This window comes from Massilia glaciei (assembly GCF_003011895.2).
In the GTDB taxonomy this organism is placed as follows: domain Bacteria; phylum Pseudomonadota; class Gammaproteobacteria; order Burkholderiales; family Burkholderiaceae_D; genus Telluria_A; species Telluria_A glaciei.
Genome location: NZ_PXWF02000237.1, coordinates 1 through 57,671 on the forward strand (window position 1 = coordinate 1; position 57,671 = coordinate 57,671).

The 57,671-nt window shown below is 65.3% G+C and carries 47 protein-coding genes and 1 pseudogene; 18 read left to right on the forward strand and 30 right to left on the reverse strand.

Features of this window, described 5'->3' with window-relative positions; translation table 11 throughout:
* Positions 1-584 precede the first annotated feature (584 nt).
* The 3 genes from C7C56_RS14595 to C7C56_RS14605 form a co-directional block, all read right to left on the reverse strand.
* Positions 585-1,190, reverse strand: a complete 606-nt coding sequence (locus C7C56_RS14595) for a response regulator transcription factor (RefSeq protein WP_106758107.1) — start codon at positions 1,188-1,190, stop codon at positions 585-587.
* On the reverse strand, positions 1,187-2,206 hold the full coding sequence (locus C7C56_RS14600; protein ID WP_229458785.1) for a sensor histidine kinase: 1,020 nt from the start codon (positions 2,204-2,206) through the stop codon (positions 1,187-1,189). Before C7C56_RS14600 ends, C7C56_RS14595 begins: the two co-directional genes overlap by 4 nt.
* A 157-nt stretch (positions 2,207-2,363) precedes the next feature.
* Positions 2,364-4,190 (reverse strand): CIA30 family protein, encoded by a 1,827-nt coding sequence (locus tag C7C56_RS14605; protein ID WP_106758109.1) that lies wholly within the window; start codon positions 4,188-4,190, stop codon positions 2,364-2,366.
* A gap of 383 nt (positions 4,191-4,573) precedes the next feature.
* Between C7C56_RS14605 and C7C56_RS14610 the strand changes: the two genes are divergently transcribed.
* The 6 genes from C7C56_RS14610 (at position 4,574) to C7C56_RS14635 (ending at position 12,104) form a co-directional block, all read left to right on the forward strand.
* Positions 4,574-5,842 carry an efflux RND transporter periplasmic adaptor subunit gene (locus C7C56_RS14610; RefSeq protein ID WP_106758110.1) on the forward strand — a complete coding sequence of 423 codons (1,269 nt, stop codon included), beginning with the start codon at positions 4,574-4,576 and terminating at the stop codon, positions 5,840-5,842.
* A 63-nt stretch (positions 5,843-5,905) separates the two neighbouring features.
* The gene (locus C7C56_RS14615) at positions 5,906-6,628 is read left to right on the forward strand and encodes an ABC transporter ATP-binding protein (protein ID WP_106758111.1); all 723 of its coding nucleotides are present in this window, start codon (positions 5,906-5,908) and stop codon (positions 6,626-6,628) included.
* Positions 6,629-6,638: 10 nt separating this feature from the next.
* Positions 6,639-7,952, forward strand: a complete 1,314-nt coding sequence (locus tag C7C56_RS14620; RefSeq protein ID WP_106758112.1) for an ABC transporter permease — start codon at positions 6,639-6,641, stop codon at positions 7,950-7,952.
* A gap of 19 nt (positions 7,953-7,971) precedes the next feature.
* Entirely contained in the window at positions 7,972-9,207 is a 1,236-nt protein-coding gene (locus C7C56_RS14625) for an ABC transporter permease (RefSeq protein ID WP_106758113.1), read from the forward strand.
* 189 nt (positions 9,208-9,396) lie between these two features.
* Positions 9,397-10,728: a sigma-54-dependent transcriptional regulator gene (locus C7C56_RS14630; protein ID WP_106758161.1), complete on the forward strand. Its 1,332-nt coding sequence runs from the start codon at positions 9,397-9,399 to the stop codon at positions 10,726-10,728.
* On the forward strand, positions 10,725-12,104 hold the full coding sequence (locus C7C56_RS14635) for a sensor histidine kinase (protein WP_229458786.1): 1,380 nt from the start codon (positions 10,725-10,727) through the stop codon (positions 12,102-12,104). Before C7C56_RS14630 ends, C7C56_RS14635 begins: the two co-directional genes overlap by 4 nt.
* 159 nt (positions 12,105-12,263) lie before the next feature.
* Here the strand turns inward: C7C56_RS14635 and C7C56_RS14640 are convergent, their stop codons facing one another.
* The gene (locus C7C56_RS14640; RefSeq protein WP_181373184.1) at positions 12,264-14,228 is read right to left on the reverse strand and encodes an acyltransferase family protein; all 1,965 of its coding nucleotides are present in this window, start codon (positions 14,226-14,228) and stop codon (positions 12,264-12,266) included.
* A gap of 273 nt (positions 14,229-14,501) precedes the next feature.
* On the opposite strand from C7C56_RS14640, the gene C7C56_RS14645 reads away from it, so the two are divergent.
* Positions 14,502-15,374: a DUF2306 domain-containing protein gene (locus C7C56_RS14645; RefSeq protein WP_106758115.1), complete on the forward strand. Its 873-nt coding sequence runs from the start codon at positions 14,502-14,504 to the stop codon at positions 15,372-15,374.
* A 31-nt stretch (positions 15,375-15,405) separates the two neighbouring features.
* Here C7C56_RS14645 and C7C56_RS14650 read toward each other — a convergent pair whose 3' ends face one another.
* Positions 15,406-15,735, reverse strand: a complete 330-nt coding sequence (locus tag C7C56_RS14650; RefSeq protein ID WP_106758116.1) for a helix-turn-helix domain-containing protein — start codon at positions 15,733-15,735, stop codon at positions 15,406-15,408.
* Between the two features lie 181 nt (positions 15,736-15,916).
* Between C7C56_RS14650 and C7C56_RS14655 the strand changes: the two genes are divergently transcribed.
* The 3 genes from C7C56_RS14655 to C7C56_RS14665 all read left to right on the forward strand — a co-directional run bounded on the left by C7C56_RS14655 (position 15,917) and on the right by C7C56_RS14665 (position 22,437).
* Complete coding sequence (locus C7C56_RS14655; RefSeq protein ID WP_106758117.1) at positions 15,917-16,702, forward strand: spermine/spermidine synthase domain-containing protein; 786 nt, start codon at positions 15,917-15,919, stop codon at positions 16,700-16,702.
* Positions 16,703-16,948: 246 nt separating this feature from the next.
* The gene (locus tag C7C56_RS14660; RefSeq protein ID WP_106758118.1) at positions 16,949-19,396 is read left to right on the forward strand and encodes a TonB-dependent receptor plug domain-containing protein; all 2,448 of its coding nucleotides are present in this window, start codon (positions 16,949-16,951) and stop codon (positions 19,394-19,396) included.
* Positions 19,397-19,635: 239 nt separating this feature from the next.
* The gene (locus C7C56_RS14665) at positions 19,636-22,437 is read left to right on the forward strand and encodes a M16 family metallopeptidase (RefSeq protein WP_106758119.1); all 2,802 of its coding nucleotides are present in this window, start codon (positions 19,636-19,638) and stop codon (positions 22,435-22,437) included.
* Positions 22,438-22,709: 272 nt separating this feature from the next.
* Here C7C56_RS14665 and C7C56_RS14670 read toward each other — a convergent pair whose 3' ends face one another.
* Positions 22,710-22,889 carry a hypothetical protein gene (locus C7C56_RS14670; RefSeq protein WP_146204490.1) on the reverse strand — a complete coding sequence of 60 codons (180 nt, stop codon included), beginning with the start codon at positions 22,887-22,889 and terminating at the stop codon, positions 22,710-22,712.
* A 134-nt stretch (positions 22,890-23,023) separates the two neighbouring features.
* Here C7C56_RS14670 and C7C56_RS29935 point away from each other — a divergent pair.
* Both C7C56_RS29935 and C7C56_RS29940 read left to right on the forward strand, forming a co-directional pair.
* Positions 23,024-24,168: pseudogene (locus C7C56_RS29935) on the forward strand (M61 family metallopeptidase); the annotation flags it as partial.
* Positions 24,169-24,477: 309 nt separating this feature from the next.
* Positions 24,478-24,813 (forward strand): PDZ domain-containing protein, encoded by a 336-nt coding sequence (locus C7C56_RS29940; protein WP_229458789.1) that lies wholly within the window; start codon positions 24,478-24,480, stop codon positions 24,811-24,813.
* A 143-nt stretch (positions 24,814-24,956) separates the two neighbouring features.
* Here C7C56_RS29940 and pdxR read toward each other — a convergent pair whose 3' ends face one another.
* Complete coding sequence (gene pdxR, locus C7C56_RS14680) at positions 24,957-26,408, reverse strand: MocR-like pyridoxine biosynthesis transcription factor PdxR (protein WP_106758122.1); 1,452 nt, start codon at positions 26,406-26,408, stop codon at positions 24,957-24,959.
* A gap of 94 nt (positions 26,409-26,502) precedes the next feature.
* Here pdxR and C7C56_RS14685 point away from each other — a divergent pair, with 94 nt between their 5' ends.
* Complete coding sequence (locus C7C56_RS14685) at positions 26,503-27,153, forward strand: pyridoxamine 5'-phosphate oxidase family protein (RefSeq protein WP_106758123.1); 651 nt, start codon at positions 26,503-26,505, stop codon at positions 27,151-27,153.
* A 4-nt stretch (positions 27,154-27,157) separates the two neighbouring features.
* Here C7C56_RS14685 and C7C56_RS28905 read toward each other — a convergent pair whose 3' ends face one another.
* From C7C56_RS28905 to C7C56_RS14735, 10 genes are read right to left on the reverse strand one after another with little or no spacing between them, the layout of a single operon-like run.
* Positions 27,158-28,651, reverse strand: a complete 1,494-nt coding sequence (locus C7C56_RS28905) for a hypothetical protein (protein WP_181373186.1) — start codon at positions 28,649-28,651, stop codon at positions 27,158-27,160.
* Positions 28,648-30,627 (reverse strand): hypothetical protein, encoded by a 1,980-nt coding sequence (locus C7C56_RS14695; protein WP_106758124.1) that lies wholly within the window; start codon positions 30,625-30,627, stop codon positions 28,648-28,650. Before C7C56_RS14695 ends, C7C56_RS28905 begins: the two co-directional genes overlap by 4 nt.
* Positions 30,611-31,588 (reverse strand): BatA domain-containing protein, encoded by a 978-nt coding sequence (locus C7C56_RS14700; protein ID WP_106758125.1) that lies wholly within the window; start codon positions 31,586-31,588, stop codon positions 30,611-30,613. The genes C7C56_RS14695 and C7C56_RS14700 overlap by 17 nt, the downstream gene beginning before the upstream one ends.
* Positions 31,585-32,469 (reverse strand): DUF58 domain-containing protein, encoded by an 885-nt coding sequence (locus C7C56_RS14705; RefSeq protein ID WP_106758126.1) that lies wholly within the window; start codon positions 32,467-32,469, stop codon positions 31,585-31,587. The genes C7C56_RS14700 and C7C56_RS14705 overlap by 4 nt, the downstream gene beginning before the upstream one ends.
* A gap of 15 nt (positions 32,470-32,484) precedes the next feature.
* Positions 32,485-33,531, reverse strand: a complete 1,047-nt coding sequence (locus tag C7C56_RS14710; RefSeq protein ID WP_229458787.1) for an AAA family ATPase — start codon at positions 33,529-33,531, stop codon at positions 32,485-32,487.
* Between the two features lie 2 nt (positions 33,532-33,533).
* A complete protein-coding gene (locus C7C56_RS14715) occupies positions 33,534-34,154 on the reverse strand; it encodes a DUF4159 domain-containing protein (protein ID WP_106758127.1) in 621 nt (206 codons plus the stop codon).
* A complete protein-coding gene (locus C7C56_RS14720; protein WP_106758128.1) occupies positions 34,155-35,486 on the reverse strand; it encodes a TldD/PmbA family protein in 1,332 nt (443 codons plus the stop codon).
* 14 nt (positions 35,487-35,500) lie between these two features.
* Positions 35,501-37,138, reverse strand: a complete 1,638-nt coding sequence (locus tag C7C56_RS14725; RefSeq protein ID WP_106758129.1) for a TldD/PmbA family protein — start codon at positions 37,136-37,138, stop codon at positions 35,501-35,503.
* A gap of 44 nt (positions 37,139-37,182) precedes the next feature.
* On the reverse strand, positions 37,183-38,520 hold the full coding sequence (locus C7C56_RS14730) for a TldD/PmbA family protein (protein WP_106758130.1): 1,338 nt from the start codon (positions 38,518-38,520) through the stop codon (positions 37,183-37,185).
* Between the two features lie 12 nt (positions 38,521-38,532).
* Positions 38,533-40,170: a TldD/PmbA family protein gene (locus C7C56_RS14735; RefSeq protein ID WP_106758164.1), complete on the reverse strand. Its 1,638-nt coding sequence runs from the start codon at positions 40,168-40,170 to the stop codon at positions 38,533-38,535.
* Between the two features lie 502 nt (positions 40,171-40,672).
* Here C7C56_RS14735 and C7C56_RS14740 point away from each other — a divergent pair.
* Positions 40,673-41,470 (forward strand): class I SAM-dependent methyltransferase, encoded by a 798-nt coding sequence (locus tag C7C56_RS14740; RefSeq protein ID WP_106758131.1) that lies wholly within the window; start codon positions 40,673-40,675, stop codon positions 41,468-41,470.
* Between the two features lie 189 nt (positions 41,471-41,659).
* Positions 41,660-43,300, forward strand: a complete 1,641-nt coding sequence (locus C7C56_RS14745) for a S1C family serine protease (protein ID WP_106758132.1) — start codon at positions 41,660-41,662, stop codon at positions 43,298-43,300.
* A gap of 170 nt (positions 43,301-43,470) precedes the next feature.
* Here C7C56_RS14745 and C7C56_RS14750 read toward each other — a convergent pair whose 3' ends face one another.
* The 10 genes from C7C56_RS14750 to C7C56_RS14785 all read right to left on the reverse strand — a co-directional run bounded on the left by C7C56_RS14750 (position 43,471) and on the right by C7C56_RS14785 (position 48,902).
* Positions 43,471-43,935 (reverse strand): hypothetical protein, encoded by a 465-nt coding sequence (locus C7C56_RS14750; protein WP_106758133.1) that lies wholly within the window; start codon positions 43,933-43,935, stop codon positions 43,471-43,473.
* A gap of 482 nt (positions 43,936-44,417) precedes the next feature.
* Positions 44,418-44,855 (reverse strand): ribonuclease E inhibitor RraB, encoded by a 438-nt coding sequence (locus C7C56_RS14755; protein ID WP_106758134.1) that lies wholly within the window; start codon positions 44,853-44,855, stop codon positions 44,418-44,420.
* Complete coding sequence (locus tag C7C56_RS28205; protein WP_146204491.1) at positions 44,852-45,145, reverse strand: hypothetical protein; 294 nt, start codon at positions 45,143-45,145, stop codon at positions 44,852-44,854. The genes C7C56_RS14755 and C7C56_RS28205 overlap by 4 nt, the downstream gene beginning before the upstream one ends.
* On the reverse strand, positions 45,138-45,476 hold the full coding sequence (locus C7C56_RS14760) for a type II toxin-antitoxin system RelE/ParE family toxin (RefSeq protein WP_106758135.1): 339 nt from the start codon (positions 45,474-45,476) through the stop codon (positions 45,138-45,140). The genes C7C56_RS28205 and C7C56_RS14760 overlap by 8 nt, the downstream gene beginning before the upstream one ends.
* Positions 45,473-45,742, reverse strand: a complete 270-nt coding sequence (locus tag C7C56_RS14765) for a ribbon-helix-helix domain-containing protein (protein WP_106758136.1) — start codon at positions 45,740-45,742, stop codon at positions 45,473-45,475. The genes C7C56_RS14760 and C7C56_RS14765 overlap by 4 nt, the downstream gene beginning before the upstream one ends.
* Before the next feature lie 759 nt (positions 45,743-46,501).
* Positions 46,502-46,846 (reverse strand): ribonuclease E inhibitor RraB, encoded by a 345-nt coding sequence (locus C7C56_RS14770; protein ID WP_106758137.1) that lies wholly within the window; start codon positions 46,844-46,846, stop codon positions 46,502-46,504.
* 195 nt (positions 46,847-47,041) lie between these two features.
* On the reverse strand, positions 47,042-47,347 hold the full coding sequence (locus C7C56_RS28910; protein WP_106758138.1) for a hypothetical protein: 306 nt from the start codon (positions 47,345-47,347) through the stop codon (positions 47,042-47,044).
* A gap of 67 nt (positions 47,348-47,414) precedes the next feature.
* Positions 47,415-47,834, reverse strand: a complete 420-nt coding sequence (locus C7C56_RS14775) for a hypothetical protein (RefSeq protein WP_106758139.1) — start codon at positions 47,832-47,834, stop codon at positions 47,415-47,417.
* A 70-nt stretch (positions 47,835-47,904) separates the two neighbouring features.
* Positions 47,905-48,465, reverse strand: a complete 561-nt coding sequence (locus C7C56_RS14780; protein ID WP_146204492.1) for an imm11 family protein — start codon at positions 48,463-48,465, stop codon at positions 47,905-47,907.
* A 113-nt stretch (positions 48,466-48,578) separates the two neighbouring features.
* A complete protein-coding gene (locus C7C56_RS14785; RefSeq protein WP_106758141.1) occupies positions 48,579-48,902 on the reverse strand; it encodes a hypothetical protein in 324 nt (107 codons plus the stop codon).
* Positions 48,903-49,403: 501 nt separating this feature from the next.
* On the opposite strand from C7C56_RS14785, the gene C7C56_RS14790 reads away from it, so the two are divergent.
* Both C7C56_RS14790 and C7C56_RS14795 read left to right on the forward strand, forming a co-directional pair.
* Complete coding sequence (locus C7C56_RS14790) at positions 49,404-50,024, forward strand: hypothetical protein (RefSeq protein ID WP_106758142.1); 621 nt, start codon at positions 49,404-49,406, stop codon at positions 50,022-50,024.
* Between the two features lie 4 nt (positions 50,025-50,028).
* Positions 50,029-50,712, forward strand: coding sequence for an RES domain-containing protein (locus tag C7C56_RS14795; RefSeq protein ID WP_109246574.1), 684 nt, complete (start codon positions 50,029-50,031; stop codon positions 50,710-50,712).
* A gap of 16 nt (positions 50,713-50,728) precedes the next feature.
* On the opposite strand, the gene C7C56_RS14800 is transcribed toward C7C56_RS14795, so the two are convergent.
* Positions 50,729-52,381: a serine hydrolase gene (locus C7C56_RS14800; protein WP_106758144.1), complete on the reverse strand. Its 1,653-nt coding sequence runs from the start codon at positions 52,379-52,381 to the stop codon at positions 50,729-50,731.
* A 22-nt stretch (positions 52,382-52,403) separates the two neighbouring features.
* On the reverse strand, positions 52,404-54,296 hold the full coding sequence (locus C7C56_RS14805; protein WP_307719049.1) for a M1 family metallopeptidase: 1,893 nt from the start codon (positions 54,294-54,296) through the stop codon (positions 52,404-52,406).
* A gap of 174 nt (positions 54,297-54,470) precedes the next feature.
* Between C7C56_RS14805 and C7C56_RS14810 the strand changes: the two genes are divergently transcribed.
* A complete protein-coding gene (locus tag C7C56_RS14810; protein WP_106758166.1) occupies positions 54,471-55,046 on the forward strand; it encodes a TMEM165/GDT1 family protein in 576 nt (191 codons plus the stop codon).
* A gap of 44 nt (positions 55,047-55,090) precedes the next feature.
* Here C7C56_RS14810 and C7C56_RS14815 read toward each other — a convergent pair whose 3' ends face one another.
* The gene (locus C7C56_RS14815; protein ID WP_106758145.1) at positions 55,091-57,499 is read right to left on the reverse strand and encodes a sensor domain-containing protein; all 2,409 of its coding nucleotides are present in this window, start codon (positions 57,497-57,499) and stop codon (positions 55,091-55,093) included.
* Positions 57,500-57,671 lie beyond the last annotated feature (172 nt).

Genomic DNA, 57,671 nt, shown 5'->3' on the forward strand with positions numbered 1-57,671 from the left:
ACGGTACGCTTAGCAATACTGAAAGGTTTTGCTGATGTCATGTCACTCATCCCCGCGTAGCGGGTTGGCAACTTTCGTCAACGGGATAACGCCGCCCCTTCGCTCCACCCTCATTACAAGGGCTTCATCGCTACTACGGGCAGCTCCGCCCCTCGTTCCGGCATCGGTATTCTTCCTCATGGTGTCTGCCATTTGTCATTTCCCTTCGCATCCAGAACAAGGTTCTCACGTTCCATACCGAAGCCTGTGTTGAGCTCATGCTGCCTTTACACCGACTGCCACCGGGCCCGTAAACAGGTATCGTCCCGATTAATCCTGGAGCATCGGACCGGCCCCAGTTTTGACAGTATTTATCAGCCTAACGATGCGTCATCGGCCGGTTTGCTTTCGCTCATCTTCTCAACACGTACCTGACATCTTTGCGATGCCTTTTCCCCAGTCGCTCACCACCACGACTTTTGATCGCAGCGGCACTGGGCGGTTTGAAGCCAGCTCCTGCAAGCCGACTTCGGGAGGCCTGCTCCCATCTTCAATACAGCATCACAAGCTCTCACTTGTGTTCGTGACACACGCCCGAAAGGCTGCTAGAGCCAGCCGGCGTCGCGCGCGAGCCGGAACGCCTCGACCCGGTTGCCCGCGTTGAGTTTGCTGATCGCCTCCGACAGGTAGTTGCGCACCGTGCCCTCCGACAGGTGGATCAGCCGGGCGATGTCGGCGCTGCTCTTGCCCTCGCCGGCCAGGCGCAGGACCTGGCGCTCGCGCTCCGACAACGGGTCGGCGCCGCCGCTCCAGCTCTCGAGCGCGAGCTCGGGCGCGACCACGCGCCCGCCGCCGTGCACGGTGCGGATCGCCGCGGCCAGATTTTCGGCCGGCGCGTCCTTGAGCAGATAGCCGCGCACCCCGGCCGCGAGCGCGCGCCGCAGGTAGCCGCTGCGCGCGAAGGTGGTCACGATCACGACCTTGCACGGCAACCCGAGCTCGGCCAGCGCGGCGGCCAGTTCGAGCCCCGTCATGAGCGGCATTTCGATATCGGTGAGCACGACGTCGGGCCGGTGCTCCTTGCACATGGCCAGCGCCTGCTGGCCGTTGGGCGCCATGCCGACCACCTCGATGTCGCCCTCGAGCCTGAGCAGGGCCGCCAGCGCCCCCAGCAGCAGCGCCTGGTCTTCGGCGATCAGGATCCGGATCATGCCGCCGCTCCCATCGGCAAGCGCAATTCAAGCGCCAGCCCGCGTTCGAGGCGCAGGGCCAGCGTGCCCCCGAGCGCCTCGACGCGCTCGTGCATGCCGCTTAGCCCATTGCCGTGCAATAGCGCGCCGACGCTGGTCAGCGAGGTGCCGTCGTCGGCGACCCGCAACACGATCTTGCCGTGCTCGAGCGCGAGACTGAGTTCGCAGTGGCGCGCGCCGGCGTGGCGCACGATGTTGGTCACCGCCTCGCGCAGCGCCAGCGACAGCACGTTCTCGGCCGCCGCCGGCAGCGCGATCGGCGCCACCGTCGCGCCGAGCGTGACCCGGGCAGCGGCCAGGCTGACCCGCGCGCTTCCCAGTTCGTGCGCGAAGCCGGTCTGGCGGTAGCCGGTGACGGCGGCGCGCACCTCCGACAGCGCGGTGCGCGCGCTCGTTTCGATGTCCTTGATCTCGGCGCGGCAGGCGGCCGGGTCGCGCTCGACCAGTTTGCCCGCCAGTTCGGCCTTGAGCGTGATGAGCGAGAGCGTGTGGCCGAGCAGGTCGTGCAGGTCGCGCGAGATGCGTTCGCGCTCGGCGATGGTGGCCATGTACTCGACCTCCTCCTGCTTGCGCAGCAGTTGGTCGCGCGAGCGGCGCACGCTGCTCTCCATGATGCTCGAGACGCCGATCGGAATCCCGCCGGCCAGCGCCGGCAGCACGAAATACAGTTGGCTGCGGCCAAGCGGCAGCGCCACCAGCAGAGCCAGCGCCAGCACCACGGCCATCAGCAGATAGGCCCTGCGCTGCGACTCGATGCCGGCGCACATGGCGCAGGCGAAGATGAAAAAGGTCGAGGCGCCCGGATTGTGCCGCGCCCACAACGCGCCGAGCAGGCAAAAGCCAAGCACCAGCAGCACGTTGAGCGCGCGCTCCCGGTGCTGCCAGAAGCTGGCGAAATACATCGGGACAAACACCAGCATGGTCAGGGCCAGGGCCGCGCCCTCACCCGGGCCCGGCAAGCCGCGTGTGTATTTCAAGAACAGGAACCCGATGCTGGTAACCCACAGGTATGGCGCCTTGCCAAACTTGGGGGGAGTCCACGGTCCCGCGATCACTCGCCTGATTCTGTCGATGCCGACCATTTGCCTTCGCGCCTTTTGTTGTTCCGATTGTTCAGACCCGCTTACTTACTCCTTACTCATTCAACAGGCGCACGTCCGCAAGCTCAAACTTGTACTCGCCCGGCTTGGGACCGGCATTGAACGCTATCATGGTGATTGCACTTGTGTCTATGCCTTTGAAGTCGGCGAACGGCATCGCCACCTCGGTCCACTCGGGTCCCGCCGTGAAGCCCTTGCTGACCGGGATCGCCCCCCCTTGCGACATCATCGACACGGCGTACGTCTGGCCGTCGCCGCGCACCTTGAAGCGCACCAGCCTAGCCGCGCTCAGATTGGCCGGCTGCATCGGCTGCGCGCCCGGCATGAAGGCGACGCCGGCCCATGGATACGGAAACCCCGCGGCGACGCTGGCGCTGACGGCCAGCGGCGCTTGCGCGTTGGCGTCGGGCGCGCCGGCCTGCACCTTGACCTTCGATTTTCCGCCCATGAAACCGTCGTCCGACGGCATCCAGACGCCGAACGGGCCGGCCAGCTTGTCCTTCGAGAACAAGCTGATGCGCCCGTCGGCCGGCAGCGCCAGCATCCCGGGCGGCTTGGCCGCGCGCTCCCGCGCCACCAGCGCGCGCTGCTTCTCGCGCAGGGGGGCGGCGTCGGCGCCGTCCTTCCAGACGGCGACGATGCGGCGGGTTGCGGCGATGTCGCTGCCCGGATCGCCCTCGACCAGCAGCAGGTCGGCCTTGTAGCCGTTGGCGATGCGGCCGCGTTGGCCGAGCCTGAAGGCGGCCGCCGGCGCGGCGCTGGCCGCCGCCAGCGCCTGCACCGGCGTCAATCCGGCCTTCACCAGGGAGGCCATTTCGTGGTGCATGCTGATCCCGTGCTGGGTGCCCGGATTGCCGGCGTCGGTGCCGGCCAGCACCGGCACCCCGGCCTTGGCTAGCGCCGCCACCAGCGCGTTGGGCGCGGCCAGCAGGCCGGGGCGGCTGGCGCCGCCCGCGTAGTTCGATTTGAGCGTCGCGGTCTGCTCCTTGTCCATCAGCGCGCCCAGCCCGGCGTCGCCCAGGATGTCGGCCGCGCCGACCCCGGCCACGCTCTCGAGGACGCTGAAGGTGGGGATCACGAAGGCCCTCCATTCTTTGGCCAGCGCGACGAGGCTGGCCAGTTCGGCGGCCGGCATGGCCTCGCCGACGAACAGGTGGACCAGGCCGTCGGCGCCCATCGCGAGCGCCTTGCGGGCGTCGGCCGCGGTGCTGATATGGACCACCGCCAGTTTGCCGCGCGCGTGCGCGGCCGCGACCAGCGCCTTGACGGTCGCCTCGTCGAGGCTCGGCGTGGCATGGCCGGGCCGCCCCGATTCCATCACGATCTTGATGAAGTGCGAGCCCTCGGCGATGCGCGCGTCCACGAACGCCTGCGCCTGGCCGGGCGCGCTCAGGGTCGGGATCGGCATGCCGAACTGGGTGCCGTGCCCGCCCGGCGCGGTGGCCAGGGTGCCGGCCGAGAACAGGTCGGCCTGCTCGCGGTTCCCGCCCGCCTTCATCTTGCGCGTCGCGTCCTGCATCACCTGCACGGCGGTGAACATGTCGACCTGGGTGGTCACGCCGAACAGCAACGGCAGTTCGGGATGGCGGTAGGCGTGCACGTGCGCGTCGATCAGGCCCGGCAGCAGGGTGCGGCCGGCGCCACTGACCACGGTCGCGCCGCGCGGCGCCGCGCCGCGGTGGTCGGCGTTGACGATCACCGCGCCGTCGAACAGCACCGAGCGTTTGGCGTGCATGCGCTCGCCGTCGAACACGCGCACGTCCTGCACCAGCGTGGGGGCGGCGGACGCCGCCATCGAAACGCCGAACACGCCGGCGAGGAAGAGTGTCTTGACCAGCGGCTTGACGAATGCTTGTTTCATGTTTGCTCCTTGGTTTGGATGCATCCATCATGCCGCCGGCGGGCGATGGCCGCCAGACGCAAACGACATGACTTTGGCATGACATTTGTCACCCGGAGCGCGCCGCATCTATGAGTGAGACGCTCCAGAAATCGTGTCGATATAATTTGAACGACAAAAACCCACATCGTCCTCGCGAAGGCGGGGACGATGTGGTGGTATTTCTTAAGTCGGGCCCCGCTCCACCTTGAACCTTTCCCGCCCGCTGTCCGCGCACCGTCCAGCGACCCTGTCCGCACGCGCACGGACAGCGCGGCCGCCCGGCGCCTTCCTTTTAAAATCAATCACTTAGCCTTTGGCACGGTTCGTGCTCCACCACTTGTAATTACATCCGGGCAGCCACCATGATCAAAGACACCTCATCCCAGGACGCCGTGCTGACCACCCCGCCGGCGCAGCGCCTCAAACGCGGCCTGCTCTGGAGCGCCGCCGGCGCCGCCGCGCTCGCCGCCGGCGCCTACGTGCTGCTGGGCTGGAGCGGCAGCGAACACTCGGTCAACGCGGCGCGCCTGCGCGTGGCCGAGGTCACCCGCGGCACCCTGGTGCGCGACGTCGCCGTGACCGGCCGCCTGGTCGCCGCCGTCAGCCCCACCCTGTACTCGACCGCGCCGGCCACGGTCACGCTCAAGGTCGAGGCGGGCGACACGGTCAAGAAGGGCCAGGTGCTGGCGGTGCTCGAATCGCCCGATCTGTCCGACGCGCTCAAACGCGAACAATCGAGCCACGAACAACTCGTCGCCGAGGTCGCGCGCCAGCACATCTTGGCGCGCAAGCAGAAGCTGCTGGCCCAGCGCGAGGCCGACACCGCCCAGATCGACAGCGTCTCGGCCCAGCGCACGCTCGAGCGCTACGAGAGCGTCGGCCAGGTCGGCATCATCGCCAAGATCGATCTGCAAAAGGCCAAGGACGCGGTCAACTCGGCCGCCATCCGCGCCAAGCACGCCGCTCAGGCCGCCGTGCTCGAAGGCGACGACGTCACGCTCGAACTCAAAACCCGGCAAAGCGCGCTCGAACGCCAGCGCCTGTCGATGGCCAACGCCCAGCGCCGCGTCGACGAGCTGACCGTGCGCGCCCCGGTCGACGGTTTCATCGGCACCCTGTCGGTGCAGAACCGCGGCGTGGTCGCCGCCAACACCGCCCTCATGACGCTGGTCGACCTGTCGCGCCTCGAGGTCGAACTGGCGATCCCCGAAACCTACGCGGCCGACCTTGGCCTCGGCATGACGGCCGAGGTCAACCTGCCGGCCGGCACCGTCAACGGCAAGCTGTCGGCGCTCTCGCCCGAGGTGGTCAACAGCCAGGTGCTGGCGCGGGTGCGCTTCGACGGCGCCCAGCCGGCCGGCCTGCGCCAGAGCCAGCGCGTGAGCGCGCGCCTGCTCATCGAGGAGCGCGCCAACGTCGTCATGCTGCCGCGCGGCCCCTTCCTCGAGCTCGAGGGCGGGCGCTTCGCGTATGTGGTGCACAACGGCGTGGCCGTGCGCACCCCGGTCAAGGTCGGCGCGACCAGCGTCTCGTCGGTCGAGATCCTCGGCGGCCTCAAGATCGGCGACCAGGTCGTCATCGCCGGCACCGACACCTTCAACAACGCCCAACGCGTCTCGATCAACAACTGACACCGGACTAGCACCGACTTCAGTCCGCACCCACATCAACCCAGTCACCCGAAGAGGACACCCATGCTGCGCATGAACAACCTGAGCAAAGTCTACCGCACCCACATGATCGAAACGCACGCGCTGCGCGGCTTCGAAATCCAGGTCAACCAGGGCGAGTTCGTCACCGTCACCGGACCCTCTGGATCGGGCAAGACCAGCTTCCTGAACATCGCCGGCCTGCTCGAGGAGTTCACCAGCGGCGAGTACATCCTCGACGGCGTCAACGTCGCCGGCATGGACGACAACGCCCGCTCGCGCCTGCGCAACGAAAAACTCGGCTTCATCTTCCAGGGCTTCAACCTGATCCCCGACCTGTCATTGTTCGACAACGTCGACGTGCCGCTGCGCTACCGCGGCTACAACGCGGCCGAGCGGCGCAAGCGCATCGAGGACGCGCTGGCCAAGGTCGGCCTGGCCTCGCGCATGAAGCACTACCCGGCCGAACTGTCGGGCGGACAGCAGCAGCGCGTGGCGATCGCGCGCGCGCTGGCCGGCTCGCCCAAACTGCTGCTCGCCGACGAGCCGACCGGCAACCTCGACACCCAGATGGCGCGCGGCGTGATGGAGCTGCTCGAGGAGATCAACGCCCAGGGCACCACCATCCTGATGGTCACCCACGACCCCGAACTGGCCGTGCGCGCCCAGCGCAACGTGCACATCATCGACGGCCAGGTCTCGGACCTGGTGCGCAAGGCGCCGACGCTGTTCGACGCCAAGGCCGGCGCCGCCAACCACGTCGCTTAAGGAGCGGGGCATGTTCAAATATTACTTCCTGCTCGGCGTGCGCAGCCTGCGCCGCAACCCGGCGCTGACCGCCCTGATGGTGCTGACCCTGGCCATCGGCGTGGCCGCCAGCGTCTCGACCCTGACCATCCTGCACGTGATGTCGGGCGACCCGATCCCGGGCAAGAGCGACAAGATCTTCATACCGACCATGGACATCGGACCGCTCGAGGGCTATGTGCCGTCCGAGCGCGATGCCGACGACCAGCTCACCTACATCGACGCCATGAACCTGCTCAGGAGCGACCAGGGCGTGCGCAAGACGGGCCTGTTCGGCACCACCTACGCGCTCGAAGCCGGGCGCGCCGACCTCGGCATGCTCTCGGTCGAGGGCCTGGCCCCGAGCCGCGACTTCTTCGCCATGTTCGGCGTGCCGTTCAAGTACGGCCAGCCATGGAGCGAGGACGACGACAAGAAGGGCGCCGACGTGGTCGTGCTCAGCCGCGCCCTGTCCGAAAAATTGTTCGGCGAGGCCGACCCGGTCGGCAAGCGCATCAACCTCGAGGGCCTGCCGCACCAGATCGTCGGGGTCATGGACAAGTGGCGCATGGTGCCCAAGTTCTACCGCCTGATCGGCGGGCCCGGCGCCTTCGGCGTCCAGGAGGAATTCATGGTGCCGCTGTCGACCGCGATCCGCAACAAGTCGGGCCACTCGGGCAGCATGAGCTGCAGCGCGCGCCGCGCGCCCGGCTACCAGGGCCTGCTCGACTCCGAATGCACCTGGATCCAGTTCTACTTCGAGATGAACGCGGCCGGCGAGCGCGCCGCGCTGCAGAACTACATCGACAACTACAGCGCCGAGCAGCGCAAGCTGGGCCGCATGAAGCGCAACGCGCCCAACAAGCTATACAACGTGATGGAGTGGCTCGAGCGCCAGAAGGTGGTCGGCAACGACAACCGGCTCTCGGTCTGGCTCGCGTTCGGCTTCCTGCTGCTTTGCCTGGTCAACACGATCGGCCTGCTGCTGGCCAAATTCTCGGTGCGGGCGGCCGAGGTGGGCATCCGGCGCGCGCTGGGCGCCTCGCGCAGGGAGATCTTCCAGCAGTTCCTGATCGAGACCGGCGTGGTCGGCCTGGCCGGCGGCGTGCTCGGCCTGCTGCTCGCCTTCGGCGCGCTGGCCCTGATCCGCACCCAGTCCGACGACCTGGCCACGGTGGCGCACATGGACTGGACCATGCTGGGCGCGACCTTCGGCCTGTCGCTGCTGGCCGCCGTGCTGGCCGGGCTGCTGCCGACCTGGCGCGCGTGCCAGGTCACGCCGGCCATCCAACTTAAATCGCAGTAACCGAACCGAGAGAACCTCCATGGAAATCCGTCCCATCCTCTCTGCGCTGTTGCGCAGCAAAACCGGCGCCATCCTGGTCGCGCTCCAGGTCGCGATCAGCCTGGGCATCCTGGCCAACGCCCTGCACATCGTCAACGTGCGCCAAGGCGTGGCCAGCCGCCCCAGCGGCCTGGCCGACGAGGGCAGCCTGTTCACGATCTCGGTGCAGCACCTCAAGCGGGGCAGCCACGAAGAACAGGTCGCAAGCCAGCGCGGCGCGACCGCGGCCCTGCGCGCGGTCGGCGGCGTGACCTCGGCCGCCTTCGTCAACCAGGTCCCGATGTCGCAGTCGGGCAGCACCAGCAGCGTGGCCGCCGACTCGAAGCAGGACGCGCCGACCTGGCCGGCCTCGGTCTACTACTCGGCCGATTCGATGATCCAGACCTGGGGCCTGAAGCTGGTCGAGGGGCGCGACTTCAGCCCCGCCGACGTGGTAGTCAAGGACGCCACCGCCGACCGGGTGCCGCCGCGGCAGGTCATCGTCACCCAGGCGCTGGCCAAAAAAACATGGCCCGACGCCACCTCCGTGATCGGCAAGACCCTGTACTTCGGGACCGGCACCGAGGCCGAGGGCGCGCAGGTGGTCGGCGTGGTCGAGCGCCTGCAGACGCAGGGCGCGCAGGTCAGCGAAAGGGGCCTGTATTCGGTCATCCTGCCGGCGCTGGTGACCAACGACTACAGCATCAACTACGCGGTGCGCGCCGAGAAGGGCCAACGCGAGCGCGTCATGAAGGAGGCCGAGGCGGCCCTGCGCAAGCAGTCGGCCACCCCGGTGCTGCTGCGGATGCAGTCCATCGACGAGGTGCGCAAGCAGCGCTACCGCTCCGACATGGCGCTGTCGTGGATGCTCGTCACGGTCAGCGCGCTGCTGCTCCTGATCACCGCCAGCGGCATCGTCGGCATGGCCAGCCTGTGGGTGCAGCAGCGGCGCAAGCAGATCGGCGTGCGGCGCGCGCTGGGCGCGCGCCGGGTCGACATCCTGCGCTACTTCCTGACCGAGAACTTCATGATCACCAGCGCCGGCATCGGCGCCGGCGTGCTGTTCGCGGTGGGACTGAACTCGCTGCTCGTGTCCAAGCTCGAGATGGCGCGCCTGCCGCTGGGCTACCTGGGCGCGGGCGCCGCCCTGTTCTGGCTGCTCGGCTTGCTCGCGGTGTACGGCCCGGCATGGCGCGCGGCGAGCATATCGCCGGCCACGGCCACGCGCAGCGCCTGACGTTGTGGAAGTCGCGCAGGCGATACTGGGCGGCAACGCCCAAAGTCAGGGATGCCGTCTCGAAATCTTCCGCTATCGGGGGTGCCACAGGCGCTTGTCGTGGCGCGCGGCGCGGCTCGCCCTTTCGCGACACCCGCCTCCGCGAGGGCGAGGTGGTTTTAGATTTGTGACGATGCTATGCTTGCGGCCATGCCTACTGTACTGATCATTGACGACAACGCCGCGGTCGCGATCGCGCTCGAAGTCCTGTTCTCCCTGCACGACATCGACGCGCTGCGCGCGGCCTCGCCCGAAGAGGGGCTGGCGCTGCTCGCGCGCACCGAGGTCGACCTGGTGATCCAGGACATGAACTTCAGCGCCGACACCACCTCGGGGGCCGAGGGGGTCGCGCTGTTCCGCGAGATCCGCCGGCGCCATCCCGACCTGCCCGTCATCTTGCTGACCGCGTGGACCCACCTCGACGCCGCCGTCGAGCTGATCCGCTCGGGCGCGGCCGACTACCTGTCCAAACCGTGGAACGACGACCGCCTGCTCGCGAGCGTGGCCAACCTGGTCGAACTGGGCCAGGCCAACCGCGCGCTGGCCCGGCGCGCCGCGCGCGAGCGGCGCGAACGGCGCGAGCTCGAAACCGGCTTCGACCTGCGCGGCCTGGTGTGGCGCGACCCGGCCACCGAACGCGTCCTGCAGCTGGCCTGCCAGGTCGCGCGCGCCGACGTGCCGGTCCTGATCAGCGGTCCCAACGGCACCGGCAAGGAGCGCATCGCAGAGATCATCCAGGCCAATTCGGCGGTGCGCGACGGCCCCTTCGTGGTGCTCAACTGCGGCGCGCTGCCGTCCGAGCTGATCGAGGCCGAACTGTTCGGGGCGGAGGCCGGCGCCTACACCGGCGCCTCGCGCGCGCGCGAGGGCAAGTTCGAGGCGGCCGACGGCGGCACCCTGTTCCTCGACGAGATCGGCAACCTGCCGCTGGCCGGCCAGATGAAACTGCTGCGGGTGCTCGAGACGGGGCGCTTCGAGCGGCTCGGCTCGAACCGCGAACGGCAGGTGCGGGTGCGCGTGATCAGCGCCACCAACGCCGACCTGGGCGCGATGATGCGCGCCGGGACCTTCCGCGAGGACCTGTTCTACCGCCTCAACGTGATCGAACTGCGGCTCCCCTCCCTGGCGGCGCGCCCGGCCGACATCCTGCCGCTCGCCGCCAGCTTCCTGGGCAAGGGCAAGAGCCTGGGCGGCTCGGCCGAGGGCGCGCTGCTGGCACACGGCTGGCCGGGCAATGTGCGCGAGCTCAAGAACGTGATGGCGCGCGCCAACCTGCTCGCCGCGGGCGACCTGATCACGGCGGCCGACCTCGGGCTGCCGCCGGGCCCCGCGCCCGCCGCCGAGGCCGAACCGGACCGCGACGCCATCGGCCAGGCGCTCTCGCGCGCCAACGGCGTGATCGCGCAGGCCGCCGCCGACCTGGGCCTGTCGCGCCAGGCGCTGTACCGGCGCATGGAGCGGCTCAGGATCGAACGCGCGTGAGCGGCGCCGAGCCCGGGATGCCGGCGCCGGCGCCGGCACCCGCGGCCGCGCTGGCCCGGGGCATGCGCCTGTCGCTGGTGACGCGCTGCATGGCGCTGGTGGGCACCCTGCTCGCGCTCGGCGTGCTCGCCGCGCTCGCGCTGCACATGCTGCTGCCGGACCGGCCGCTGCTGGTGTTCGGCTTGTGCATGGCGGCCATGCTGCCGCTGGCGTACCTCGCGGTCGCGGCCCGGGTGCGGCCGGTGCTGTCGATGTTCCGCGCGCTCGAGGGCACGGTCGCGAGCTACCGCGACGCCGATTTCTCGTTCGGCCTGCACTGGCCCCACAACGACGAACTGTCCGACCTCGTGGCCGGCCACAACGCGCTGGGCAATGTGCTGCGCGAGCAGCGCATTGGGCTGGTGCAGCGCGAACTGCTGCTCGACACCATGGTACAGAACACGCCGGTGGCGATGCTCCTGGTGGCCGGCGGCGGCGCCATCGTGTACGCCAACGTGGCCGCGCGCCAGTTGCTGGGCGCGGGACGCAAGCTCGAGGGCCACCCCCTGGACGCGATCATCGACAGCACCGCGCCGGCGCTGGGCGAGGCGCTCGCCCGCGGCGGCGACGGCTTGTTCACCACCGGCGACGGCGACGACGAGGAGGTCTACCACCTGGCGCGGCGCAGCTTCACGCTCAACGGGCGCAAGCACGAGCTGCTGCTGCTGCGCCAGCTCACCTTGGAGATGCGGCGCCAGGAGGTGCAGACCTGGAAAAAGGTGATCCGCGTGATCAGCCACGAACTGAACAACTCGCTCGCCCCGCTCACCTCGCTGGCGCACTCGGGCGCCGAGTTGGTGCGGCGCGGCCAGACCGAGCGCCTGCCGCAGATCCTCGCGACGATCGAGGAGCGCACCCGCCATTTGGAGACCTTCATCCTCGGCTACGCGCGCTTCGCCAAGCTGCCCTCGCCGCGGCTCGAGGCCTGCGCTTGGGACGAGTTCGCCGCGCGGCTGGCCGACCAGGTGCCGTTCTCGGTCGACGGCGCGCTGCCGGCCGACCCGGCCCACGTCGATCCCGCCCAGCTCGAGCATGCCATGCTGAACCTGCTCAAAAACGCGCACGAGTCGGGCTCGCCGCCGGGGCAGGTGCAACTGCGCGTCAAGAGCGCGCTGGGCATGCTGCGCATCGACGTGCTCGACCGCGGCCAGGGCATGAACGAGGCGGTGCTGACCAACGCGCTGGTGCCGTTCTACTCGACCAAGCGCAGCGGCACCGGCCTGGGCCTGGCGCTCGCGCGCGAGATCGCCGAGGCCCACGGCGGGCGCATCACGCTGGCCAACCGCGACGGCGGCGGGCTGGTGGTGAGCCTGATCCTGCCGGCACCCGGACGCTAGGAGCGTGTCGGACTTAGGGAGTCGAAGCGAAAAAAGTGCTGGACGAGGACAGATTTTGATGATTTCGCATAGCCAATAGCGAGCTATTGGCCGAGAAAGCGGCGAAATATGGACCGTCCAGCACTTTTTGCAGCCGACGATCCTAAGTCCGACAGCCTCCTAGGGCAGCTCTTCAGGGACCGTGTCGATTCGCCCCGAGCCGCCCGGCAGCGCGCCGCCGCCGATCACGGCGGCCCAAAAATCGTCGGCGATCGCGGCGGCCATGAAATCCTCGCCGCAGCGGCTGAGATGGTTCAGGTCTTTGAATATCAGGCAATCCTTGTTCCACAAGGAATATTCACTGGACGCAAACGCGTCGACCAGGGAAAAATACTCGACGCCGGATGTCCGGCTGCCCCGGGCTATCGCGCGGTCCAACTCCTTGAAGGCGGCCAGGCTGATACCGTTCATTTTTGCCTGACGAAACAGTATCTCACGTGACGACACCTGCGCCTCGGCCCACGGGCCGACCCAGACGAATCTGAGCGGGACCCCGTCCCGGCCCAGGTAGCCGAAGACCTTGTCGATCTGGCCGACGTTTATGCGTAGCGGGGTGCGCCCGTTGAATTTTTCGGGTGGAAAGGCATCACCCTTTTCGTTGTGCAACATCGAGTTTCCCGTTTGATGGTAGACGGCCACCTTGACCTCCATCGCATGCCGGCGCAGGAAGCCGCGCAATTCGCCGAATTTGCAAAAACTTTTATCGGTGTCGATCCGGCAGTACCCTTGGGACACGCCGACGACAAACGGGGACACGCGCGCCTTCGCCATGACGTTGTAGAGATTCATCGCGTGCGAATCGCCGAAAACGAGGACGGCCTTGCCGTAGCGTTTGGCGCAGGCGCCGAACCTGCGCTCCAACTCGGGCGTCATGGTGCGCCCCCAGAACCGGCAATCGCCGTCGTCGAACATGAAGTCGTACATGTCATAGGCAGTGTGCGCCGCGATCAGCTGCGCCCTGCCTTTTTGCTGTTCCGACAGGGTGTCGTAATAGTGGCCTTTGTATCCGTCCTGGAAATTCCAATAGGATCCGACCAGGATGAAGAATGCACTGCCCGCAAGGCTGTACCCGACTATCCGCCTGCGCCCGAAGCGCCGCCTGTCGCGGAACGGCGCCTCGACGAAGCGCCAGGTCAGATAGCCGAGCGCCACCGACGCGGCGATCAGGACGCCCGAAACGGTGGTGTCCAGCTCGCTTAGATAACGGTGTTTGGCGAACGCGAGCAATGGCTGGTGCCACAAGTAGGTGCTGTAGCTGATCAACCCTACGCCGACGAGCAACTGGCTGCCCAACAACCGGCCGACCAATGTTTGTGGCCCGGCAAATAGTAAGATGAGCACGCTGCCCACGGTCGGAACCAGCGCGTACAGGCCGGGGAATGGCGTTTGCTTGTCGAACGCGAGGACGGCGAAGACGATGAGCAGCAACCCGAGCAGCCCCCCAAGCTGGCCCAGCCAGGCATGCGGCTCACGGCCGCCGGCTTTCAGATGGAAGGCGGCGAACGCGCCAAGCAGCAATTCCCAGCCGCGCATAGGCAACAGGAAAAAGGCGGCCCCCGGCCGATTCATCGCGGCCCACTGCGCCAGTGCCAGGCTGGCCACGGCCACGAGCGCAAGCATGAGCAGGGTGCGCCGGCGTCCCGAACCCCACGCCAGCATCAGAAAGACGGGGAAGATTAGATAAAACTGCTCTTCCACCGCCAGGCTCCAGGTGTGCAACAAGGGCGCCAGTTCGGCGGCAGTGGCGAAATACCCCCCTGCCTGCCAGAACAGGAAATTCGACCCGAAGCCCGACACCGCGATCAGGCTTTGCGCGAAACTTTTCAGATCGGCCGGCATCAAGCTCACCCACGCGAGCCCAAGGCAGGAGAACATGACGATGTACAAGGCGGGAAGTATGCGCCGCGCCCGGCGCTCATAAAAATCGGCGAGCGAAAACGCGCCCTTCTCCATGTCCGAGATGATGATCGTCGTGATCAGGTAGCCGCTGATGACAAAGAAGATATCGACGCCCACGAAGCCGCCGGAAAACGTTTGGAATCCCGCATGAAAAAAAACCACGGGCAAAACGGCGAGGGCACGCAAGCCGTCTATTTCTCTTCTATAGTCCATCCGCTTCAGACTTTTCTTGCTGGAAATGGTTCATTCTATCAGCCCGGATCCGGTGCTTGCCCTTTGATGGAACGGCGGCCCCGGCGCAAATATTGATGAGCGCGTTATGTCGGACAATACCGCTCTGATGATCGTCATTCAACCCCTTAAAACCGCCGTCCGCCGCACCGGCCAGGGAATAGGCTTGCCGGTTCCGGGACGTCGCTCTATTGTCGAGCCTACAACTCAACGCACGGAAAGATAGATATGACATTCGGATCGACGACGCAGGCCGGCCTTGCCCAGCAACAGCATGGCGCCACCACGACATCGGCGCGGCGCCGTTCGCTGCAGGATTTCGCGGGGACCGCCCTCAAGGCCGCGGCCGCTTTCTGGCTCGCCGTGACCGCCATCGGCCAACTGATTTTTGTCGTGTATATCGTGGCGCTGTATGGCCGCTCCACGGTGCAGGGCAACTTCGCGGCCTGGAACAAGGTCATGCCGCACGGTTATGTTCCTGGCGATTCAATCGGCAACGCCGCCCTCGCGGGCCACATGCTGTTGGCCGCCATCATCATGCTCGGCGGGCTGCTCCAACTGGTTCCCCAACTGCGCACCCGGGCGCCGGCCTTCCACCGCTGGAACGGACGGGTCTATCTGCTGAGCGCCGTCGCCGCCAGTCTCACGGGGCTGTACATGGTGTGGTTCCGGGGGGCTGCCGGCGACCTGATGCAGCACCTCGGGATCAGCTTCAACGCGCTGCTCGTGGTCGTCTGCGGCGCCATGGCGCTGCGCCATGCGCTCGCCCGCAAATTCGCACTGCACCGCCGCTGGGCGCTGCGCCTGTTCCTCGTCGTCAGCGGCGTCTGGTTCTTCCGGGTCGGCCTGATGTTCTGGATTGTCGTCAACGGCGGCCCGGCCGGTTTCGACCCTGAGACATTCCGCGGCCCCTTCCTGTCCTTCCTGTCGTTTGCGCAAACCCTGTTGCCGCTTGCCGTGCTCGAGCTCTATCTGCGCGCGCAGGACCGCGCCGGCGCCGGCGGCAAAATCGCGATGGCGGCGGGCCTGTTGGCGCTGACCCTGGCCATGGGCGTGGGCATCGGCGTGGCGACCATGGGCTTGTGGTTGCCGCACATTTAGACCCGGATGTACTTGGCGACGGCCTACGGCCTCACTTGCCTGCGACGGCCAACAATGCCTTGGGGTTTGCCGCGGCGATCGCGAGCAAGGTGCGCGCGGCGCCGCTCGGGCGCTTGCGCCCCTGCTCCCAGCCCTGCAAGGTGCGCACGGAGACGCCTAAAAGGGCCGCAAACTGGGACTGCGACAGCCCGGTCTTGAGCCGCGCCTCAACGACCAGTGACGCAACGACCGGTGATGCTGCGACTGCCACCTGGCCGGCTTTCATTTCGCGCACCGACTGCAGCAACTCGGCTGCAAGGTCGCGTGTCGCCTCGTAGGCGTCCAGCTCGGACTTGCCAAGAGGTTTATTTTTCAAGGGCACGCCGATTTTCCTTCAATTTTTGACCGCTGGGGTTGAAAGTCCTTAATTTCGCAGTTTTCGACGGCGGTGGGCATGCGGCGAATGTCCCCCCCGGAAGTAGGCTTGTCCATCGTCCTGCGAACCCTTCGCGCAGCGGCGGACTGGTAAGATGGGCGCCTGCACAGTCCATCCCCTTTCTCCCATGCCCCGCAAACCCTCCCCCCCGTCGACCGGGGCCGGCCGCTTCGAGCAGCCCGGACATCCGCCCGCCACGATCACCGAGTTCCGCGGCGTGCGCTTCATGCACCTGGGCACCTCGTGGGTCCAGGGCGCGATGCGCATCGACAAGCCCGACGCCATCGAACTCGACTACATCCGCATGATGATGATGTGGCTGCTGTTCATCGAGCGCCCCGGGCACGTCGTCCAGCTCGGCCTCGGCAGCGCGGCGCTGACCAAGTTCTGCTACCACCGCCTGCCCGGCGCGCGCGTGACCGCGGTCGAACTGAACCCGAACGTGATCGCGATCTGCCGCGCCCTGTTCGCGCTGCCGCCCGACGACGAGCGGCTCGCGGTGCGCGAGATGGACGCGCTCGACTTCGTGCTCGACCAGGCCAACCACAACAGCGTCGACGTGCTGCAGGTCGACCTGTACGACGAACAGGCGCGCGGGCCCGTGCTCGACACGCCCGAGTTCTACCAGGGCTGCCTCGACTGCCTGACCGCGGACGGCGTGATGACGACCAATGTGTTCGGCGATTTTTCCAACTACGACAAGAACCTGCGGGCCATGGAGGCCGTGTTCGACGCCGTCGTCTGGCTGCCCGAGGTGCACGACGCCAATATCGTCGTGATCGCCTTTAAAAGAGCGCCGCAGATCGATTTCAGCGTGCTCCACAGACGCGCCGCCGAGATCAAGGGCGCCCTCAACCTGCCCGCCAAAGGCTGGGTCACCGGCCTCAAATCGTGGATGCACGACCACCAATAACGCTGAAAAGAAATTTTAACCAACCGGCAATGTTACCAGCCTTTCCCATGTGCCAATTTGATAAATATTCAATATTTCTTTTTGGAATGTAAAACGCAACACATCCGCAAACCGCGTTAGGCGCTCCCGTTTCCCTCCTGCAATATTTTTGCCACTTCGCGCGCTCCCCACAATGGCACGCCCCGAAAGTTCAGGCCGCCCCACCGGGCGCGCCACGACAAACCGCAAAAAAAACAGAGGGATGACATGAACCACACCAAGGGCAAACGCACTCTGAACCGCACCCTGCTGGCCTCGGCCATGATGCTCGCGCTGCAACAGGCCTACGCGCAGGCGCAGGCCGCCGCCGCGCCCGCCGCCGAGCCGACCCAGACGGTGGTCGTGCTCGGATCGCGCTCGAGCGCCAAGACCGCGCTCGACACCGCCGTCCCGGTCGGCCTGATCAGCGCCAATGACCTGGCCGGCGCCGGCCCGCTGGAACTGGGCAAGCTGCTGCAGACGCTCGACCCCTCGTTCAACTTCTCGTCCACCTTCATCAGCGACGGCACCGACATCATCCGCCCCGGCACCCTGCGCGGACTCGGCCCCGACCAGCTGCTGGTGCTGGTCAATGGCAAGCGCCGCCACCAGCAGGCGTTGGTGAACGTGCAGCAAACCATCGGGCGCGGCTCGGCCGGCACCGACATCAACGCCATTGCGCTGTCGGCGATCCAGCACATCGAGGTGCTGCGCGACGGCGCCGCCGCCCAGTACGGCTCCGACGCGATCGCCGGCGTGATCAACATCGTGCTCAAGTCCCAGGTCAAGGAGACCCAGATCAGCAGCACCGTCGGCACCACCGCCGAGGGCGACGGCGACCTGGTCTCGGGCAGCGCCAACACCGGCGTGCGGCTCGGCGAGCGCGGCTTTTTGAACCTGTCGGTCGAGGCGCGCCGCCGCGGCGAGACCAACCGCGCCGGGCCCGACACACTGCGCGTCGATCCGCCGCGCGTGACCCAGCGCATCGGCGACAGCCTCGCCAAGGACGCCTTCGTGTGGTTCAACGCCGCCATCCCGGCCGGTCCGGACGGCGAGCTGTACGCCTTCGGCGGCGCCTCCAGGCGCACCGGCGACTCGGCCGGCTTCTTCCGCTCGGCCGGCGACGGCCGCACCGTTCCGGCGGTCTACCCGAACGGCTTTTTGCCGAACATCATGACCACCGTCAAGGACGCCTCGTTCGCCGTCGGCTTCAAGCGCGAGCTGTCCAACGACTGGCGGATGGATTTGAGCGTCAACCACGGCCGCAGCGAACTCGGATTCCGCGAGCGCAATTCGATCAACGTGAGCTACTGGTACGAGCCGAAGCCGGGCGGTGGCATCCACGCCGAATCGCCGCTCGAGGCCGACACCGGCAAGCTCAAGTTCAACCAAACCACCTTCAACGCCGACATCAATGGTCCGATGAGCCTCGGCGGCAAGCGCTTCGCCGTCGCCGCCGGCTTCGAGTACCGCGCCGACAACTACCAGATCGTCGCCGGCGCCCCGGTCTCGTGCCAGTACGGGCGCACCAACAACCCGGCGATCGTGATCCGCGACCAGGTCGGCGGCGCAGCGGCGTCGGGCATGCAGGGCTTTCCCGGCTACACCCCGGGCACGGCGGTCGACGACGGGCGCCACAACGTCGCCCTCTACCTCGACGTCGAGCACAACCTGACCGACAAGCTGTTCGCCGCCGCCGCCGTGCGCTACGAGAACTACTCGGACTTCGGCGCCACCACCACCGGCAAGCTGAGCCTGCGCTACGACCCGTCGCCAACGCTCGGCCTGCGTGCCAGCGCCTCGACGGGCTTCCGCGCGCCGAGCGTGCAGCAGCGCTTCTACAGCTCGGTGTCGACCAACCTCAACGCGGCCGGCGAACTGACCGACACCCTGACCGCGCGCGAAGGCAGCGCCATCACGCGCGCCTTCGGCATCGCCCCGCTCAAGGAGGAAACCTCGAAGAGCGCCAGCGTCGGCATGCTCGTGCGCTTGAAGAAAAACTTCTCGGTCACGGGCGACCTGTACCGCATCGACATCGACGACCGCATCGTGTTCTCGAGCGCCATCTCGCCGAGCACCCCGGCGATCGCGGCCATCCTCAACCCGCTCAAGGCCGGCCAGGCGCAGTTCTTCACCAACGCGGTCAGCACCTCGACCACCGGCCTCGACATCGTGGCCGAGCACACCACCAGGCTCGCGGGCTCGACCCTGGTGCTGTCGGGCCAGCTCGGCTTCAATGAGACCGAGGTCACCGGGCGCCACTCGCAGTCGAGCGTGCTGACGGGCGAACAACTGTTCGACCGCTCGCAGGTGACCCTGCTCGAGCGCGGCCAGCCGCGCCGCCACCACGTGGTCGCGGCCGACTACACGGTTGGCGCCTGGAACGTGAACACGCGCGCCAACTACTACGGCGCGGTGCAGGGCGAGGGCTTCACGGCGCCGTTCATCCAGACCTGGGAATCGAAATGGCTGGTCGACATGTCGCTGCGCTACGCGCTCACCAAGCGCATCAGCGTCGCGCTCGGCGCCAACAATGTGTTCGACACCTACCCGACCGAGTGGGACAAGACGCGCGCCGCGCCGTTCCCGCAACTGGGCTTCACCCACTGCTGGGAAACCTGCCCGATCGGCGTGAACGGGCGCCAGGTGTATGCACGCCTGGACGTGGCGTTCTAAGCTTTCTACGCGTTCTAGGCTTTCTACTTAGTTTCGCAACAATAAAGGCGAATGGAGCAGCCCGCGGCAACCAGTCCGCTTTTCTGATGTCTTAGTGATAAAAAAAGCAACGAAAGAATGGACAGATGCCCCTCCCGCGTGTTTGAATCTGGTTCTACTGCGCAAACGCGCAGCGTGCGCGCACACAATGCGCGCCACGTTGATCAATCGAACCGGCAACCGGTCAAACAGGAGTACGCATGCGTCTTAAACCACTAGTCCTCACGCTCGCCCTTTCCCTCGGCTTTACCATGCCAGCGCTGGCGGCCGACGCCGCCGCGCCGGCCGCCGCCGTCAAAGCCGCCAAGCTGAGCACCGTCGAAGGCATCACCGAATACACGCTGCCGAACGGCCTGCGCGTGCTGCTCGCGCCGGACTCCTCCAAGCCGACCACGACCGTCAACATCACCTACCTGGTCGGCAGCCGCCACGAGAACTACGGCGAGACCGGCATGGCCCACCTGCTCGAGCACATGGTGTTCAAGGGCACCGCGACCAGCGGCAACCTGATGGAGGCGATGGGCAAGCGCGGCATGGACTTCAACGGCACCACCTTCATGGACCGCACCAACTACTACGAGACGTTCCCGGCGACCGACGCCAACCTCGAGTGGGCGCTGGCGATGGAAGCGGACCGCATGGTCAACAGCACCATCCTGCGCTCGGAACTGGAGAAGGAATTCTCGGTAGTGCGCAACGAGATGGAAAGCGGCGAGAACAATCCGCACCTGGTGCTGTGGAAGCAGATGACCGCGGTCACCTACGACTGGCACAACTACGGCAAGAGCACGATCGGCGCGCGCGCCGACGTCGAGAACGTCAAGATCGAGAACCTGCAGAACTTCTACCGCAAGTACTACCAGCCCGACAACGCGGTGCTGGTAGTGGCCGGCAAGTTCGACCCGGCCAAGACGCTGGCCCTGATCGAGAAAAATTTCGGCGCGATCGCGCGCCCCACGCGCGTGCTGAGCCCGACCTACACGGCCGACGCCGCGCGCGACGGCGCGCGCGAGCTGACGGTCAAGCGCATCGGCGACAAGACCCTGGCCGCGGTGCTGTACCCGACCGCGTCCGGCTCGCACGCCGACTCGACCGCCATCGCCTTGCTCGGCGAGGTGCTGGCCAGCAGCCCGAACGGCCGCCTGCACAAATCCATGGTCGAGGGCAAAAAGGCCGTCGGCGTGAGCAACTGGGCGCTCGCCCTGGCCGAGCCGGGCTACATCGTGTTCTGGTCCGAGCTGTCGAAGACCCAGTCGGTCGACGAGGCGCGCAAGCTCATGCTCGAGCACATCGAGGGCATGAAGAAGCGTCCGGTAACCGCCGAAGAGCTCGGCCGCGCCAAGGCCAGCCTGCTCAACGACATCGACAAGACCATCAACAACCCGCAGGCGCTGGGCACCGAACTGTCGGAGTCGATCGCGATGGGCGACTGGCGCCTGTTCTTCCTGAACCGCGACCGCATCGAGGCGATGACGCTGGCCGACGTCCAGAAGGCGGCCGAGAACTATTTCAAGGAAACCAACCGGACCTTCGGCCGCTTCCTGCCGATGAAGGAATCGGACCGCACCGTCACCCCGGCCACGCCGGACGTGGCCAAGCTGCTCGCCAACTACACGGGCCAGGCCGCCGTGGCCGAGGGCGAGGCGTTCGACGTGAGCCCGCTCAACATCGAAAAGCGCACCAGCCGCGTGACCCTGCCGAACGGCCTGAAGCTGGCGTTTCTGCCCAAAAAGACCCGCGCCGCGACCGTCAACGGCCAGTTCGACCTTGAAGTGGGCGACGAGAAGACCTTGTTCGGCCAGTCCGCCATCGCCGACCTGACCGCCGACATGCTCATGCGCGGCGCCGGCAAGATGAGCCGCTCCGAGATCACCACCCGCCTCGACGCGATCAAGACCAAGCTCTCGATCAGCGGCAAGGGTTCGGGCGTGAGCGTGCGCTTCCAGACCTCGCGCGCCAAGCTGCCCGAAGTGCTGACCATGATCGGCGACCTGCTGCGCAGCCCGACCTTCCCGGCCACCGAGTTCGAACAACTGCGCGCCGAGAACCTGACCGCGATCGACGGCAGCCGCAACGACCCGCAAGCGGTCGGCGTGCGCATGGTGCAGACGGAGCTGAACCAGTTCAAGAAGGGCGACATCCGCTACGTTGGCAGCGTCGACGAGGCGATCGCCAGCTACAAGGAGGCGACCCTGGCCGATGCCAAGCGCTTCCACCAGACCATGTACGGCACCAACAACGGCAAATTCGCGTTGGTCGGCGACTTCGACGCGGCCCAGGTCGAGGCGCAGCTCAAGGACTTGTTCGGCAACTGGAACAGCAAGAACAAGTTTGTCCGCCTGGCCGAGCCGATGCCGACACCGAAGCCGAACGCGCGCCAGGTCGAGACCCCGGAGAAGGCCAACGCCTTCTACATGGCCGCGCTGCCGATCAAGCTCAAGGACATCGACCCGGATTATGCGACCGCGCTGCTGGTCAACGAGGTGATCGGTGGCGGCACACAGTCGCGCCTGTTCGCCCGCCTGCGCCAGAAGGACGGCATCAGCTACGGCGCCGGCAGCTTCATGCAGGCATCGAGCTTCGAACAAAACGGCTCGCTCGGGATGTACGCGATCTACGCGCCGGAGAACCTCGAGCGCGTCAAGCTCGGCATCAAGGAAGAGCTCGAGCGTTATGTCCGCGACGGCATGACCGCGACCGAGCTCGACGAGGCCAAGAAGGGCCAGATGCAGCAGCGCCAGACCAGCCGCGCGCAGGATGGCGGCTTGGCCGCCGGCCATGTCAACCACCTCAAGTCGGGCCGCACCTTCGCGCGCACCGCCGAAACGGACGCTCAGATCATGGCTGTCACGCTCGAGCAGGCCAACGCCGCGATCAGGAAGTACATCGAGCCTGGCAAGTTCCTGCACGTGTACGCGGGCGACTTCGCCAGCGCGGCCAAGAAGGCCGCGCCGGCTCCGGCGGCGGCGCCGGCAGCACCGGCACCGACCGGCGCCAAGTAAGCGCTGCAAGAGCCAGTGAAAACGGCCCGATTCGTCGGGCCGTTTTTTTGTCACCAACACGTCATCCCCGCTAAGGCGCACTGCCGTCCGGAACAAATAACTTGACTTCCAGCTGATGCCAAATCGGTCCAGGAAGCCTCGAAAATCGTGAAATCGAATTTACAACCACAAGGATAAACGTCATCCCCGCGAAGGCGGGGCCCCATACACAGCATGCCCCTACGCGAAGCCGCCCCCTTCAGGCCAGCGGCATCACAGCCATTCAGAACCTATCACTTGATCTCCCCCTCCATCACCTTGGCACTGGTCTCAAGCCCCTTCACGAAGGCCGCATCCGGATACTGACTGCGCATCGCGGCCACCAGCTCCGCCGTGCAAAACTGGGGACAGACCCCTGTTTCGTGGAAATATGGCCTTTCGGGGTCAGATAGCGTCTTGATTTGGGCGGGCACGGCCCTCCCCTGTGTCAATCTAGTTGTCGCAATGATCGACATCGATGCGATACACTCGAGGGTTGCTGCGTCATATCGACGCCAATCACACGTCAATACGGCCATCGATGAAACCAAATTTTCTTGCCTGCGTAATGCCCTTGTTCCTGCTTGGCGCAGCACCTGCTGCCCATGCCGACGTCGACTATCAGCTGCGCGTTTCCGACGCCGCCCAGCATCTGGCCGAAGTGCGCGCCACCTTACCCGCAGTTGCCGGCAATACGCTCGATGTGCAGATGCCAAACTGGCGCACTGGCCGCTACCAGATCGTCAACTCCGCCAACGGCGTCGCCAGTTCAAGGCGGTCAACGCCAAGGGCCAAGCGCTCGCCGTCAGCAAGACCGACAAGGGAACCTGGCAAGTGGCCACACGCCCTGGCGACGCCGTCACCGTCAGCTACGAGGTGTATGCCAATGCCTTGGGCGAACGCACCCGCCATATTGACGACACCCATGCGTATCTCGATGCCAGCGGCGTGTTCGTGTATGCCGCCCCGTTCCGTGCCGAACCTGTCAAGGTCAAACTCGATGTGCCAGCCGGCTGGAAGTCCCGCTCCGGCATGGAGCCGGGCGACTGCGGCCACTGCTTCGTCGCGCCGAACTACGATATCCTGATCGACTCGCCGATCGAATCGGGCATCCACGAGTTCCACAGCACCACGGTTGACGGGCGCGAGATTGAAGTGGCGATCTGGGGCCGCGGCGATTACGACGCCAAGAAGATGACCGAGGACCTGAAGAAGATCGTCGTTGAAACCGGCAAACTGTATAACAACCAGTGGCCGTTCAAGCGCTATCTGTTCATCGTGCATGCGACCGACGGGGTTGGCGGCGCAACCGAACACATTAATTCCACCGTGATCCAGAGGCCACGCTGGAGCTTTGCCACGCGCAAGGACTACCTCGGTTTCCTGCGTACAGCGGCGCATGAGTTCTACCATACCTGGAACGTGAAGGCCTACCGCCCCAAGGAAATGGTGCCCTACAATTACCAAAATGAGAACTACAACCCGCTGCTGTGGATTGCCGAGGGCCATACCTCGTATTTCGATGAGCTGATCGTGCTGCGCGCCGGACTGCAAAAGCGCGAAGAATTCATGGCCGAGTATGCGAAGCTGATCGACGACTACCGCCACCAGCCGGGCCGCTTCCAACAAAGCGCCAGTGAATCGAGTTTCGATGAATGGATTTCGGTCGGCGGCGAGCGAGCGCGCAATGCCTCGGTCAATATTTACACCAAAGGCCAGATTCTGGGCCTGATGATGGACATCGAACTGCGCCGCCAGACCAAGGGCGGCAAGGGTCTGGAAGACATGCACCGTGTTCTGTACCAGCAGCACTCCGTCGCCATGGGCGGGTACGACCCCAAAGCGGTGCGCGCTGCGCTGCACCAGGTCAGCGGCCAGGACTGGAGCGATTGGTGGTCCAGGTATGTGGATGGCACCGCGGAAGTGCCGATCGACGCCTTGCTCGACACCGTTGGACTGCATGTCATGATCGACGTGCCGAAAGAAGAAGAACGCAAGGAACATTGGTGGGCCGGCTGGCGCATGAAAGAAGGCAGCGATCCGGCCCTGGTGCTGCAGGTCGAGCGCGATAGCCCGGCTTGGCAAGCCGGTGTCGTGTCGGGCGACGTGCTGCTGGCAGTCAATGGCATCAAGGTGTCGGCCAAGGATGTGTCGGAGAAGCTGAGCCTGTCAAGTCAGCCGCCGTTCACGCTGCACATGTTCCGCCGCGACGAGCTGCGCCAGATGCAGCTGACCCCGGTTTTGCAGCCTAACGGCAAGGCCAAGGTGAAACCCGTTGCCAAGCCAAACGCGCTCCAGAAGGCGCTCAATGCGGCATGGCTTGGTGTTGCCTGGCCAAAGGAAGAGTCCGCACAATAAACCGGCTGAACCGACTTTGGTTCCTCAACGCTGCTATGCCAGGATCAATGCCTTCTGTCGCTACTGCTCGCAGCTGCGCGGCTTGACGTCGCGCGGCAGGGCTGCCTGGGCGGCGCCACCGGCGCGGGGCACCACTACCTGGTTCACGCGGCGATCGCGATGGCCAGTTTGCGTACCAGCCCATCAATTTTCTCGGCCGGCACCTGCGCGTAACCCAGCACCAGGCCTTTCCACACCGTGGCCCGCGCGCCAACCGCGTGCGTGCTCAGCGCATGGGCGACCACACCCATTTCGAGCACGCGCGCCGCGATCGCCACGTCGTCAAGCGCGGCATCGTTCAGTTGAAACGCGAGGTGCATGCCGGCCGATCCGCCATGCACGGTGCCGACATCGCCAAGGTGCAGTTCGAGCGCGCCCACCAGCGCGTCGCGCCGCTGCCGGTACAAACGCCGCATCCGGCGCAGGTGCAGCGCAAACTGCCCGTCGCGCAGAAACTGCGCCAGCGCGATTTGTTCGGCGGTCCGACCGCACGGGACCGAACGAGCCAGCAAATCGGCCACCGGACCGCACAGCGCGCGCGGCACCACCATGAAACCGATCCGCAGTGAGGGGAACATGGTCTTGCTGAAGGTGCCAAGGTAGACCACCGGCGCATCGGGCGCCAGCCCTTGCATGGCCGGCAGCGGAGGGCCGTCGTGCCGGAATTCGCTGTCGTAATCGTCCTCGACGATCAGCGCGCCGGCCGCGCGCGCATGCGCGATCAGGGACAGGCGCCGTGCCAGGCTAAGCACACTGCCCGTCGGGTACTGGTGCGAGGGCGTCGTGTAGATCAGTTTGGGCCGATGCCGGCGCCAGTCGGCCGCGCCCGGGTTGATGCCCTGTTCGTCGGTCGCAATGCCGACCACCTTGAGCTGGGCGCCGCGAAACGCGGCCAGCGCGCCGGCGTAGCCCGGGTCCTCTATCCAAACCTTGTCGCCAACGTCGGCGAATGCGCGCGCGCACAGATCGAGGCCGGCCTGGGTGCCACCCGTGATGAACACCTGGCCCGCATCGCAGTCGGCCCCGCGCGCGGCGCGCAGATGGTCGGCCACCGTCGCGCGCAAACCCGGTTCGCCCGCCGGATCGCAGTAATTGAGGTCGCTCACGGTGGCGCCGCGCCATGCGCGCTCGAGCATCCGGCGCCATACCAGCACGGGAAATTCGTCCAGCGCCGGCACGCCCGGCGCGAAGCCGAGCGTCGGCCCGGCAGGCGTGTTGAGCGAGCGCAGGTTCTGCACCCGCCGCGACAGGCTCGCCTGCGGCACCAGCGCGGCGGCCGCCGCCCTGCCCCCGGCGCGCACCGGCATCACGACCGTGCCGCGGCGGTCGGGTCGGATATAGCCTTCGGTCGCCAACTGGTCATACGCGTACAACACCATGTTGCGCGCCACGCCGAGTTCGGCCGCCAGAGCGCGGCTGGCGAGCAGGCGCGTGCCTGTGCCCAGCTTGCCGCTGCGGATGGCGGCGCGCAAACACTCGTGCAGCACGCGCTGGCGCGGCCAGCCGGCCACACCGTGCTCTTGCGAGAAACTGTCGATCAACAAGGCGTAGTCCATTTTGTGGCCCTAAAAATTAGTATAGTTCTGGATCTTTTCAAGGAGCCATGCGGGCGATTATATTACGGCTTCACTGATCTTTTCTGGAAATGCCATGACCGCAGCACTGCCCCCGAGCGACCGCACCCGCGTGCGCCGCGTCGCCCACAACGCCGACTACGAGAAGGCCACCGTGCACGCGATCGTCGACGCCGCCTACCTGTGCCACGTAGCCTTCGCCGATGACAAAGGCACCCACTGCATCCCGATGGTGTGCTGGCGCGAACACGAGCACCTGTACATCCATGGCTCGAACGGCAGCCGGCTGGTCAAACTGCTCGCCGGCGGCACCCAGGCCTGCGTCACGATCACCCATCTCGATGGCCTGGTGCTGGCGCGCTCGGCGTTCAGCCACTCAATGAACTACCGCTCGGCGATGATCTACGGGTCGTTTGAAAAGGTCGACGACGAGGCCGAAAAGCGCGCCACGATGGAGGTCTTCATGGACAAGATCGCGGTCGGACGGCAAGCCGATGTGCGCCCCGGTAACGACAAGGAATTCGACGCGACCACGATCCTGCGCATCTCGCTGGCCGAGGCGGCCTGCAAGATCCGCACCGGCGGCCCCAATGACGACGAGGAGGACATGGCCGTTGAAGCCTGGGCGGGCGTGCTGCCGTTCGCGGTGCAGCGCCTGGCGCCGGTGCGGCACGAGCGCTGCGAGATCGCGGCGCCCGCCTACGTCACCGCGTGGGACGCGAGCTGAGAGGTCAGCGCCGCTCGCGCCACCACAGCGCCAGCAGCGCCAGCGCGGCCAACAGCGCGAACGGCCACACCTTCAGCGGCAGTGTCGGCTTGACGGCCGGCTGCGGCGTGCGCGCCATGTGGCGCGCGGTCGCGTCGCGCCGCTGGGCGCGCTGCCACAGGGGCCAGTCGCCATGCGCGAACACATACACTTCGCCGACCTCCAGTTTGGCACGCTGGGTCTGCAGCTTGAGCCAGCCCGGCGCTTGCGGCCACACCGCCACGCACGCGGCGTCGGCCTTGTCGGGACGGCGCTGCCATGCGAGCTTTTGCCCGAGCGCGGGGATCGACACCTCGCCGCGCACGCCCAATGCGCACACCTCGAGCCGCTGGCCGGGCAGGGGCATTTCGGCTGGCGCCAGCCACTGCACGTCTTCAAGCTTGCGCACGCCGGCCTGGTCGATCACGCCCTGCCACCACATGGCCAATGCGCGCGGCTCGCTGATCGCGTAGCGGTGCCAGTCGCTCACCCCGACCCAGACGATGCTGCCCTTTTCCCAGTTGCGGCGCCAGATTTTTGCGCCCGATCCCGACCACGCGCCGGCCACCTTCGAACCCGGGTTGAACGGCGCGGCCGTCATCGCCAGCGGCGCGCCGGTCTTGCTGTTTTGCGCTTCGGATTTGAGTGCGAGGCCGACGCTCTTCGACCATAGCCCCGTGTTGCGCGCATTGGCCGCCAGAATGATCAGCGGCGCGCCCTGCGCCACCTCGGTCAGCAGAGCGCCGCGCGCCGACGGATTCAGTTGCTCAAACCAGGCCGCGTCGATCACCCGCAACTGCGGCTCCGGCATCGCCTCGCGCGCGGTCTCGCTGCGCGTGACGGTCTTGCCAAGCGTGACTTGCCAGTCGATCAGCGCATTGCTGCCTGCCAGCAGTTCATTGAGAACGCGGGCGTCGAACGATGGCGCCGCCAGCCGCCCCTGCACCTGCAAGGGCGCGGCCGCGCGCACGATCAGCGGCACCGGCCCTTCGGCGACGACCATGCCGGCCGCGTCGAGCAGGCGCGCGCGCAGCAGCAGCGATTCGGCCACCGGCGGCAGCCACTGCACACTGATGTCAGCCGCGCCGCCGCTGGCCTCGGCGATCACCTGCTTGTTCTCTGCCAGCAGTTGCAAACGGCCCGGCGCGGCCGCGCTGCGCCGCAGCGTCAGCGTGAACATGCGGCCAAGCGTGATCTGGCGCGGAAAATCAAGCCGCAGCACGGGTGTGGCCGGGGCGCTCCATGTTATCGGCCGGGCCGGCGCATCGTGCCATTGCGCGGCCCACAGGCCGTCGCCCTCGATCTTGGTTGCGGGTGCATCGCTCTGGCCGAAGGTGAAGCCGTGCAGCATGCCGGCCAGGGCGGCGCCCGCGAGCACGACCAGAGCGGCGTCACCCCATTGGCGCTTCCAGCAATAGGCGAGCGCGCTGGCCACGCCAACGGCGAGCACCAGCCAGACTGTGAGTGCGGGCGCGATCATGGTTTACTCCCCTTGCGCCAGGCTTGCGTGAATGATGTTTCGGTCACCGGGGTCGCCTGCAGCAGCACCGGCGCATCGGCCAGCGCGCCGCGCAGCCATGCGCGCAGCACCTGGCGGCAGTCGATGCAGCCATCGGCGACATCCTGCACCGCGCGTTGCGCGTCGAGTCGCCGGGCGTCGTCGCCGATGCGCGCGCGGATCAAGTCCTGCGCGGTGCGGTTCCACAGCGCCGGCAGCGCGGCCTCGGTGGCCAGCGCAGCCATCAGGGTGCGCACCTCGGCCGCGACCACCTCGTCGGCGCCGCCCTGCTCCCTGCGGTAGCTCTTTGCGCCCACCACGTCGCCGGTCATGCGGATCTCCTCCTTGATGGCGGGCGGCGTGAAGGCGGTCTTGTGCAGATAGATGCGGTCGGCCTGCTGCAGCTCCTTGATCGCGGCGAGCGCCTTGTATTCGGGCCCCAGCGCGGGCCGGGGCGTGATCGCGCGCAGCGCCTTTTCGGCGTCCCACATGGCGCTGAGCGCGCGCCGCAGCACTTTTTTTGTCGCCTCGTCGAACATGGTCGCGCTGTCGGCCTGGTCGTGTGCATGGCCGTACTCGGCCACCACGTCCATCGGTTTTTTGTCCTCTTCGTGATCGTGGTCATGGTCGTCGCCGCCGAACAGGTTCGACTCCTCGCCGAGGAACTGGCCGTAGCGGCGCCGCAACTGGCCCTGGTCGCTGGCGATCGATTCGCTGCGCGCGCGCACAGTCGCCGCGCTGATGCCGCGCTTGGCATTGATATCGGCCAGCAGCTGTTCGGTGTCGATGATGATCTGGCGCTGGCTGCGCAGGTTCTCCGGCTTGACCAGCATCGGCATGGCCGAGGTTTCGGTCTCGACCTCCACCGGTCCGGGCAGGCGCAAGGTGTAGGTTGGCGACTGCGCCAGATGGGGCGGGGTCGCGTTGTCGCTGGCGCGCACGAAAAAATACAGCTCGTCGCCGGGCTCCATTCCCAACTCGGCCAGCGTCCATTGTTTCGCGAAGCGGCGCAGGCGCGCGTCGGTGGCCGCGGGCAGCGGCATTTCGCGGTCGCTGAAGCGGATGTTCTCGCCGCTGCCGCGCGCCAGCGTCAGGTGCATCGTGGCTTTGCTGACCCGATAATCGTCGCGCACCTCGAGCGCGATGTTGGCGCCCTTGGCGTCGGCGGCCAGCACCTGGACCATGTCGCGCGGGGCCGATACTGAAATCACGGGCGCGTGGTCGGGCGTGACGATCACCTTGAGGCGTTCACCGCGCAAGCGCCAGAACACCGACTCCATCGCGCTCCAGCGCGCGCAGGCGCTGCCAACCTTGAGGCTCTTGCCATCGCTCAGTTCAATGTCCACGGCGGCCGCCCGCGGCTGCTTAAGGCACCATTCCAGCACGCTTTGCACTGGCACCTGCAAGTCGCGCGGCGCCGATTCGAACGCGGCGACGCCGGTGTATTTCGGGGGCGCGACGCGCAACACGACCTCGCTCGCTTTCGCTGCGGGGGCGGGTGCCGCCTTGGCGGCGGGCGCGTTCGCGGCCACCACCGGCGCGCGCTGCTGCCAGCCATAGAAACCGAGCGCGCAAATCAGGCTCAGTACCAGCGCGAAAAACGGAAGGCGCACGCGCTCGCGCACGATGCGCCGCGCCTGTTGGTCGGTCACCGCCCCGGCGACCCGTTGCAGCAGGCGTTGCCGCTGCAGTCGCGCGACCGGCGAGGACGCATGCTCGAGCAAGGCGCTGCTGTCTTCGAGTTCGGGCAGCGCGCCGTCGAGCCAGCGTGTCCATTCGCGCCGCACGCGCGCGTCGAGCCGCCAGGCGTCCCACAACACCCAAACCATGCAGATGGCGACGCCGGTATATGTCGCCAGCAGGGACCACAGCAGCACCACGCCGACCCATAGCGGCCCGCGGCGGGCCAAGGCGGCCTTGCGCAGGCGGTGCAGCGCGTCGTCAGTTGCGGCGCGCATGCGTGAGCGTCCTTTCGAGCGCAAACAGTGCCAGCAGGGCGAGGCCCAAAAAGTGGCGCAACGCCCCGCTGCCCGAGGTGATTGGCGAGGATGGATCGGCCGCGAACACCTGCGACGGCGCCGTGAATGGTACCGGCGGGTAATGCAAGCGCTGCCAGGTCTCGAACTGCGAGCGCGCGGCGCCGGCGTCCATCGGCGGCGCCGCGCTCCACAAGCGGCCGCGCGCGCTGTCGGCGTAACGCAGGCCATCGACGGACGCCGCCTTGCCCAACTCCGGAAAGGCCGCCGTATCGCCAACCCACCACAGCGGCGCGCGCAGGTCGACCGGAGGCGCTTGCGCCACGTCCCAGATCACCAATTCGGTTTTTGGCGACGGTGTCGTCTCGATCAGGTAGCGGCGCGGCCCGTCGAGCGCGGCAAACATGGCGCGCCATTGCTCGGCGCGCTCGCTGACGATAGCCACCCTATGCTCGCTGCGCGCAGGCGGCAGCGCCATCGAACGCAACTCGACCCGGTGCCGAAAACGCGGCACCACAGCCTGCATCGGTTGGCTGGCGACGACCAGCAAGCGCGCGTCGTCGTGCCATTCGCGCTCGTGCACGCGGAGCCAGGCCAGCGCGTCGCCGGCCGGCAAGTCGATCCGGGCCGCCTTTTTGAATCCCGCGTCGGCGATCTGGCGCTCGGCCCATGCCGGGTCGACGCCGGCGCCAACGAGCACGGTGTCGCCGCGCCACGGCAGCACCAGGTCGGCCAGCCAGGCGATCGCGCACGCCAGCAGCAGGCAGCGCGCCAGCAACAGCGCGCGGTCGACCCAGGCCCACACGCGCTGCTGCTGCGGATTGGCGCGCGGCAGGAAGCGCGCCGTCGCGAGCGGCTCGGCCTTGAGGCGTTCGCGTTTTTGCCGGTGCCACCAGATCGGCAGAGTCAGCAGGGCCAGCGCCCACCACCACAAACTGCTCATACGCGGCCCGCCTTTTGCAGCCATGCGCGCAGCACGGCGCCGAGCGGCTGTTCGATGCATGCGGCCAGCGTGGGGATGTCGTTGCCGCGGCACTGCTTGCGCATCTCTTCAAAATGCGCCTCGCGCGCGCGCCGGTAATCGGCCTGCGCGTCGGGCCCGAATCGGAACAGGCCGTCGTCCTGTTCCGGGTCGCGGTAGGCCTTGGCGGCGGGGAAGTTGGCGTCGCACTCGGCTTGCGTCTGCAGGCACAGCGCGCGCACGTCGTGGCGCATGTGGCGCAGGCGCAGCAGCGCCTCCGACAGCGCCGACGGCCATTCGAGAAAATCGCTGGCGGCGAACACCAGGCTAGGCGCGCGCGCGAAATGCAGGCTCGCCTTGAGCGCCTCGGCGCCCGGCAGGCCGCCGTCCGCCTGCGCGCGCGCCAGTTGCGCCAGCACGCGCTGCATCTGGCGCGGCCCGCGCGCGGCCGGGGTGAACTGCACGCGCCCGCCGCCGCACACGATCAGGCCAAAGGCGTCGCCCTGGCGCTGGGCGATCGCGGCGATGCAGGCGAGGATGGTGCGGGCGTACCAGAGCTTGTCGAGGCCCGGCGTGCTGCGACTGGGCTCGGCCATCGAGGCGCTGGCGTCGAGCCAGAGCCAGACCGCGACGTGGCTGTCGCGTTCGGCCTCGCGCACGTAATAGCGGTCGGCGCGCGCGGCCAGCTTCCAGTCGACCCGGCGCCACTCGTCCCCGGGCGCGTAGGCCCGGTATTCCGAAAACTCGACCCCGGCGCCGCGTTCGCGCCCGGCGTGGATGCCGTGCCCGAGGCCGGCGAGCACATGGCGGATGACGAGGTTCAGATCGGTGGTGTGCGCGAGCAGCGCGGATGAAGCGAGCATCTTCAGTACGCCGCCTCAGTCGAGTCTGATGTCGCTGCGCAGCGCCAGCAAGATGTCGGCGATGGCGACGCCGTCGGCCTCGGCCTCGAAGTTGCGTAGCACCCGGTGCGCGAGCACCGGCAGCAGCATGGCGTCGATGTCGTCACGCGTGACGGCGAGCCGCCCGTGCATCAGCGCGCGCGCCTTGGCCGCCAGCACCAGCGCCTGGCCGGCGCGCGGTCCGGCGCCCCAGCCCACGTGCTTGACCACGCTGGCAACTTTGGATTCCTGCGGCCGGGTGGCGCGCACCAGGCGCGTGGCGTGGCGCAGCAGGTGTTCGCCGATCTCGATGTCGCGCACCAGCAGTTGCAGGCGCAGCAGGCTGGCCACGTCCATCGCCGGCGTGGCGTCGGCCAGGCCGGCGTGGGTGGTGCGCGAGACCATCGCCATCTCCTCGTCCTCGGACGGGTAGCCGACGTCGATGCGCAACAAAAACCGGTCGAGCTGCGCCTCGGGCAGCGGGTAGGTGCCGGCCTGCTCGATCGGGTTTTGGGTCGCCAGCACGAAGAACGGGCGTGGCAACATGTGGGTCTGGCCGGCGAAGGTCACCGAGCGCTCCTGCATCGCCTCGAGCAGCGCCGACTGCGTCTTTGGCGGGGCGCGGTTGATCTCGTCGGCCAGCAGCACCTGGGTGAACACGGGGCCGGGCTGGAAGCGGAACAGGCGTTTGCCGGTGGCTGCGTCCTCCTCGAGTATCTCGGTGCCGACGATATCGGACGGCATCAGGTCGGGCGTGAACTGCACGCGCCGGAACTGCATGTCGGTGGCCTGCGCCAGCGACTTGACCAGCAGCGTCTTGCCCAGCCCCGGCACGCCCTCGACCAGCGCGTGGCCGCCGCCGAGCAGGCAGATGATGAGCGACTCGATCACCTCGCTCTGCCCGATGATCACCTTCGACATGCTGGCCTTGAGCGCGGCCACCTTGGCCGACAGGTCGGCGATCTCGTTCTCGTTCCAGTCGACCGCTTCGGTGGCGTTGGTGGCTTTGGTGGCCTCGGTGGTACGGATTTCAGCTTGCTGCACTATCAGGCTCCCAACGCATATTGAATGATGTTGACCGCGAAGCGGGTGTTGTCGACCACCAGCCAGCGCTTGTTGCGCACGTCGTAGTCCCACTCGCAGCCGTAGTCCTTGTTCGAGTACAGCACCCGCACGCGGCCGTTGATTTCGATGGCCTTGAGGTAGTCGTGCACCAGGTCGTCGCCCCAGCCATTGAGCTCGGCGCCGGTGTTGGGCGGGCCGTCGAACTTGAAAAAGCTCGAGTAGATAGGATGCGTGTTCGGGATTTTCTTCAGCGCGCGCGGTCCGAAGATGCGCGCCAGTTCGGCCTCGAACGACTTGGCGAACAGGCCGTCGATGTCGTGGTTGCAGTCGTCGGCGAACAAAAAGCCGCCGCCGCGCACGTAGCGCTCGAGGTTTTTGCGCTCGGCCGGCGTGAACTGCACCAGCTTGTGTCCGGCCAGGTAGCAGAACGGCGCCTCGAGCATCTTCGGGTCCGACAGCGCGACCACGCGTTCGACCGGGTCGACCCGCAACGTGGTGTACTCGACGAGCGAGTTGAGCACGTTGGCGGGCATGCGGATATCCACATCCCAGTCGCCCGATTCGTACATCAGGCGCGTGAAGTAGAAATCGAAACCGGCCATCTAGACCGCGTCGGACAGCGACGTGAAATTGAAGTCGCGGATCTTGAGCGATGGCACCATGGTCGTCATGGTCTCGTCGCCGCCGACGAGCACCGACTTGCCCATCTCCTCGAGGTTGTTGAGCATCGTGACCGGGCTTTCGTTGAAGCGGAAGTTTTTGATCGGATGCTTGATCTTGCCGTTCTCGATGTAGAAGGTGCCATCGCGCGTGAGCCCGGTCAGCAGCAGCGACTGCGGGTCGACGCTGCGGATGTACCAAGCGCGCGTGACGAGCACGCCCTTTTTGGTCGAGGCGATCAGCTGCTCGAGCGACTTGGTGCCGCCCGCCATGATCATGTTGCCGGGCCGGGCGACCGCGCGCGCGCCCTGCTTGGCAGCCCAGAAGCGCGAGTAGTTGAGCGAGGCGACCTTGCCGCCTTTGATCAGATCGGCGCGTTCGCGCGCCATCATGTCGTTGCCCCAGGGGCTCACCGGCAGCTCCTTGTCCCACGGGTCGGACCAGACGTTGACCTGATCGTCGAACAGCTTCTCGCCGAGGCGGTTGCCGCCGCCCTTTTTGGACAAAAAGCTGCGCCCCTCGTCGGCGCGGCGCGCGTCGAAGGCGTTGAACAGGCGGCCCAGCAGCTCGGAGGCGGCGGCCGGCTCGAGGATGACGGTGTAGCGGCCCGGCTCGAGCGCCTTCGCGTCGACCGAGCGCAGCGCTTTTTCGATCGCCACGTTGGAGGCCTCGCGCGCGTCGAAGCGGCGCACGTCGCCGGCGTAGCGCGTCACCCAGCCCGAACCGCGGCCATCCTCGGTGCGCGCGGTGCAGGTGAAACTGCAGTCGGTCGACTGCTCGAATCCGAACAGGCCGTTGGAGTTGGCGATCGCCGAAAAGCCGGTGCTATCGGTGAAGAACCCGGCCGTCAGCAGCTTGTTTTTGCGTCCGGCGAGGATGCTGTGCGAGGCCACCTCGGCCCGGAACTCGGGGTCGATCGCGGCCGTCGGGGCGAAATACGCGTTGGAGGGCTTGAACGCCTGCTTGCCGATGGCGGGCAAAAATTCGGGATTCTCGGGCGCCAGCCGGGCCACGTCCTCGGCGCGGCGCACCACTTTTTCGAGCGACTTGTCGTCGAACTCGTTGATCGTGGCGGTGCCCTGGCGCTTGCCGAAGGCGACGCTGACGGCCAGTTGCCGGTCCTGGTTCAGGCCGGCCGTGGTGACGCTGTTTTGCGCGTAGCGGATGTTGCCGGTGCGGCTGCCGTTGATCGACACGCGGCACTCGTCGGCCTTGGAAAACCCCATCACGCGCTCGCAGATGCGCTGCGCTTCTTCCTGGTTCAGCTGCTTCATTTTACGAATTCCCCTTAGCCGATCTTGCGAGCGGTGTTGATCACATTGACGCCGTTGAAACGGGTGGTGCTCGAGCCGTGCGAGACCGCGCTCACCTGCGACGGCTGTCCTTTGCCGTCGAAGAACGAGCCGCCGAGGCGGTAGTCGCGCTCATCGCAGATGCCGCTGCAGGCGTTCCAGAACTCCTGGGTGTTCGACTGGTAGGCCACGTCCTCGAGCTGCTGGCCGATCTTGCCGTCCTTGATCTCGAAGTAAAGCTGGCCGCCGAACTGGAAGTTGTAGCGCTGCTGGTCGATCGAGTACGAACCGCGCCCGAGGATGTAGATGCCCTTCTTGACGTCCTTGACCATCTCGTCGGGCGTGAGGCGCTGGGTGCCCGGTTTGAGCGAGACGTTGGGCATGCGCTGGAACTGCACGCTGTCCCAGCTGTCGGCGAAGGAGCAGCCGTGCGAGGCCTTCTCGTCGATGATGTGGGCCTGGTCGCGCGTGGCCTGGTAGCTGACCAGGATGCCGTCCTTGATGATGTCCCAGCTCTTGGCCGGCACGCCCTCGTCGTCGTAGCCGACCGCCGCGAGCGAGGCCGGCGCGTTTTTGTCGCCCGTGAAGTTGACGCGCTCGGAGCCGAACTTGAAGCTCTTGCTGCGCCATTTGTCGAGCGTGGCGAAACTGGTGCCGGCGTAGTTGGCCTCGTAGCCGAGCACCCGATCGAGTTCGGTCGGGTGGCCGACCGATTCGTGGATCGTCAAGAACAGGTGCTCGGGACTGAGCACCAGGTCGTACTTGCCCGGCTCGACCGATTTCGCGGTCAGTTTTTCGCGCGCCTGGCGCCCGGCCGCGCGCGCGTCCTCGACGATGTCGTAGGAGCGCGTGTAGAGCGGCGCGACGCCGCCGGCGGCCCTGACCTTGTGTTCCGGTTTGGCGTCGAAGAACTCGTAGCCCATGCCCATCGGCGAGGACAGCCCGTCGCGCGTGCGGAACTTGTTGGTGGCCTTGTCGACGGCGGTCGCGGTGAACGGCGACCAGAGGCGGTGGATGTCCTGGTCGATGTAGGAGCCGTCGGTCGAGGCGAAGTATTTTTGCTGGTTGATCTGGAACAGCTGGCTCTCCATGAAGCTCGCGCCCGCGTCCAGGCCCGCCCTGTTGGCCGCGATCAGCATGTCGGCCTTTTCCTTGATCGGCACGGTGCGCCAGTCTTTGGTGAACGGGGTCGACCAGCTTACCTCGCCGACGCCCTTGAGCGGCGCCATGCGCAGCGGCTCGGCCTGCAGCCGGGCGTTGGCCTTGGCGATCGCCACCGCCTGGCGCGCGGCCTCGGCCACCGAATCGGGCGACATGTCGTTGGTCGAGGCGAAACCGTAGGCGCCGCCGGCGATCACGCGCACGCCGACGCCGGTCGACTCGGTGTTGGCGATGCTCTCGATGTTGACGTTGCGGGTGGTTAGGTACTGGGACAGGTAGCGCCCGATCCGCACGTCGCAATACGAGGCGCCGGCCCCGGTGGCGGCGTTAAGCGCGACATCGGCCAGCGTCTTTTTGAACGCCGTCGCGAGCGGGCGCATGAGTTCTTCGGCGGCGATGGCGTTGCCGAACACCGGCACCAGAATGGCGCCGGCGGCGCCGCTGCCGATTTTTAAGAATGTACGTCGTTCCATACTAGCTCCAAGGGGCCGCGGCCCCGGGGTGATTGCACGTGGTCTTAGACCGCGTCCGACAGGGATGAGAAATTAAAGTCGCGCACCTTCATCGGCGGGATCAGCATCGCGTAGCCGACTTCGTCGCCCGCGATGATCTGCGGCTTGCCGATTTCCTCGATGTTGTTGAGCATGCTGACCGGGCTCTCGTTGAAGCGGAAGTTCTTGATCGGATGCTTGATCTTGCCGTTCTCGATGTAAAAGGTGCCATCGCGCGTGAGGCCCGTGAGCAGCACCGACTGCGGATCGACCAGGCGGATGTACCAGGTGCGAGTCACGAGCACGCCCTTCTTGGTGTTGGCGATCAGCTCCGCGGTGCTCTTGTCGGTGCCGCCCATGATCATGTTGCCGTGCCCGCCGAGCGCGCGCACGTTTTGCTTGGCGGCCCAGTAGCGCGCGTACTCGAGCGAGGCGACGCGCCCGTCCTTGATGATGTTGGTGCGCTCGCGCGCGAGCAGGCTGTTGCCATCCCACGGCAGCACCGGCACGTCCTTGTCCCACGGGTCGGCCCAGATGTTGACCTGCTGGTCGAACAGCTTTTCGCCGAGGCGGTTGCCGCCGCCCTTTTTGGACAGGAAGCTGCGCCCCTCGTCGGCCTGGCGCGCGTCGAAATTGCCGAGCATGTAGCCGATCAGGTCGGAGGTCGCGGCCGGCTCGAGGACCACCGTGTAGCGGCCCGGCTCGAGCGCCTTGGCCTCGACCGAGCGCAGCGCCTTTTCGATGGCCACCTCGGACGCCTCGCGCGCGTCGAACATGGCGGCGTCGGTGGCCGAGCGCTTGACCCAGCCCGAACCGCGCCCGTCCTCGGTGCGCACGGTGCAGGTGAAATTGAGGCCGGTGTCGACCTGGTGCCCGAACACGCCGTTTGAGTTGGCCACCGCGCTGAAGGCGGTGCTGTCGCTGAAAAAGCCGGCGCAGACCAGGCCCTTCTTGCGGCTCGCCTCGATGCTGTAGGCGGCCACCTGGGCGCGGAACTCGGGGTCGATCGCGGCCGTCCTGGCGTTGTAGGTGTTGGACGCCTTGTAGGCCTGCTTGCCCACGGTCGGCATGAACTCCGGGTTCTCGGGCGCCAGGCGGGCCAGGTCCTCGGCGCGGCGCACCGCCTTTTCGAGCGACTTGTCGTCGAACTCGTTGATGGCGGCGGTGCCCTGGCGCTTGCCGAAGGCGACCGAGACGACCAGCTGCTGGTCGTCGACCAGGCCGGCCGTCGAGACGTTGTTGCGCGCGTACCGGATGTTGCCGGTGCGGCTGCCGTTGACGCTGACGATGCATTCGTCGGCCTTGGAGAAGCCCATGACGCGCTCGCAGATGCGTTTTGTTTCGTCCTGATTCAAGATCTTCATGGTGTCCTTGCCTTAGCCGATTTTTCGGGCTGTGTTGATCACGTTGATGCCGTTGAAGCGCGTGGTGCTCGAGCCGTGCGAGACCGTGCTGCTTTGCGATGGCTGCCCTTTGCCGTCGAAGAACGAGCCGCCCATGCGCCAGTCGCTCTGGTCGCAGATGGCGGCGCAGGCGTTCCAGAATTCCTGGGTGTTGGACTGGTAGGCCACGTCCTCGAGCGGGGCGCCGATCTTGCCGTTGTTGATCTCGTAGTACAGCTGGCCGCCGAACTGGAAATTGTAGCGCTGCTGGTCGATCGAGAACGAGCCGTCGCCGACGATGTAGATGCCCTTCTTGACGTCCTTTACCATCTCGTCGGGCGAGAGCTTGGCCTTGCCGGCGGCGAGCGAGATGTTGGGCATGCGCTGGAACTGCACACTGCTCCAGCTGTCGGCGTACGAGCAGCCGTGCGACTCCTTCTCGCCGACGATGTGGGCCTGGTCGCGCGTGGCCTGGTAGTTGACCAGGATGCCATCCTTGATGATGTCCCACTGCTTGCACTTGACGCCCTCGTCGTCGTAGCCGACCGCGCCGAGCGAGCCGGGCACGGTCTTGTCGGCGACGATGTTGACGCGCTCGGCGCCGTACTTGAATTTCTTCGACTCCCATTTGTCGAGCGTGGCGAAGCTGGTGCCGGCGAAATTGGCCTCGTAGCCGAGCACGCGGTCGAGCTCGGTGGGATGTCCGACCGACTCGTGGATCGTGAGCCACATGTGCTCGGGGCTGAGCACCAGGTCGTACTTGCCGGGCGTGACTGACTTGGCCGTCAGCTTCTGCTTGGCCTGGCGCCCGCAGGCGCGCGCGTCCTCGATCAAATCGTAGGAGTTGCCGTACAGGGTGGTGACGCCGCCGGCGGCCTTGAACTTGTCCTGCGGGCGCGCGTCGAGGTATTCGTAGCCCATGCCGACCGGCGCCGACAGGCCCTGGCGCGAACGGAATTTGTTGGTGGCCTTGTCGACGGCGGTGGCGTACACCGGCATCCACAGGCGGTGCACGTCCTGGTCGATGTAGGAGCCGTCGGTCGAGGCGAAGTATTTTTGCTGGTTGACCTGGAACATGAGCGACTGCATGAAGCTCGCGCCGCCCTCCATGCCGGCCTTGTTGGCGGCGATCAGCAGCTCGGCCTTTTCTTTGATCGGCACCAGGCGCCAATCCTTTTTGATCGGGGTGGCCCAGGACACCTCGCCGACGCCCTTGACCGGCGCCATGCGCACCGGCTCCGACTGCAGGCGGGCGTTGGCCTTGGCGATGGCCACGGCCTGGCGCGCGGCGCCGGCGACCGCGTCGGGCGACATGTCGGCGGTGGCGGCGAAACCGTAGGCGCCGTTGCACAGCACGCGCACGCCGACCCCGGCCGACTCGGTGTTGACGACGTTCTCGACGTTGAGGTCGCGCGTGGTGATGAACTGGTTCAGGTAGCGGCCGATGCGCACGTCGCAGTAGGAGGCGCCTGCTGCGGTGGCCGCGCCAAGGGCGGTGTCGGCCAACGTCTTCTTGAATTTCAACTCCATCGGGTTGAGCAGCTCGTCGGCGGCGATCGCGCGGCCAAAAACGGGCACCAGCATGGTGCCGAGTGCCAGCCCGCTGATGTTGAGAAAATCACGTCGTTGCATCATATCTCCTGAAACTTGCGCCCTAAGGGTGGGGTGGCCTGCCCGCGCGTGCACGCGCATACATACACATATAACTGCGCATATAAATACGTTTATAAATGCGCTATATGTACGCTATAAATACGCATACATACACATACATACACGGGCGGCCGCTCTGAATTAATCCGTACAACTTTCGAAACAGTAACAGCTTGAATGCGCATTCGGCAACGCAACTTTTGTACCATCGGCGAAGTGTCATCGAAGTGTCTTATTTGCGGCGGCGGGGGTGTCCGAAGGCGCTGTCCGCACTGTCCGGGAGGGTGTCCGGCGGGCGCGGCGGACAGTAAATACGGGGGCGGCGACGCCGTCGGCGAAGGCGCCGGCACGGCCATACTCTAAGCCGAGTCTTAAAGCGGCCGAGATTGCGCTTGACCGCGCGCCGCGCTTATCCCATGATCCGGCGAGAGGCGGCTGAAGCGGTGGCGCCGCCCACCACAATGAACTGGAGAAGAACCCTATGAAAAGACTGATTCTGGCCGCGTTGCTGGCCGCCGGCGTATCGGGCATGGCGCAAGCGCACGACCCGCTCAAAGAGGCGGTCGCCAACAGCGCGCGCACGCCGGCCAACAGCGCGCGCGACGCCGCGCGCCATCCGTACGAGACGCTGAGCTTTTTCGGCATCAAGCCGAACATGACGGTGGTCGAATTGTCGCCCGGCGGCGGCTGGTACACCGAGATCCTCGCGCCCTACCTCAAGGCCGAGGGCAAGCTGATCGCCGCCGGCTATTCGCCGAGCTCGTCCAACGCCTACCAGAGCCGCTCGGGGACCAACTTCCAGAAAAAACTCGAAGCGAACCCGGCGATGTTCGACAAGGTGCAAGTGGGCACGTTCGCGCCGCCGACCACCTTCGACTTCGCCAAAGACGGCAGCGTCGACATGGTGCTCACGTTCCGCAACATCCACAACTGGACCGGCGACGGCGACGACAAGCTCAAGCTGACCCTCAAGAGCGTCTACGATGCGCTCAAGCCGGGCGGCGTGTTTGGCGTGGTCGAGCACCGCATGCCGGCCAACCAGGCGGTCAAGGCCGACAGCGGTTACATGCAAGAAGCGTATGTGGTCAAGATGGTCGAAAGCGTCGGCTTCAAGCTGGCCGCCAAGTCGGAGGTGAACGCCAATCCGAAGGACACGGCCGACCACAACAAGGGCGTCTGGGCGCTGCCGCCGTCGCTGGCCAACAAGGACGTCGACCGCGCCAAGTATGTGGCCATCGGCGAGAGCGACCGCATGACGCTCAAGTTCGTCAAGCCGTAAAAATGGGGGCGGTCCGCCGCCCCGCGCCGGCACGGCACACCGGGCCCGCCCGCCGCGGCGGGCCCGGCACCGTTCGCGACTGTCCGGTCGCAAATGATTGAAGGCAATGTCGGCTACACTGGCCCCTGTCCCGGAGAACCGGCATGGCCGCAAGGCCGCAACCGACATCGCGCACCCAGAAAAATGCCCATGAACCCAATCCGTATCCTTGCCGCCCTCACCGTCCTCGCAGCGAGCCTGGCAGCAAACGCCCAGAACAACAGCAAGGAACTGACGCCGGCCGGCGTGCCGCCTGCGACCGTGCCGGTGCCGGTGCCGGGCCCGGTGCCGAGCCCGATGCCGGTGCCGGTGCCTCTGGCGCCCGTTGCCAGCACGCCCGCGCCGGCGCCGGAGATCCCGGCCAATCTCGAGAACGCGGTGGTCAAGGTGTTTTCGACGCTGCGCCGTCCCGACCCGTTCAAACCGTGGAGCAAATCGGCGCCGTTCGAGGTCACCGGCTCGGGCGTGGTGATCGAGGGCAAACGCATCCTCACCAACGCGCACGTGGTCGGCTATGCCAGCCAGGTGCAGATCCAGGCCAACCAGGCCGGCGACAAGGTGTCGGCCACGGTGGTGGCGGTATCGCGCGGGATGGACCTGGCGATCCTCAAGCTCGACGACGAGTCGTTCTTCGACACCCACGCGCCGGCCGCGCGCGCGAGCGTGCTGCCCGAGGTGCGCGACCAGGTGTTCGCCTACGGTTATCCAACCGGCGGCAATTCGCTCTCGATCACCAAGGGCATCGTCTCGCGCATCGAGTTCGTCAACTACAGCAGCGAAACCTCGGGCCTGCGCATCCAAATCGACGCCGCCGTCAACCCGGGCAACAGCGGCGGCCCGGCGATCGCCGGCGACAAGATGGTCGGACTCGCGTTCGCCACGGCCGGCAATGCGCAGAACATCGGCTACATCATCCCCAACGAGGAGGTCGAGCTGTTCCTGCGCGACGTCGCCGACGGCCGCTACGAAGGCAAGCCGGCCCTGCTCGACGAAGTCCAGACGCTCGAAAATCCGGTGCTGCGCTCCTTCCTCAAGCTGCCCAAGACGGTCGCCGGCGCGGTCGTGCAAAGCCCCTACAAGCTCGACGCCGCCTACCCGCTCAAGGAGTGGGACGTGATCACCCACATCGGCGACGCGCCGGTCGACAACCAGGCCATGGTCGCGCTGGGCAGCAACCTGCGGGTGCGCTTCCAGTACCGGGTGCAGCAACTGGCCAAGGACGGCAAGGTGCCGCTGACGATCGTGCGCGGCGGCAAGTCGATGAAGGTCGAGGTCCCGGTGCTGACCGAGCGGCCGTTGCTCATTCCTGACCTCGACGGCGGCTATCCCTCGTACTTCATCTACGGGCCGATCGTGTTCGGGCGCGCCAGCGCCGAGTTCATGTCCTTCATCAGCAGCAATGCGGCCGCGCTCAACGGCTTCGCCTACATCGCCAGCCCGCTGGTGACGCGCCGCGGCGACACGCCCGACGCCGCGCGCGAGGAACTGGTTGTGGTGACCTCGCCGTTCTTCCCGCACAAGCTGGTGAGCGGCTACAGCAGCCGCTTCGGCGCGGTCGTCTATTCGATCAACAAGGTGCCGGTGCGCAGCCTGCGCCACCTGGTCGCCATGCTGCGCGACCTCAAGGACGAACTGGTCGTGGTCCACTTCGACCAGCGCGGCGGCGAGACCATGGTGCTGCCGCGCCAGGCCATGCTCGACGAGACCGAGAACGTGCTGTCGGATAACGGCATCCGCTCGCAGGGGTCGGCCGACATGATGGCGATCTGGAAGGCGAAGCCGGCGCGGTGAGCTGGGTTGTGAGGTTTAGATACGCGCCTTGGAAACTGGGCGCGGAGGGGACCCTAAACGGGCGGCGTTTCGGGCGCCCGGTTGACGGGACTGTTGGACAGCACAAGGCCAAACGCTGTGTGCAAGTACTCGAATAGGTTAGACATCGGTGTCGCCCGCCATGTCGGGGCTCATTTACCGCTCCTTGAGCGATACCTTGCCAAGCCGTAGACGGCCAACTCATAGCCCCATACGACTAACACGACCGGAGCAAGCAAACCAAAAAAAACAGGACCGCTGAATGACCCGAGGCAGGCAACTGCAAACGCAAAAACCGCAATCTGCAGCGCAATCGGGCCCGCCAGCGGCTCCTGGCTCACCGACAGCAACCTCCTGCGGTACGCGGCCGCTGTGCGATACAACGCGTATAGGCCCGCTGCGAGAAGAATGAATTCGAAGGCATAGTACGCCACCAGTTCGATGACCGAGCTGCGAGCGCGCCCAGACCAATCCTTCCGCAGTTGTTCGAGGCTCACACCAGGGACGAGTGGCTTGATGGTCAGGCGCGGTGGGCTCAGCTCGTGCGAAGCGAACGCGCGGGTGAGTTCGACCGCGCTCACCGGTGGATCTGAGTAGTAGCGGTGGACTAGCGTCACCTCGTACTCTCCGGAAAAAACGTTCTTCGAAACTCGTTCGAGTACGACCCGCGCAACGTCGGAAGGAACCGGTTCTACGACCGTGCGTCTTGCACATGGGCCAGGCACAGGGATATCTCTGGCCCGGAACTCGATGACGCAGTTCCCACTGGAACAGCGCGCAAAGAACCTGTCATCGACACCTCTGCACGACAACGCGTGGGCGGAGCCGGACAGGCCAAGAAGGCCAAGAGCCAGGCAGTAGGGAGCGACTCTTTGCATGACGGCACGGTTGTCCACGAGTTTTTTGGTGAAAATTCACTGACTGCGGGGTTGGACGAAACCGCTTCGCAGAGGAGGCGGAGGCGGCCCGTTCGATTCAAAATATGACCTCATCCCTCGCTGCGAGTGCCTGTTCAATTAGTTACAATGAGGTCATCTTAATATGGAAGCATCCACCGAGGCCAGCGAGTCGTTGGGCTAAAAAGTGATAACGCGTGATCTCATTTCTTCACCGCAGGCGCTGTACCGACGTCCATCCCGTCGTACGAAGCCAACCCATGGCGTTCTGCAAATGCTGAAAGCTCGGCGTTGCGCTTGAGGAGGCTTGTGACGGAGTGGATCTCGACGCGTTCGACGTGAAGCCACCATTTGTCCGGATCCTTCGAATTCTCTTTATCCGACAAGTAGATTTGTACGACGCGGTAACCTAACTTCGAAAGATCGCTTGACGCGATCTCAAGCGGCTGGCGTGACGGACTGGTAAAGAAATATCCCCACAACAGACTCTTGGACGTATCCCATTTCGTTTTTTGCGATATGTTTGCGAACATTTGCTCAAGCTCGTCACGCGAGCCGCCCGCCTGCGCATCAGCAGCTAGAGGAACAATCACGGTGACCAAGAATACTGTAACGAGGGAGACTAGAAGCGTGCTTTTCATGAATTCCCTACTAAAACTGTACGGCTGACCGCCAGCGGATTAAACAAAAACTGCGCCGTATTGGACTGGGCGCATCGACTTGCCACAATCGCGCCACCTAAGCCGCCAAAAGTGCGTTTGGCAATACTGCCCCCGTCGCCTGAACAGCTCGCAAAGAACCTGTCTTCTTCGGCTCTGTGAAGCGACAACGCGTGAGCGGGCACGGACAGGCCAAGAAGGCAAAGATCGGAGCAGATGGTGATATTCGGCGGCAACCGAAACCCGAAACCGGAAGATGGGTTTTCAGTCATCGCTTCCGTTCTCCGGCCCATCGTCGGATTCAACTTGAAGGAGCGTTTCATAGTCCTGGCCGCCGTAGAAGATGCCGATGATGGATATTTTCTCGTTGTCCACGTTGAAAGCGATCACGGCGCGCTTTTTGTAGTTGGTGATGCGCAGCCCCGGCCTCACGTCATCGCGCACAGTACCGCGATGGGGGAACGCACACAAGCTCTCGCAGTAGCTGACGATAGCCTCCGTGTACCCGGCTGCTATATCGGATGAGGCCGCATCGGCAATGTAGCGGTACAGAGCCACAAGTTGTTCCTCGGCCTCGGGGGAAAAAATGACACGATAGCTCATCGTGCCTTGGCGTGCTCGGCGGCTAGGCGGGCACGCACCTTGTCGATGGTAACAGCTCGGGTTGGATCGGCTTTCAACGCATCGTATGCCGGTCCGACCTGGTGGTTCAGCCAGGTTTCGACAGCCCGATCGCGCGCCAGGAGCGCACGCAGACCGTCGCGGATGACTTCGCTTTCCGACGCGTACTCACCAGTCCGCACCTTGGCCTTCACTATGTCCGCCATGTCCAGCGGCAGGGTGATGCTCAGTTGCTGAGTTGTTCGCATGGTAGACTCCGATCGATTGATAGGATTTAATCCTATTCCAATCTTCGCCAAGAGTCCAGCCTTGTTGTCGCTTTCGGAAGGCGACTGCACCATTTTGCTGACTCAGAGGCTGAGAGTTTTTCGAACGTGCCCGAGCAGCGCGCCAGAAGGTGGCCGATCGAGGCGCAAAGCACAGCCATAGCTCGGGCAATGGCGAGCATTTGCAACGACGAGCGAGCGGGAAGACCAAGCGCGACGGCGCCAAGACAGACTTCTCGCGGGGTGACAATCCTTGCAACACCCCATCTCCACCAAACCGGGGACCACCGAAACCGAGCGAAACCGCGAAACCGGACGCGAAACCGGGGACAGACCCCTGTTTCGCGGAAACGTACGTGTTACGCGCCGCGCTTTCACGACTCCAGCGTTCCAAAGGAACAGGGGGCTGTCCCCAGTTGTACGCATCCGGCCAGTCCGTTTCGACGGGCGCCCCTCGCATGTCGGACTATTCAAACCCAAGCGCTAACGCTCGTGGCCGCAATGCCGCTGCTACGGCTTTCCAGAATTCAGCGTCCTCTGGCCGTAACGCGCTCCTTGCTTTCCCTGCAAGCTTTTCTGCGTGAATGTGAGCCCGCTGCCCATAATCGAGACTAAGCTGGTGTGCTTCTCGGTCTACAGCAATCCAATCAACTTCCATAACCAGCTGCTTAACGTACGAGATAACTGGCTGCTGGAGCGCGCAGCGCGGAAGCAGTCCGGTTGATTGGAAAGTTGGAACCCTCAGTCCTGTTGCATAGAGCCCCAGCCATCATTGCGCCCTCCAAAAGTGGCCGCATCATCACCCAGCTGATTTTCGTAGCCTGTGATGTTTTCGTGAGTTGGCTCCATGAACGGATGTGCGGCTACTTGCCAGGGCATTTCATCGTCTCCATCGTACGATGAAAATGACACTTTCTGGTCGTTCTTGAGCAGATGGATAGCGAACTTTAGGGCCGCATCTTCCGTAGGAAAGATTACGGAGAAATCGATTTCGCGCGATTTTGAAAGATTGTCGCCGTTTTCCTTCATGCGCAAAAGTACATCGCCGTTCTCGTCGTAGGGAAACTGCTTGCAGTCACGTTCCATTACTCCTCCTAAGTCTGCTAACGTTGAGCTGAGCGGCGGGCCGCCCGTGAATTAAAGGATGAACTGCGCCGTATCCGGCATACGGGCCGTGAATATCGAAGCCTCTCGATTGCTTGGTTGACTAACGCCGTAAAGCTTTGTCGCTTTGAGCGTCGGGGCGCTCTTTTTTCTAAATAGTTTCAAATCCAAATAAAGTTAGGTTCTATGCGCTAGATACACCTGAACAGCCCGATAACACGGACCGTTAATTTCCCACAGGAGGTAACCAAAGAACAATCCGCCGCAAAGGAACGGCAAAAGCCAGGCCACCCATTCCGGCGCCTCCGAGGCCGCAGCAACATAGATATACGAAAGTACGATACCGAATGCACCCACCAGCACCGCCCAAAACCGAACTTCTCCCCACCGAGCGTGCCGTTTAAGAGCCTCTGCGATGATGTGGCGCTGCTCGGCACGCGATAGGTTTTTCAGTTGTGGATACTGCGTCGCCTTCCAGTACATGTGCACCTAACGTTTTTATTTCAGCCGCGCCGAAGGCGTCGGTTGGAATGAGTTATTGGGCAGCGGATTAGCTGAAAAACTGAACTATTTCATTGTCGTCGGCAACCATGTGGTCGGTAATGTGAAACACATCTTTGATCCATTCATGAACAAGCGATTCTTCGCGGTTTTGAATTCTGCCGAGGAAAGTCACGTCATTCCAACCCGATTCGTGAGCGTCAATCATATGGACGTTGAAGCAGTCGTCCCGCCATGTTATTTGAAAGGGAAACGCTACGCGTGCCTCTGGCCCAACAGCATCGTCACCCCACTCACCTAATCCAATAATTCCACTTAGCACCTTTTCATTGTGATCAGGTGTGAATGATGCGTAGTAGACCGCGAACGCATCGTTGTCCCTATAAACCAAACGAGTCAGTCTGACTGTCGTCTTGCCGCAGCACTCGCAACGTGATTCGATCGGCGTTTCAAATTCAATTCGGATCATATAAGGAACCTGCACAACGTGTAAATTCAGGCACGCCAAAGGCGTCGCTTGGAATGCTTGTTTAGCCGGGCTACCAATGTACCTCTTCAGCAGTGAGTAGCTCGGCTCCCTTTGCCTTTAGTCGGCGAAGCAATCCGAGCACTTTTTCACTTGCAAGCAAATGTGAGCGGTACTCAACGTCCCGGGCCAGATGGCGCTCACCAAGGCAATTAGGTCTGTGGCGCAGTTTTCTAAATCCCATGATTTGCTCGGTTTCCGGCACCATGAAATAATTTGAGCATGCATGATCAATGGCGGGAACACAGGTCGTGGCATTCAGAAAGGAATAATCGTCCAGTTGCATGTCCGTAGCCACAACGACGGTTGGAATGGACTGAAAATCATCCTCACACAGTTCCCGCAGCGCATGAATCAACCGTTTACTGAGGAGTGGTACAAGAGCGCTATTTGGCAAGCAGTCATATACAAGTAGCTGCTTGGCTGTAATGGAGAAGTGGACGACGGGCTTGGCCTCCGGCAGCACAATTCTTTGCCCTTCCAACAGCATGAACCGATCGAACGGTATGGTCGTGTCGTAAGCACCAATGGCCTTTTGAGGATATTTATCAGGAATTCGCCAGAGTAGGGGCATTTGGAGGGCTAACATTGTGGTGAGCGGATGGCCGCGCTAGAGATAAATGCTGAATTGCGCCGTTCCCGACCAGTCCGCTCGACCTGACTGTTGGACGAAACTTACACTTGGCTCTACCATTCTAAAACGTCGTCGTCAACATCGGTGCCGATAACAGCATCCAGTTGCTTTGCAACCCTTGCAACGACGATGCGAATAGGATTTGCTGGGTCGTCGAAGTCTTCGTCGTACTCTGTGATCAAGGCGCCACGCCGGAACCGTAGAAACGGTAGCCACTGCTCGTGAACCAATATCTCGGAATCCGCCTCGCCGAGAGGCAATGTGATTTTCAGTTTAGTGCCGGGATTCATCCCAACGTGTGGCTCACTTCGCATTTGGAGATCGTCACACGAAGCGACAACGCTTCGCCACTCGTCAACGGAAATGCGCTCTGCCATACTGCCACGTCTCTCAATTATTAATGCAATACTCATATAGCGCCCGTAAGTAAGTCCCGATGGGACGCTGCTTATTCCGAAAAAATGCCTAGACGATAAAAAAAGAACGTTTTTTCTTTTAATATTAATCGATTAGTTCACTTTAGCACACCCTAACGAGAAACTGCCAACCCACCTTTAAGATTAAAATCTTGGAGTACAACCACGTAGCCCAATGATCCGGGTGAAGTTGCCGCATTCCGCGCGAAGGCAAGGGATTTCGGATCCTCAATCGCCGAGTCAAACGCGCACCATTCGTCGTACATCTCAAAGGAAATATCACCGCTCGACCGAATCCTTGCCGCGAAACTGATCGTTCCCGGCCGGCACGCGGCGTGACAATCCTTGCAACACCCCATCTCCCCCGCCTGTGCCGGCGCAAAGCCGCGCACATGAGAATTATGCGAATCTTGATAAAGATGCGAAACCCTGTTACCTTCTAAGTTCTAACGGAAGGACGCCATGGATACCTGGGACAACGACGCGGCAACCGGCGCGGGCTGGGCCGAGCAACTGCTCGAACGCTTCACGATCGAGGTCCACGACCGGCTCGGCGCCACCCTGCCGCGCAAGGAGCAGGCCCAGGTGGTCGCCATCGCCCGCCAAGCCCTGAGCCAGACCATCGGCTCGCTCAACAAGGGCGCACGCTCCGGCACCCTGCCCGTCGAGCGCCTCAAGGCCGCAGAAGTAATATCCCAAGGCAAAGTGGTCATGTCCCAGGCCACGCTGTACCGGGCCGCCGACCAGGGCCGCTTTTACTGCACCACGCCGGGCGGGCGCAGCATCGGCAAAGAATTTCCCGCGTGGCAGTTCGTCGACCCCGTGCCGGAACTCATCTCCGCGGTGCTGGCCCAACTGGCCGGACGCCCGGCCAGCGAAGTGCACGCCTTCTGGGTCACGGCCGCCGACGAACTCAACGAGCTCTGTCCTGCCGAAGTGCTCGCCGGCATGCCCTTCGCCACCCGCTCCGAGCTCCATCCAAGCCAACAAGCACTGCTGCGGATCGGCGCGCGCGTCCGCCAAAGCAAGCTCATCGAGTTTGCGGCAACACAGTCCTCCTCAAAGGCGGACGTTATAGGCTGAGCACATGCTCGCCAGCCACCCTCCCCTGACTCCCCCCAAAGACATCGCCCGCCGCCTGCCCGATCCGGCTTTGCTTCAGCGTACGCTTCGTAACAATATTGTCGTTTTGCCGACCGGCAGCACCCTCGCGCGCGCCGCGTGGAACCCCGCTTCGGTGCTGCCCGCGCAAGTCAATACGACTTACCGCTTCGGCCCGCCCGCGCAAAGCCGCGCGGCCGACGGCAGCTTTCCGTTCCACTGGATTTATGCGGCGCACATGCCGATGACGGCCGTCTGGGAGGCCGGCCTGTGCCTCAACGATGTGACGCGGCCGGGATCGTTCTACGTGGCGCCGGGCGCGCCCGAGGCCTTGATCGTCACCTTCGGGCTGCGGGCGCCGCTGGTGCTGTTCGATGCCAACGGATTGGTGTTGAGCAAACTCGGGATTTTCGACGAGGTGTCCTCGCCCGACCATGCTTGGTCGCAATGGTTCGGCTGCATGGTCGACGCGCTGGTCGCCGCCGAGGACGGGCGCGTGCACGGCTTTCGCTATCCCTCGCGCAAGCACTGCGGGCACGAGGCGCTGGCCTTGTCCTCGCGCGAGTTGGCGATGCTGCGGGCCAATTTGTCGGTCACGAAGCAGGCTTTCGGCGCGACACCCGAATACAAGGTCTTGCTCGAAGACCTGTGCCGGGTGCCGCCTCCCTGAGAGGCCGAGTGGGCGCTTACTTCCCCTTGTCGGCCGGCGCGTCCTGCTTGACCGGCGTGAACAGCAGGTCGGCGAAGTCGTAGCTGAAGTCGGTTTCCTTCGACACCGGCGCCATCTTCATGCGCTCGATGCTGCCGTCCGGATTGAGCGAGAACGAGACATACGCGTCGGCGTTGAAGTTACGTTCCTTCCAGCGCACGATGAAGGTGTCGTGCTGAAAATGCTCAAGCTCCCCCGTCAGGTCCGGCGTCTTGGAAAAACGCATCACGCGCCTGGCGCCCTCCTTGTTGATCGTCACGCTGCCGTACCACGGGTCGGTGTATTCGCCGTCGTAGCTCGCCAGTGGCAGCGAGGGTTTGGAGGCGACCATGCGCGCCGTGGTCTTGTCCTTCTGCCGCGCAAGCTCCTTCGCGTGCGCCTCGTGTTCGACGTCGCTGACGAGCTTGATCCAATCGGTGGGCGCCAGGCCCAGATACTGGTCGAGCAGGCGGTACTGCAGGGCGTTGAGCGCGCCGCCGCTTTCGGCGTTGGTCAGGATGGCGATCCCGAGCTTGGCGTCCGGCACCAGCACCACTTTCGAGTAGAAACCTTGCAGCGCGCCGCCGTGCTGCGCCAGTTTCAGGCCCTTGTAGTCGCGCAACTGGAAGCCGAGGCCGTAGGCGAAGAAGTTGGGCTTGGTCGCCGCCAGCGCCGGCTTCGGCTCGCTGATGCGGATCGGCGTGTGCGCGGTCCACATTTCGGCCGCCTGCTTGGCGCTGAACAGGCGCACGTCCTCGCCCTTGCCGTCCTTGCCCGGTTTGACCGCGCCGGCGATCTGGCCGCCGTCGAGCAGCAGCGTCATCCAGCGCGCCATGTCCTCGGCGTTGGTGTTGATGCCGACCGCGCCGACCGCGTTGTGGACCGGCAGCGCCCGCACCAGAGCGACCTTGCCATCGATTTTGCTGTGCGGGCCGGAGACGTTGGCCCTGCCCGCGTTTTCGGCCAGGCTGGTCGTGGTCGCGTCCATGCCCAGCGGTTTGAGGATGCGCTCGCGGATCGCGTCGCCCCACGGTTTGCCGGCCTTTTGCGCGATGATTTTGCCGGCCACGATGTAGAGCAGGTTGTCGTAGGCGTAGCTGTCGCGAAAACTCGTGGCCGGGCGGATGTAGCGCAGGCGCTCGATGATCTCGTCGGTCGTGAACTTGGTCGTCGGCCACCACAGCAGGTCGCCGGCGCCCAGCCCCAGGCCGCTGCGGTGCGTGAGCAGGTCGCGCACCGTCATCGCGTGCGTGACATAGGCGTCGTACATCTGGAAGTCCGGCAGGTGCCTGGTGACCGGGTCGTTCCAGGACAGTTTTCCCTCGTCGACCAGCATCGCCAGCGCGGCCGCCGTGAAGGCCTTGGAGTTGGAGGCCACCTCGAAAACGGTGGCGCCGTCGACCGGCGCCGGCTTGCCCAGTTCGCGCACGCCGAAGCCGCGCGTGGCGATGACCTTGCCGTCCTTGACGACCGCGATCGCGATGCCGGGGACGTCGAAGGTTTTCATGGTGCGCAGGACGTCGGCTTCGAGGTCGAACGCGGCCAGCGGCGCGGCCGCCGCCGCAGGCGCGGGGACGGCCGGCGCCGGGCCCGGGTCCGCCTGCGCGCCCGCGCACAGGGCGAGCACGACCGCGGCGGCGATGTGTTTCATGATTGGCACGGTGGCGCTTCCTTTATTTGGCGGTCATCAGCGCGCTGACGCTCTTCTGGGTGGCGGGGTGGTAGCGCACCTTCGCCTTTTTAAACACGCCCTCGGCCCAGGCCTTGTCCTGCGGGCTCTTGAGCAGCGCGGCGTAAAGCGGCTTGACGAACTTCTGGCGTCCCACGCTCATCAGGAAGGCGTTCAGCGGCTCGCGCACGTCGCGGTAGCCGGCCTTGATCGAGGCGCGGTAGAAGCGGAACGCGACTTCGTTGTTGCGCGTCTTGGCCAGGCCGAAGGCGATGTCGAGCTCCTTGAGCTGGTCCACGCTGGCCTTGCCGTCGATATCGTTGAGGAACTTCATCCATTCGGTGGCGTTCCAGTTCTTGGTGTCGAGTTTGGCCGTGGCCAGCGTGCCCTTGAGCCAGGCGTCGCGGTCGGCGTCGAGCCTGGCGAGGCGGCTCGAGACGGCGCGCGGCGCGCTCGACGGGATGCCCGGCGCGTACAGCCACTCCTCGAGTTCGGCCTCGCTCATGACGCTCGGATTCTTTTCGAGCAGGTTCTTGCGCAGGTAGGCGACGAACTGGTCCGAGGTCACGCTCTGGAACGCGTGCTGGTCGAACCAGCCGCGCAGGAACGGGTCGAACACGGCGCGCCCGGCGCGCTGTTCGAGCGTGCGCAGGAACCAGGCGCCCTTCGGGTAGACCAGGCCGTCGTCGGCGTATTCCTTGGACGAGGTGTCGGGGCCCTTGGTCAGCAAGGCCTGTTTGGCCGCCTCGATGTCGCCCAGCGACAGCATCGCCTCCTCCTGCTCGAGCTGCAGGTTCATGGTCGCGACCTCCTCGCCGTACAGCGACTCGATGATGCGGGTGGTGACGTAGGTGGTGAAGCCCTCGTTGAGCCAGAAGTGCTTCCACGAGGCGTTGGTGACCAGGTTGCCCGACCAGCTGTGCGCCAGCTCGTGCGCGATCAGGTCGACCAGGCTGCGGTCGCCCGCGATCATGGTCGGCGTGAGGAAGGTCAGGCGCGGGTTCTCCATGCCGCCGATCGGGAACGACGGCGGCAGCACCAGCATGTCGTAGCGGCCCCACCGGTACGGGCCGTACAGCGATTCGGCCGCCTTGATCATCTTTTCTGTGTCGGCGAATTCATATGCCGCGTCCTTGATGCGCAGCGGCTCCGCGTAGACGGCGCTGCGGCTGCCGAGGGCGCGCACGTCGATCTCGCCGATCGCGATCGCCAGCAGGTACGATGGAATCGCCTGCGGCATCTTGAACTGCCAGCCGCCCTTGCCGGTGGCGTGCATGTCGTTGTCGGCGCTCATGACCACCCGCAAGCCCTGCGGCGCGTCGATGCGGGCGCTGTAGGTGAAGCGCACGGCCGGCGTGTCCTGCACCGGCACCCACGAGCGCGCGTCGAGCAGCTGCGACTGGCTGAACATGAACGGGCGCTTGCCCGACATGGTTTGGGCCGGCGTGAGCCACTGCAGCGCGGCCGCGCCGGGCGAGGTGCGGTAGTGGATGCGGATCTTGGCCGGCTGGCCGGCGGCGTGGATATGCAGCGCCTGGCCCTTCTCGGCGTCGGCCTTGCCCAGGCTGTGCGCCAGCGTGGTCCAGGCGCCCTTGGCGTCCTGCGTCTGCACCTTCGAGACGACCAGGTCGCGCGTGTCGAGGTCGAGCGCCTTGGCGTTTTTGTCGAGCCAGGTCAGCGACAAGTCGGCGTAGCCCGACAGGGTCTTCTTTTTAAAGTCGGCCTTGAGGTCCATGTGCAGGGCGCTCATTTTGACCTGGTCGTAGTCGGCGTAGCTAAGCGGGTCGAGCGCGAGCGCGAAGGCGCTGCACTGCATCAGGACGGCGCCGGCGGTAACGCGCAGCAGCGGCGCCGCTGACGGGAACAAACGGCGGGATGGAAGCGGCAATTTTGTCATGGTCTTCTCGAGTTGGATGGCGTGGCGAGGCGCTGCACGCTGAGCGATGCAGAATATCACTAACGCACGGGCAGCGAAAGCGCCCAGTCGCGCGCGCGTATGTACGGCGCGGGCACGGCCGGCGCCCTTCCAGCGGCCGGGGTAAAATTGGCGCATGGATACACTGGACCAATGATCGAAGCCTTCCTCGTCTCGACCGGCATCGTCGCGCTTGCCGAAATCGGCGACAAGACCCAGCTGCTGGCCTTTTTGCTGGCCGCCAAATTCCGCCGCCCGCTGCCCATCGTGCTCGGCATTCTGGTCGCGACCGTCGCCAACCACGCGTTCGCCGCGGCTGTGGGCGGCTGGATCAGCGCCGCGCTCGGGCCCGACCTGTTGCGCTGGGTGCTGGGCGGCGCGTTCCTGGCCATGGCCGCGTGGACGCTCGTGCCCGACAATCTCGACGAGGGAGACGCCAAGCTCGCGCACTACGGCGTGTTCATGACCACGGTGGTCGCGTTTTTTCTGGCGGAAATGGGCGACAAGACGCAGATCGCGACCGTCGCGCTGGCGGCGCGCTACGACGCCATGTTGGCCGTGGTGGCCGGAACCACCCTGGGCATGATGCTGGCCAACGTGCCGGCGGTGTACCTTGGCGCGCGCGTGGCGGCCGCGGTGCCGCTGCTGTTGGTGCACGGCATCGCCGCCGCGGTGTTCGCCGTTCTGGGCGTGGCGACGCTGCTCGGCGCCGGCGCGCGGTTCGGGTTTTAGGCGCCGTGTAAAAATAGCGGTTAGAATTTTTTCAGCGCCCCGTCCTACGAAGGCGGCCGCGGATGCGCGCCCGAACCGAGCAGGCGTTCGAGCTCGAGCATCCCAACCGGCGGGCAGAAGTAATTTCCCTGCATTTCGTCGCAGTCGTATTGCTTGAGGAAGCTCAACTGGCCGCCGGTCTCGACGCCGTCGGCGATGACGCGTATGTTCAGATTGTGTCCGATCGCGATCATGGTCCTGGCGATATCGGCGCCCTCGTTTTGCGCGCTGATGTGTTCGATGACGGGGTGCGGGATCTTGATGTGGTTGACCGCCAGCTCGTGCAGATTGGCCAGGCTCGACGAGCCGCCGCCGAAGTCGTCGATCGTGAGCTTGATGCCGAGCTCGCGCGTGGCGCCGAAGATTTCCCTCGACAATTGCGGGTTGCGCATCAGGATAGACTCCTTGACCTCGAGCGCGAACAGGCCAGGCGCGAGCCCGGCTGCGGAAAGTTTTTTGCCGATTTGCGCGACGTAGTTTTTTTGCGTCAGTTCGCGGAAGGAGACGTTCATGGATAGCGCGAGCTTGTCGTGGCCGAGCGCGGCCAGGTGCTGCAGCATGAGGCAGGTGTGCTCGAGCACCCACTCGCCCACCGCGACGATCAGCCCGCTCTCCTCGGCGGCCGGGATGAATGCGCCAGGCAACAGGATGCCCTGCTGCGGGTGGCGCCAGCGCAGCAGGGATTCGGCGCCGACGATGGTGCCCGTGCGCAGGCACACGCGCGGCTGGAACGCGAGGAACAACTGGTCTTTTTCGATCGCGCCGCGGATGCCGGCCTCGAGCTCCTGGGCGGCCTCGCTGGTGCGGCGCATGGCCAGCGAAAAGAAGTGCACGTCGTTGCGCCCGGCCGCCTTGGCGTGGTACATGGCCACGTCGGCCGCCTGGATCAGTTCGATCGCGCTGGCGCCGTCGTGCGGATAGATGCTCACCCCCATGCTGGCGCGGATGTCGACTTCTTTGTCGAGCACCATGGCCGGCTTGGACAGCTCCTGGCGCACCCGGTCGATCATGCGCAGGGTGTAGCGCAGCGAAGGCTGGTTGTGTAGCACGAGCACGAATTCGTCGCCGCCGAGGCGGGCCACGGTGTCGCTGTCGCGCACCGAGGACTGGAGCCGGCGCGCCACCACGCGCAACACCTCGTCGCCGCCGTCGTGGCCGAGCGTGTCGTTGATGTCCTTGAAGTTGTCGAGGTCGACGAGCACCGCCGCGACCAGGCTCTTGTTGCGCTGGGCCACATGCAGGGCTTGCTCGAGGCGGTCCCACATGAGGCTGCGGCTGGCGACGCCGGTCAGCACATCGTGGTTGAGCGCGTGTTCGAGGGTCGAGGTGCGCACGATGGCGTCGGTGACGTCGTTGATGACGCCGATGAAATGGGTGGTCTCGCCTTTTTCGTCCTCGACCGGGGTGACGGTGAGGTCGTTCCAGAACAGCTCGCCGTTTTTTTTAAGATTGCGGAACAGGACCTTGATTTCCCGGTTGTCCTTGAGCGCCTGGCGCAGCCTGGACCGCTCGTCGGGGTCGTGTTCGGGCGCGGCCATGAAGCGCGCGTCGCGGCCGATGACCTCGTCGGCGCGGTAGCCGGTGATGCGCTCGAAGGCGCGGTTGACGTATTCGATCGGATGGTTGTCTTGCACGCAGCCGGTGATGACGATGCCGTTGCTGCTGGCGTGCAAGGCGCGCTCGCGCAGGCGCAGCTGGACCTCCTGTTTGCGCCGCTCGGAGATGTCGAGCCCCATGCCGCACAAATAGAGGCGCTCGTCGACCTCGAAGCGCGAACCGGTCAGCAGGTAGGGCGTGCTGCTGCCGTCGGTGGCGAGCAAATCGGCCTCGACCACCTGGACGTCGCCGTGGGTGAACGCGGCGCCGATTTTTTCGGCCACCTGCGCCTGCTGCCCGGCGGGGAACAGGGCGAGCGCGGGGATGCCGTCGAGTTGATCGGGGGTGCGCTTGGTCGCCACTTCGACGCGCTTGTTCCACATGACGACGAGCGCGTCCTGGTTCAGCACATAAAACGCGCCGGCGAGGAAGTCGACCATTTTCTTGAGGGGCACGCGGCCGATCAGCTCGTGTTCGGTTTCTTCGCCGCGGGCGACGGGGGCGCCGATGATGACGCTGTAGTTGTCGAACCTGCCCGACTGGGAATACTGCGGCACGAAGATCAGGTTGAAGGGCAGGACCTTGCCGTCGGCGTGGATGACTTGCGCATCGACTTGTTCGGCGTCGCTGTGCCAGGCCTGCATGGCGATCGCGAATTGTTCGCGCACGGCCTCGGGCAGGATGCTGGTGATCGAATGCAGGAGGATGTCGTCGGCCGCGTAGCCGAGCAGGCGCTCGCACGCCGCATTCCAGGACGTGATTTCGCCCGTCGGGCCCACCAGGAACGCGGCGGCGGGAACGTCACCGGGTGCGGGCATACTTTCCTCCACAGGCCGCAAGAGCAGGAGTTACGGCAGTAAGCTCTGTGATTAAGACAAGCGTGGCATTGCGCACGTTCCGTTGACGGCGCACAAAGCCGTGGCGGCTGATTGAAATCAGCGCATTCCGCCCTCGGCCTTGACAAAAGGGGCGTTCATTTTTTTTGGGCTT

Coding starts and splice junctions, on each gene's coding strand:
- C7C56_RS14595 (WP_106758107.1), bottom strand. CDS start 1,190: ATGATCCGGATCCTGATCGCCGAAGACCAGGCGCTGCTGCTGGGGGCG.
- C7C56_RS14605 (WP_106758109.1), bottom strand. CDS start 4,190: ATGAAACAAGCATTCGTCAAGCCGCTGGTCAAGACACTCTTCCTCGCC.
- C7C56_RS14610 (WP_106758110.1), top strand. CDS start 4,574: ATGATCAAAGACACCTCATCCCAGGACGCCGTGCTGACCACCCCGCCG.
- C7C56_RS14615 (WP_106758111.1), top strand. CDS start 5,906: ATGCTGCGCATGAACAACCTGAGCAAAGTCTACCGCACCCACATGATC.
- C7C56_RS14620 (WP_106758112.1), top strand. CDS start 6,639: ATGTTCAAATATTACTTCCTGCTCGGCGTGCGCAGCCTGCGCCGCAAC.
- C7C56_RS14625 (WP_106758113.1), top strand. CDS start 7,972: ATGGAAATCCGTCCCATCCTCTCTGCGCTGTTGCGCAGCAAAACCGGC.
- C7C56_RS14630 (WP_106758161.1), top strand. CDS start 9,397: ATGCCTACTGTACTGATCATTGACGACAACGCCGCGGTCGCGATCGCG.
- C7C56_RS14645 (WP_106758115.1), top strand. CDS start 14,502: ATGACATTCGGATCGACGACGCAGGCCGGCCTTGCCCAGCAACAGCAT.
- C7C56_RS14655 (WP_106758117.1), top strand. CDS start 15,917: ATGCCCCGCAAACCCTCCCCCCCGTCGACCGGGGCCGGCCGCTTCGAG.
- C7C56_RS14660 (WP_106758118.1), top strand. CDS start 16,949: ATGAACCACACCAAGGGCAAACGCACTCTGAACCGCACCCTGCTGGCC.
- C7C56_RS14665 (WP_106758119.1), top strand. CDS start 19,636: ATGCGTCTTAAACCACTAGTCCTCACGCTCGCCCTTTCCCTCGGCTTT.
- C7C56_RS29940 (WP_229458789.1), top strand. CDS start 24,478: ATGAAAGAAGGCAGCGATCCGGCCCTGGTGCTGCAGGTCGAGCGCGAT.
- pdxR (WP_106758122.1), bottom strand. CDS start 26,408: ATGGACTACGCCTTGTTGATCGACAGTTTCTCGCAAGAGCACGGTGTG.
- C7C56_RS14685 (WP_106758123.1), top strand. CDS start 26,503: ATGACCGCAGCACTGCCCCCGAGCGACCGCACCCGCGTGCGCCGCGTC.
- C7C56_RS28905 (WP_181373186.1), bottom strand. CDS start 28,651: ATGATCGCGCCCGCACTCACAGTCTGGCTGGTGCTCGCCGTTGGCGTG.
- C7C56_RS14695 (WP_106758124.1), bottom strand. CDS start 30,627: ATGCGCGCCGCAACTGACGACGCGCTGCACCGCCTGCGCAAGGCCGCC.
- C7C56_RS14700 (WP_106758125.1), bottom strand. CDS start 31,588: ATGAGCAGTTTGTGGTGGTGGGCGCTGGCCCTGCTGACTCTGCCGATC.
- C7C56_RS14705 (WP_106758126.1), bottom strand. CDS start 32,469: ATGCTCGCTTCATCCGCGCTGCTCGCGCACACCACCGATCTGAACCTC.
- C7C56_RS14715 (WP_106758127.1), bottom strand. CDS start 34,154: ATGGCCGGTTTCGATTTCTACTTCACGCGCCTGATGTACGAATCGGGC.
- C7C56_RS14720 (WP_106758128.1), bottom strand. CDS start 35,486: ATGAAGCAGCTGAACCAGGAAGAAGCGCAGCGCATCTGCGAGCGCGTG.
- C7C56_RS14725 (WP_106758129.1), bottom strand. CDS start 37,138: ATGGAACGACGTACATTCTTAAAAATCGGCAGCGGCGCCGCCGGCGCC.
- C7C56_RS14730 (WP_106758130.1), bottom strand. CDS start 38,520: ATGAAGATCTTGAATCAGGACGAAACAAAACGCATCTGCGAGCGCGTC.
- C7C56_RS14735 (WP_106758164.1), bottom strand. CDS start 40,170: ATGCAACGACGTGATTTTCTCAACATCAGCGGGCTGGCACTCGGCACC.
- C7C56_RS14740 (WP_106758131.1), top strand. CDS start 40,673: ATGAAAAGACTGATTCTGGCCGCGTTGCTGGCCGCCGGCGTATCGGGC.
- C7C56_RS14745 (WP_106758132.1), top strand. CDS start 41,660: ATGAACCCAATCCGTATCCTTGCCGCCCTCACCGTCCTCGCAGCGAGC.
- C7C56_RS14755 (WP_106758134.1), bottom strand. CDS start 44,855: ATGAAAAGCACGCTTCTAGTCTCCCTCGTTACAGTATTCTTGGTCACC.
- C7C56_RS28205 (WP_146204491.1), bottom strand. CDS start 45,145: ATGACTGAAAACCCATCTTCCGGTTTCGGGTTTCGGTTGCCGCCGAAT.
- C7C56_RS14760 (WP_106758135.1), bottom strand. CDS start 45,476: ATGAGCTATCGTGTCATTTTTTCCCCCGAGGCCGAGGAACAACTTGTG.
- C7C56_RS14765 (WP_106758136.1), bottom strand. CDS start 45,742: ATGCGAACAACTCAGCAACTGAGCATCACCCTGCCGCTGGACATGGCG.
- C7C56_RS14770 (WP_106758137.1), bottom strand. CDS start 46,846: ATGGAACGTGACTGCAAGCAGTTTCCCTACGACGAGAACGGCGATGTA.
- C7C56_RS28910 (WP_106758138.1), bottom strand. CDS start 47,347: ATGTACTGGAAGGCGACGCAGTATCCACAACTGAAAAACCTATCGCGT.
- C7C56_RS14775 (WP_106758139.1), bottom strand. CDS start 47,834: ATGATCCGAATTGAATTTGAAACGCCGATCGAATCACGTTGCGAGTGC.
- C7C56_RS14780 (WP_146204492.1), bottom strand. CDS start 48,465: ATGCCCCTACTCTGGCGAATTCCTGATAAATATCCTCAAAAGGCCATT.
- C7C56_RS14785 (WP_106758141.1), bottom strand. CDS start 48,902: ATGGCAGAGCGCATTTCCGTTGACGAGTGGCGAAGCGTTGTCGCTTCG.
- C7C56_RS14790 (WP_106758142.1), top strand. CDS start 49,404: ATGGATACCTGGGACAACGACGCGGCAACCGGCGCGGGCTGGGCCGAG.
- C7C56_RS14795 (WP_109246574.1), top strand. CDS start 50,029: ATGCTCGCCAGCCACCCTCCCCTGACTCCCCCCAAAGACATCGCCCGC.
- C7C56_RS14800 (WP_106758144.1), bottom strand. CDS start 52,381: ATGAAACACATCGCCGCCGCGGTCGTGCTCGCCCTGTGCGCGGGCGCG.
- C7C56_RS14805 (WP_307719049.1), bottom strand. CDS start 54,296: ATGACAAAATTGCCGCTTCCATCCCGCCGTTTGTTCCCGTCAGCGGCG.
- C7C56_RS14815 (WP_106758145.1), bottom strand. CDS start 57,499: ATGCCCGCACCCGGTGACGTTCCCGCCGCCGCGTTCCTGGTGGGCCCG.